Here is a 57,671-nt window from a genome sequence, read left to right on the forward strand (position 1 = left end):
CCACCCGAGTACATCCAGTACGCGGGTGATGCTCCGCCTTGCGAGGCACCGCACCGGACGCCGCGAGCTTCCCGGCAAACCTTTCCGGTCGCAGCACTAGTCCGGCCTCGGGGCCTTGACCCCGTGCACGCGCGCGTACTCCGCCGCGAGCCAGGGCCCCAGGTCGTCGAGGTAGGACCGCAGGACCTCCGGGTCGCCGACGGGCTCGTAGCCGTGCTCCGCGGCCGTCCGCATCTGCCGGGCGCGCTCCGGGTAGTACGCGCCGAACACCTCGGCCATCTCCCGCAGATCGCTGGTCCAGCCCTGCCAGCGGGGCATCACCAGGGTGAACCCGGTGCGCACGAGATGGCGTGACATGAACCGCACGAGCGGCCGCCGGGCCTCTTCGCGGTCCTCGGCACCCGCGACGCGCTCCCGCCAGCGGGGCAGGAAGAGCGCGAGGTCGCCGTTGGTCTCGCGGGCCAGGAGCGAGTCGGGCCGGTAGCGGGGCAGGAACGCGGCGAGGTCCTCCCCGAGCAGCGGGGTGCACAGGCAGGCGACGAACCACCCCATGTCGTACCTCTCCAAGTCGCTGAGCAGCCGCTCCCGGCCGAACAGCAGCGTCCCGACCCCGTCGATCTGCGGGAACTCCGCGTCCAGGCCCTCACCGAGGACCCGGGCCGCCTCCCGGTCAGCGTCCGCCGGCTCCTCCCGCAGGGCGACCAGCAGATCGAGATCGCTGCGCCCCACGCGCGCGGTGCCGCGCGGGATCGACCCGAAGAGGTACGCGCTGTGCATACGGTCCCCGAAGGCGTCCGCGAGACGGCCGCGGGCGGCGGTGACGACGGGGCGGAAGGCGTGCGGGATCCGTGTGAGAGAGCCCTCGCGTTCGAGGTGGCCCCGGGCGTCGATGCCCTTCGGGGGAAACGGTTCGGCCATGTGATCACTGTGCCGCGGCGGGGGCCCGGGGGCAGGTGATTTACGGCCGGCCCCTACGGCTGGATCTTCACCGCCCGCCCGGCCTGATCCTCACCGCCAGCGGAACACCCGCAAGCGGCGCGTCCCACTCCGGGAACGGCAGGCCACGGCGATGACGTCGCCGTGCGCGGCCACGAGCGGGTCGAAGGCGTAGCCGCGCGCCCTGCGCCGGGCCACGACCCGCCCGTCCGACGGGTCGAGAACACTCAGCCGGTTGCCGTACCCGTGCAGGGCCAGCAGCCAGCCGCGGTGGGCGAGCGGGACGACCGTGGAGGCATCGGACCTTGTCCGCCACTCCCACAGCGGCTCGCCGGAGGCGACCGAGTAGGCGCCGAGCCGTACGTAGTGCTCTTCCTCCACCCCGTCCACGGGCACCACCTGCACGGCGAGGACATCGCCCGTCACGGCCACCTGCTCGCCGAACTTCGCACAGTCGGGAGGCAGGCGCAGGGGAACGCCGCCGACGGACAGTCGTGGCCGGCCGCGGCTGCCGCGTGCCTCCAGCCGGGCGACGAAGGGCGCGGCGCGGAGCACCGCCTCGGGCTCGGAACGCCCGTCGGTCAGCCTGTGCGACCACCGGGTACGGCCCGTGCGCACGTCGTCCACCCGCAGCTTCGGTGCGCCGCCCCACTTGTCGACGACCGTCGCGAGCCGGCCCGCGCCCAGGGCCACCTCGCAGTGGTACTCGCCGAGGTGCCCCAACCGCTCCGCCTTCTCCCTGCGGGTCCAGGCGACCGTCCCGGAGGCCGTGTCCAGGGCGGTCAGGTCGACGTGTCGCACGTCGCGTGCGCCGTCGTCGTAGTGCAGCACCACGCCCACGCCGTCCTCGAGGTCCGGCGACACCACCCGGACGACGTCCTCACCCGGCGGCCGCCAGGTCCACAGGAGCGCCCCCGTGGTCATGCTGTAGGCGTCCAGCCGGTCGAACCGGGCGAGGACGACACAGGCATCCGTCACCCACAGCCCCACGGGCCTGTCCAGCTCGCCCTTCTCGTACGGCGTCCTCCACAGCCGCCGCGCCGAACGCCACAAGTCGGACCGCGTCCAGACCGACTCCGGCACCTTGTCCTCGACCATCCCCACCCCCGCGAGTCCGTCGCAGGGTACGCGAAAGGCCCCGCCTCACGGCAGGGCCTCACGCGCGTGTGCCGTCGGTCAGCGCGAGCGCTTCGCCAGGCGCTCCACGTCCAGCAGGATCACCGCGCGTGCCTCCAGGCGCAGCCAACCGCGCTGGGCGAAGTCGGCCAGCGCCTTGTTCACGGTCTCCCGGGAGGCGCCGACCAGCTGGGCCAGTTCCTCCTGTGTGAGGTCGTGGACGACGTGGATGCCCTCCTCCGACTGGACGCCGAAGCGGCGCGAGAGGTCCAGCAGGGCGCGGGCGACGCGTCCGGGGACATCGGAGAAGACCAGGTCGGACATGGCGTCGTTGGTCTTGCGCAGGCGGCGGGCGACGGCGCGCAGCAGGGCGCCGGCCACCTCGGGACGCACGTTCAGCCAGGGCTGGAGGTCACCGTGGCCGAGACCGAGCAGCTTGACCTCGGTCAGTGCGGTCGCGGTCGCCGTGCGCGGGCCCGGGTCGAACAGCGACAGCTCGCCGATGAGCTCACCGGGACCCACGACGGCCAGCATGTTCTCGCGGCCGTCGGGGGAGGTGCGGTGGAGTTTGACCTTGCCCTCGGTGACGACGTACAGCCTGTCTCCGGGGTCGCCTTCGTGGAACAGTGAGTCACCGCGCGCGAGGGTCACCTCACTCATGGAGGCGCGGAGCTCCGCGGCCTGCTCGTCGTCGAGCGCCGCGAAGAGCGGGTTGCGCCGCAGAACGTCGTCCACGAGTTCTCTCCCTTGTCGACCTGCTCAGGGGATCTTGCTCCCCCGTGTGCCAGGGGACCGTGTTCCCCATTTTGCCGGACGATCCAAACAGTGTGATCTGTCACAAGGATGCCGCACAGATGTCCCGGGGTAAGCGGCAGGGGTCCAATCGGGGACTGATCTTCCGGGTCCGGCGCGGATGTCGGTGCCGGGCTTTAGGCTGGCCGGGTGTCCAAATCGCCGGTGAGAGCACAGGCCAAGGGGGCTGCGCGGGTGGTTGTACGTCGGGATTCCGCTGTGGGCGAACAGGACCCCAGCGACAAAAGGAAAACGGTCAAAGCGGCCAAAAAGGTCCCGGTGGACGAGTCGCGCACCGCTCTGGTCCGCCGGGCCCGGCGCCTCAACCGCGAACTCGCCGAGGTCTACCCGTACGCGCATCCGGAACTGGACTTCGAGAACCCCTTCCAGCTGCTGGTCGCCACGGTCCTGTCCGCCCAGACCACGGACCTGCGGGTCAACCAGACCACGCCCGCGCTCTTCGCCAAGTACCCCACCCCCGAGGACCTGGCGGCCGCGAACCCTGAGGAGGTCGAGGAGATCCTCCGCCCCTGCGGGTTCTTCCGCGCCAAGACCAAGTCCGTCATAGGGCTCTCCAAGGCCCTGACCGAGCAGTTCGGCGGCGAGGTCCCCGGCAGGCTCGAGGACCTCGTCAAGCTGCCCGGCGTCGGCCGCAAGACCGCCTTCGTCGTCCTCGGCAACGCCTTCGGACGGCCCGGCATCACCGTGGACACCCACTTCCAGCGGCTGGTGCGGCGCTGGAAGTGGACCGCGGCGACGGAACCGGACAAGATCGAAGCCGAGGTCGGCGCGCTGTTCCCGAAGAGCGAGTGGACGATGCTCTCGCACCACGTGATCTTCCACGGCCGCCGCATCTGCCACGCCCGCAAGCCCGCCTGCGGCGCCTGCCCCGTCGCCGCGCTCTGCCCGGCGTACGGCGAGGGCGAGACGGACCCCGAGAAGGCCGAGAAACTCCTGAAGTACGAGAAGGGCGGCTTCCCCGGCCAGCGTCTGAAGCCCCCGCAGGCCTACCTCGACGCGGGCGGCAGGCCCGCGCCGCCGCTGGGGGCCGCATGACGGAGCGATCCAGGGCTCCCCTGGCGTTGGACACGGCAGAACGGGGGTGGGTATGAAGCACGCCGGCGACACCCGGAGCGGCGCGGTGACGCTCAGCAGGCAGGGCCTGCCGGACTGGCTCGACCCGGTGGCGCGGGCCGCGGAGACGGTTGAGCCGCTGCAGCTCAGCCGCTTCCTGCCGCCCGAGGACGGCGGGGGCCGCCAGTCCGCCGTGCTGGTCCTGTTCGGCGAGGGCGCCCGCGGTCCGGAGCTGCTGCTGATGGAGCGGGCGGGCTCGTTGCGCTCCCACGCCGGGCAGCCCTCGTTCCCCGGCGGCGCCCTGGACCCCGAGGACGGCGACCCGGCAGGCGACGGGCCGCTGCGGGCCGCTCTGCGCGAGGCCGAGGAGGAGACCGGACTCGACCCGTCGGGCGTCCAGCTCTTCGGCGTGCTGCCCAGGCTCTACATCCCGGTCAGCGGCTTCGTCGTCACCCCGGTGCTCGGCTGGTGGCGCGAGCCCAGCCCGGTGGGCGTCGTCGACCCGAACGAGACCGCCCGCGTCTTCACCGTGCCCGTGGCGGATCTCACGGACCCCGCCAACCGCGCCACCGCCGTGCACCCCAGCGGCCACCGAGGTCCGGCATTCCTGGTCGAATCGGCCCTCGTGTGGGGCTTCACCGCCGGGATCATCGACCGCCTGCTGCACTACGCGGGCTGGGAGCGGGACTGGGACCGGGAGAAGCAGGTCCCGCTCGACTGGCGGTCATGACAGGGTGAACCCGTGCTGTGTCTACCCGGGGGGCGACCCCCGGACCCCCGGCCGTGCTCGTGGGGCCGGAGTTCGAAGAGTCGAGGCCTGAAACGGTGAACGTGCTGGACATCCTGTTGCTGGTCGCGGCCGTGTGGTTCGCGATCGTCGGCTACCGCCAGGGCTTCGTGGTCGGCATCCTGTCGGTCACCGGCTTCCTCGGCGGCGGGCTCGTCGCCGTCTACGCACTGCCCGTCATCTGGGACGCCCTGACCGACAACGCGGAGGTCAGCACCACCGCCGCCGTCGTCGCCGTGGTGGTCGTCATCGTCTGCGCGTCCGTCGGGCAGGCCCTGACCACCCACCTCGGAAACAAACTGCGCCGTTACATCACCTGGTCCCCGGCCCGCGCCCTGGACGCCACCGGCGGAGCGCTGGTCAACGTGGTCGCGATGCTCCTCGTGGCATGGCTGATCGGCTCGGCCCTCGCGGGCACCACCCTGCCGACACTCGGCAAGGAGGTCCGGGGCTCCAAGGTCCTCCTCGGCGTCTCCCAGGCGCTCCCCGCCCAGGCCAACACCTGGTTCGCGGACTTCTCCTCGGTCCTCGCGCAGAACGGCTTCCCGCAGGTCTTCAGCCCCTTCGCCAACGAGCCGATCACCGACGTACGGCCCCCCGACCCGGCCCTGGCCGGAAGCGCGGTCGCCACACACGCCAAGCAGTCCGTCGTCAAGGTCGTGGGCACCGCCCAGAGCTGCGGCAAGGTCCTGGAGGGCACCGGCTTCGTCTTCGCCGACCGCCGCGTGATGACCAACGCGCACGTCGTCGGAGGCGTGGACGAGCCGACCGTGCAGATAGGGGGTGAGGGCCGCAAGTACGACGCGAAGGTCGTCCTCTACGACTGGCACCGCGACATCGCGGTACTCGACGTGCCGGACCTCAGGGCGCACGCCCTGCAGTTCTCCGCGAAGGACGCGACGAGCGACGACGGCGCGATCGTCGCGGGTTTCCCGCAGAACGGCTCGTACGACGTCCGCGCCGCGCGTGTGCGCGGGCGCATCACGGCCAACGGCCCGGACATCTACCACCGTGGCACCGTCCGCCGTGACGTCTACTCGCTCTACGCCACCGTCCGCCAGGGCAACTCCGGCGGCCCGCTGCTCACGCCCGAGGGCAAGGTGTACGGCGTGGTCTTCGCGAAGTCCCTCGACGACGCCGACACCGGTTACGCGCTCACCGCGGACGAGATCCGGCAGGACATCGACCAGGGGCGTACCGCGAACCAGCAGGTGGGCACCGACAGCTGCGCCCTCTAGCGGCGGTTCAGCCGCGGGGATGACGCAGACGTACCGAGACCCAGCGGGCCCGGCGGCGCAGGATGCGTGGAATTCCGACCCGGAGATCCGTGCTCTGCATCTGCGGAGCGCCATTCCCGTGCGAGCTCAGGCCTGCGGCCGAGCGGCGGTTCCGGGGTGCGTCACTGTAGTCGTGCGTCCAGCCCATACCCCGACGTGTGCCCGGGCCCCAAGGTCGATAACCGCTTCGGAGGCCCTCAATTGGCCTATGCGCTGGGCATGTGGCCGTTCGTGGAACAGGTGTTCAGGCTCCGGATACCGGGCGCATTGGCGCGGTCACCGATCCGGCTCGAGCCGTTCCGGCCACCCGGCCCCGGACCGTCGCACGCGCGTGCGGCAGCCGGACACGGCGCGCGCGTGCCAGCGGGCAGCCGAGGTCGGCGCACGCGTGTCAGCGGTCGGGTTCCGGGTCCTTGAGCCAGTTGATGAGTTCGGCGGAGAACGCCACCGGGTCCTCCTCGTGCGGGAAGTGCCCGAGCCCGTCGAACAGCCGCCAGCGGTACGGTGCTTCGACGTACTCACCCGAACCCGCGGCGCTCCGTGTGCGCATGACGGGATCGAGGGAGCCGTGCAGATGCAGCGTGGGCACGCGCACCGGCCGCTTCATCCGGCGGTTGAACTGGATGCCGTCCGGACGCGCCAGTGACCGCACCATCCAGCGGTACGGCTCGATCGAGCAGTGCGCGGTCGACGGGATGCACATGGCACGGCGGTACGTCTCCACCACGTCGTCGTCCGGCAGCCGGGGCCCGGACCAGTCCCGGATCAACTCGCCCACCAGCGCCCCGTCGTCGGCGGTCAGCTGCCGCTCCGGGATCCACGGCCGCTGGAACCCCCAGATGTAGGAGCCGGCCACCGTCTGCCGGGCGTCCCGCAGCATCGCCGCGCGCCAGCGCCGCGGATGCGGCATCGACACCACCGCGAGCCGCCGCACCAGCTTGGGCCGCATCGCGGCCGCCGTCCAGGCCAGATAACCGCCCAGGTCGTGGCCGACCAGCGCGGCGTCCGGCTCGCCGAGGGAGCGCACCACACCGGTGATGTCGAGGGCGAGGTTGGCCGGGTCGTACCCGCGCGGCGTGCGGTCACTGCCGCCCACGCCCCGCAGGTCCATCGCCACCGCCCGGAACCCGGCGTCGGCGAGCGCGCCGAGCTGGTGCCGCCACGCCCACCAGAACTGCGGGAAGCCGTGCAACAGCAGCACCAGCGGTCCGTCGCCGACCTCGGCGATGTGGAAACGGGCGCCGTTGGCGGCGACGTCCCGGTGCGTCACCTCGCGGCCACCGGGTACGTCCAGCCGTGCGACCGAGAAGGGGTGCGCCGAAGCGGCGGGGTCCGTCATGACGACGAGCGTGCCACAGCCTCGATGGCTGCGGGGGACCGGTCCTCCAGGGCCGGCTCCTGACGGGGGTGCGGCTTGGCCTTCTGCAGGACGCCCGCCGTCTCCTTCACGGAAGCGGCGACCTTCTGCCGGCCCTTGCTCTTCTGCGCCTTCTTCGCGAACACGACCCCGATCAGCGCGAGACCACCGGCGACGAGGACGTTGGCGGCGAAGGACAGCAGGAAGCAGACCGCCAGATTCCAGCCGCTCCACGTCCGGATGCCGTACGCGAGGGCGAAGTTGAGCATCGGCAGGGAGAACAGCAGCACCGCGCCGGCCACCGTGAAGGCGCCGCCGCTGGTCGCGCCGCGCTTGACGTCCTGCTTCAGCTGGGCCTTGGCCAGCGCGATCTCGTCATGCACCAGCGCCGACAATTCGGTCGTCGCCGAGGCGAACAGCTGGCCGATGCTGCGTTCGGCGCCGACCGGGCTGCCGTCGGGTGCGCTCATCGCGGTCTCCCTCTTCGTCTTTTCTGCCGTCTCGTTTTGTACCGTCTCGTCAGATCATGCCGGACGGTCGCCTTCCTCGCCTGCCCTGCCCGGCACTTCGGCACGCTCGTGGCGCCCCGGGACCGTGCCCGCGAGGTCCGCGGCGAGCCGTCGGTGCTCGGCCGCCTTGTGCTCGAGGAGCTCGGCCATACGCAGGTGGTAGGCCGGGTCGTCCTGTTCGTAGACGTCCGGGACGCCGTCGAGGTCCTCGTCCCGTTCCTCCTCCTCGCACAGCCGGCGGTACTTTGCGTTGCGGATCTTCAGCAGGACCGTCGCGCCCATTGCCGCGATCAGCGACCCGGTCAGCACGGCGGCCTTGACCTCGTCGGTCAGGGTCGCCTCGCCCGCGAAGGCGAGCTCGCCGATGAGCAGGGAGACGGTGAACCCGATGCCGGCGAGGGTCGCCACGGCGAAGACGTCCGCCCACTCGAGGTCGTCGCTGAGCGAGGCCCGGGTGAAGCGGGCGGTCAGCCAGGTGCCGCCGAAGATGCCGAGCGTCTTGCCGACGACCAGGCCCAGCACCACACCCAGTGTCTGCGGCTTGGTGAACACGTCCGCGAGCGCCCCGCCGGATATCGACACACCCGCACTGAACAGCGCGAACAACGGCACGGCGAGTCCCGCCGACAGGGGGCGCACGAGATGCTCGATGCGTTCGGCGGGCGAGTGCTCCTCACCCTCGCGGGTGGTGCAGCGCAGCATCAGGCCCATGGCGACGCCCGCGATGGTGGCGTGGACACCGCTGTTGTACATCAGGGCCCAGACGACCAGCGCGAGCGGCACGTACACGTACCAGCCGCGTACGCCCGCACGCAGCAGCAGCCAGAAGACGACGAGCCCGGCGACCGCGCCGCCGAGTGCGGCGAGGTGGATGCGCTCGGTGAAGAAGACCGCGATGATCAGGATCGCGAACAGGTCGTCGACGACGGCGAGCGTGAGCAGGAAGGCGCGCAGCGCACTCGGCAGCGCGGTGCCGATGACCGCGAGCACGGCGAGCGCGAAGGCGATGTCGGTCGCGGTGGGCACCGCCCAGCCGGCGAGCGAGCCGCCACCGGCGGCGTTGGTGAGGGTGTAGACGAGCGCCGGTACGGCCATGCCGCACAGCGCGGCGAGCACGGGCAGTGCGGCGGCCTTCGGGTCCCTGAGGTCACCGGCGACGAGCTCGCGCTTGAGCTCGATTCCGGCGACGAAGAAGAAGACCGCGAGCAGTCCGTCGGCGGCCCAGTGCGTGACGGAGAGGTTCAGGCCGAGGACGCCGGGGCCCAGGTGGTACTGGCTGACGGTCTCGTAGCTGTGGCGCAGCGCGGGGATGTTCGCCCAGACCAGGGCCGCGACGGCGGCGGCCAGCAGCAGCACGCCGCCGACCGTCTCGGCGCGCAGGGCGTCCGCGACGTAGGTCCGCTCGGGCAGCGACAGCCGCGCGAAGACCTTGCGGGTGGTGGTGCGGGGCGCGGGCACGGGGAGACCTCCGGTCGGTGGGCAGGACGGAGCACATGCCGACCAGACTTCCCGGCGCACCTGATGTTGACGTTGTCGTTGCTTTGCTTAGTTTACCTAACGTGCGTACCGGGTGCGCCGTGGATGGATCCAGCGATCCCCACGGTAGGTGCGAAAAGGGCACCCGGCGCGCTGGTCGCCGGGTGCCCCCGCAAGCCGTGCCCAGTCGTGCCGGGCTCGGTCCGCGCCGCTCAGTCCTCGCTGGGCGCCGCGGGCAGCTTCGCCTGGATGAGGTTCATGACCGTGGCGTCGGTCAGCGTGGTGACGTCACCGAGCTGGCGGTTCTCCGCGACGTCCCGCAGCAGGCGTCGCATGATCTTGCCGGAGCGGGTCTTGGGGAGTTCCGCCACCGGCAGGATCCGCTTGGGCTTGGCGATCGGGCCGAGCGTGGCGCCGACGTGGTCGCGCAGCGCGCCGATGAGTTCGTCGTCCTCGGACGCCGTACCCCGGAGGATCACGAAGGCGACGATCGCCTGCCCGGTCGTCTCGTCCGCCGCGCCGACCACGGCCGCCTCGGCCACGGACGGGTGCGAGACCAGCGCGGACTCCACCTCGGTGGTGGAGATGTTGTGCCCGGACACCAGCATCACGTCGTCGACGCGGCCGAGGAGCCAGATGTCCCCGTCGTCGTCCTTCTTCGCCCCGTCACCGGCGAAGTACCTGCCCTCGAAACGGGACCAGTAGGTGTCGATGAACCGCTGGTCGTCGCCCCAGATGGTGCGCAGCATCGACGGCCACGGCTCGGTCAGCACCAGGTAGCCACCGCCGCCGTCCGGCACCTCGTTCGCCTCGTCGTCGACGACGGTCGCGGAGATGCCGGGCAGCGGGGTCTGGGCGGAGCCGGGCTTGGCGGCGGTGACGCCCGGCAGCGGGGAGATCATCATCGCGCCGGTCTCGGTCTGCCACCAGGTGTCGACGACCGGCGTCCGGTCCCCGCCGATGTTCTTGCGGTACCAGATCCACGCCTCCGGGTTGATCGGCTCGCCGACGGAGCCGAGGACGCGGAGGGAGGAGAGGTCGAACTTGGCGGGGATGTCGTCTCCCCACTTCATGAACGTACGGATCGCGGTCGGCGCCGTGTACAGGATCGTCACGCCGTACTTCTGCACGATCTCCCAGAACCGGCCCTGGTGCGGGGTGTCCGGCGTGCCTTCGTACATCACCTGCGTCGCGCCGTTGGCCAGCGGTCCGTAGACGATGTACGAGTGCCCGGTGACCCAGCCGACGTCGGCCGTGCACCAGTAGACGTCGGTCTCCGGCTTCAGGTCGAACACCGCCCAGTGCGTGTACGCCGTCTGCGTCAGATAACCGCCGGAGGTGTGCAGGATGCCCTTCGGCTTGCCCGTCGTGCCGGAGGTGTAGAGGATGAACAGCGGGTGCTCCGCCTCGAACGCCTCCGGTGCGTGTTCGGCGGACTGCCGCTCGACCAGGTCGTGCCACCACACGTCCCGCTCGTCGTTCCAGGCGACCTCCTGGCCGGTGCGGCGTACGACGAGCACGTGGTCCACGTTGTCGACCTTGGCGACCGCCTCGTCGACGGCCGGCTTGAGCGCGGAGGGCTTGCCGCGCCGCCACCCGCCGTCGGAGGTGATGACGACACGGGCGTCGGCGTCCTGGATGCGGGTCGCGAGCGCGTCGGCCGAGAAACCGCCGAAGACGACCGAGTGCGCGGCGCCGATACGGGCCGAGGCCAGCATCGCGATCGCGGTCTCCGGGATCATCGGCATGTAGATGGCGACCCGGTCGCCCTTGCGGACCCCCAGCTCCAGCAGGGCGTTCGCCGCCTTGGACACCTCGTCCTTCAGTTCGGCGTAGGTGAGGGCACGGCTGTCGCCGGGCTCGCCCTCGAAGTGGATGGCGACCCGGTCGCCGTGCCCCGCCTCGACGTGCCGGTCCACGCAGTTGTAGGCGACGTTGAGCCTGCCGTCCTGGAACCACTTGGCGAACGGCGGGTTCGACCAGTCCAGCGTCTCGGTGGGCTCGGTGGCCCACGTCAGCCGGCGTGCCTGCTCGGCCCAGAAGCCGAGCCTGTCAGCCTTGGCCTGTTCATACGCCTCCGCCGTGACGTTGGCGTTCTCGGCCAGCTCGGCGGGCGGCACGAACCTGCGCTCTTCCCTGAGCAGGTTGGCCAGGCTCTCGTTGCTCACGACATCTCCCTCTCGCAGGGTGTCCGTTGTGTCCCAGGCCACAGCTCATCAGACCCGGGGGTCCGGTGACAAGGGGCGACGTACAATTGGTTTAGACCTGTGTGTTCATCTGGTCTTCTACGGTCCCTTGCGGCGCTTGAGGGAAACCCGGCGGAAGGGATTCGGGGCGGGCCGCCTGCGGCGGCTCGCGCCCCTGGGCTCTTCGCGGAGTTCGACCGGCGCCATGGGGATACGGTGACGTCTTTCACACTTCGACGCGGAGGGCACTGGGCGTCGCGCCCCGACCGCGCCGAGCGGACCCCGGAGGGAGCGGACCCCGGAGGGGAGCGGGTCGTCATGGACGTGATCGCGGTGGATCAGCTCACGGTCACCGGGGCGGCGGCCGCGTTCGGCATCCGCCAGCTCACCGCACGCGTACATGTCCACCGGGCCCGCAAGTCCCTGCGACCGGAGGCGGATCCGCCCGCCCCGGCCCGCTGGGCGCCGAGCGCGCGCAGCGGGAGCCGCATCACGCCGACAGGTCTTGCGCCGGCGCCCGGTCGAACAGTTCGTCTCCTCTCTTTGCGTCGAGCAGGTACGTCTGGTCCTCGCCCACATGGACATACATGCCGTGCAGCTCCAGCGTTCCTCCCTTCAGGGCGCGCGCGACCGACTCGTGGGCGCGCAGATGGTCCAGCTGCTGGATCACGTTGGTCAGACAGAGCTGCTCCAGCGCATCCACGGCGGACCGGCCGGCCAGCCGTGCCCCGGGGCCGGCGCCGTCGGCCATCCGCTCCAGGCTCGGCAGCCCGTGCCCGAGCCACCGTTTCAACGGTGTCCGCGCACCCGTCTGCTCCAGGTCGAGCAAGGTCTGCATGGCCCCGCACCCGGAGTGGCCGCAGACCGTGATGGACCGCACTTTCAGCACGTCGACCGCGTACTCGACAGCAGCCGCCACCGAGTCGTCGCCGCTCTCCTCACCCGGCAGCGGGACCAGGTTGCCGACGTTGCGCACGACGAGGAGGTCGCCCGGGCCACTGGAGGTGATCGTCGAGGTGACGAGCCGCGAGTCGGCGCAGGTGAGGAAGAGCCGGGACGGGCGCTGCCCCTCCCGCGCCAACTCGCCCCGTACCAGGAGCGGGGGCGCGGTGTCGCGCCGGAGGGCGCTGATGCCGCGTGCCAGGTCGCGGCCGCCGTCTGGTCCGGTGTCGGGTCTGCCGTCGGGGCTGCCGTCGGGTCTGGATCCGCGCCGGCCGGATGTGGTGGTCGGGGTACCGCCCCCGCGGCCGGTGAGTTCGGCGGATCCGCCCAGCGCGGTGTGCGCCAGCTGCCAGTCCCGCAGCGACTCGTACGCCGCGTGGTCCATGAACGAGCCGTGCAACTCCACGACGGCGTGGGCGCCTTGCGGCACGAGGTGCAGGACGCGGCTGAGCCGTGGCACCGCGAGGAACGTCAACTCGCCTCTCACCCGGACGTAGTGGACTCCTCCCGTCTCTTCGTGCGTGACACGGGTGCGGGCGAGCCGGTTCAGCGCGACGGCGACGGCCACGGCGACGCCGGACAGCACGCCCTCGAGCACGCCGAGGAACACCACGCCGAGAGTGGTGGCGGCGTACACCAGCGCCTCGCGGTGGCGGGTCACCGTGCGGATGTGGTGCAGGGACACCATCTGGATGCCGACGGCCATCACCAGGGCGGCGAGCGATGCGAGCGGGATGAGCTCCAGGACCGGAACCATCAGCAGCGCGGCGACCATGACGAGAACGCCGTGCAGCATGGTGGAGTTCCGGCTCACGGCGCCGCCCCGTACATTCGCCGAACTCCGCACGGCCACCCCCGCGACGGGCAGTCCGCCCAGCGCACCGGAGACGATGTTGGCGGCGCCCTGGCCGAGCAGCTCCCGGTCCAGGTCCGAGCGGCCGACGCGGTTCTGCGGAGCGGGGCGCCCGGCGACCAGCTTGTCCACGGCGACCGCTCCGAGCAGCGACTGCACGCTGCACACCAGCGTGGTGGTCAGCACTGCGGTGACGAGGCCGGGCACGGGCCCTTCGGGCAGTCCGGCCAGGGCATGGCTGTGCCAGGACGGCAGGTCGACCCTGGGCAGCGACAGCCCGGTGAGCCAGGCGGTCGCGGTGGCCCCGGCGACCGCGACGAGCGCGGCCGGGATCCTGCGCAGCAGCCGGCCGGGGCGGCCGGGCAGTCGTGGCCAGGCCAGCAGCAGGGTCAGCGTCAGCGCGCTCGTCGTCACGGCCGCGGGATGCAGATGGGCCAACTGGTACGGCAGGCCCAGGAGGTTGTCGAGGACGGAGCTGTGCGGGCTGCCGCCCAGCACGATGTGCAGCTGGGCGACGGCGATGGTCACACCGATGCCGGCGAGCATGCCGTGCACCACGGCCGGGCTCACGGCGAGCGCGGAGCGTGCCACGCGCAGACAGCCCAGACCGAGTTGGGCCAGGCCCGCCAGGACGGTGATGGCGCAGGTCGTCCGCCATCCGTAGCGGTCGATCAAGCCGGCGGTGACGACGGTGAGTCCGGCTGCCGGGCCGCTGACCTGGAGGGGGCAACCGCCCAGCCGCCCTGCCACGATCCCGCCGACCGCAGCGGCGACCAGCCCGGCCTGGAGCGGGGCGCCCGTGGCGAGAGCGATGCCGAGGGACAGGGGTAGAGCGATCAGGAAGACGGCGACCGACGCGGACAGATCGGCGCCGGCGACACGGAAGCGGCGGGGCGGACTGTGTGGTTGGTGGGGGCGCTCGGTCGGTGCCGGGGGCTGGGGCTGGGTGGGGGCGCAGGCTGACATGTTCCCGTCTCCTCCGGGGTGGCGCGGTCGGGTAACCGGTCGCGGCCGCGGGTCGCGGCGTGCGGTGCGGGATGGATCAACGCAACGATCAACGCGTAGTAAACGAATCGTAATGCAGAGTAAAAGTCGGGCATGGATTTTTGCCGCAAAAGGTGCATTAGTTCACCCGCTGGAGTGATGCGAGCTGTTTATCGGCTTGTCGTATTAATTCCTTCTCGGCCCTCGTGCGACCTTGGCGGCGCTGCCGACGAAACCGGCAGTCCACCACAAAACGCCCTCGTCAGCGTTTGTCTGAGAGAAGGAAGAAGGTGGGCGGAACATGGCCGCCACCCAGAGGATCGCCGCGGGAGCCATGGTCGCCGCGGCCTGTGCCGCGTCGCTGGCCGGTTGCGCCGGCGGCTCCAGCGGCTCCAAGGAAGGAGCCCCCGGCCCGCAGAAGGGAGCGCCGCCGCCCGGCAGCGTGCTCCGGCTGATCGGCGACGGCTCCACCGCGTACACCGGCTCGCAGCCGCATCTGCCCAGACCCGAGCGGCTCGAACCCGGTCAGAAGCCTCCCCAGTTCGTGGTCTTCTCCTGGGACGGGGCGGGCGAGGACAGCCAGAAGCTGTTCTCCCACTTCCGCAAGGTCGCCAAGGCCAACAACGCGACCATGACCTACTTCCTCAGCGGCGTGTACCTGCTGCCCAAGGAGAAGCGCGACCTCTACAAGCCGCCGCAGCACGCGCCGGGCAGCTCCGAGATCGGCTTCAACGACGAGCAGGGCATCACTGACACCGTCAGGCAACTGCGCCTCGCCTGGCTGGAGGGCAACGAGATCGGCACCCACTTCAACGGCCACTTCTGCGGCAACGACGGCGGGGTGGGCACTTGGTCGGTGGAGGAGTGGAAGAGCGAGATCGCCCAGGCCAAGGAGTTCGTGAAGACCTGGAAGACCAACACGGGCATGAAGGACGCGCCTCCGCTGCCCTTCGACTACGACAAGGAGCTCGTCGGCGCCCGCACCCCCTGCCTGGAAGGCCAGAAGAACTTCATGCGGGCGGCCCGCGACCTGGGCTTCCGCTATGACACCAGCGGGGTCGACGACCAGGTCTGGCCGAAGAGGAAGAACGGCCTGTGGGACCTGTCGATGCAGCTCGTGCCCTTCCCGGGGCACTCCTACGAGCAGTTGACCATGGACTACAACTTCATGGTCAACCAGTCGGGCACCTCGACCCAGGGGGATCCCGATAAGTACGACTACTGGGGTGACCAGATGCGGGACGGCCTGCTGAAGGGCTTCTACCGCGCCTACGACGGCAACCGTGCGCCCCTGATCATCGGCAACCACTTCGAGTCCTGGAACGGCGGCACCTACATGCGCGCCCTCGACGAGGTCGTCGAGCAGGTGTGCAACAAGCCGGAGGTGCGCTGCGTCTCCTTCCGGCAGCTCGCCGACTGGCTGGACGCCCAGGACCCGCAGGTGCTGGCCAGGCTGCGCACGCTGAACGTGGGCGAGGCCCCCCGGCAGGGCTGGGCGTCCTTCCTGTCGGGCCGCACCGCCCCGGCTCCGAAGGGGGTGCCGGGGGCGCCCGCGGTCCGGCAGTAGACGCGGAGGCGGTGGCCGTCAGGCGGGGGCGGCGACCGCCTCGCTGAGCACGAAGGCGGGGTCGACCTGCGCCGCCAGGTCGGCCCCGGTGCGCTCGTTGCCCCACGACTGTGCGTTCCTCAGGTGGAAGTGCACCATCTGGCGGGTGTAGCGCTCCCAGTCCCGCAGTTCGTACGTCGCGTCGGCGGCGGCCCGAAGTGCGCGCAGGGCGTGGCCGTTGGTGTCCTCCAGGAGGTCGAACCGGGGCGGCCTGCCCTTCTCCATCGCGCGTACCCACTCCGAGTGCCCGACGGTCACCAGCAGGTCGTCCCCGGCCTCCGCACGCAGGAAGTCGACGTCGTCCTGGCTCTGCACCTTGTTGCCGACGACCTTCAGGTTGACGCCGAAGTCGCGGGCGTACTCCTTGTACTGGCGGTAGACGGAGACCCCCTTCCGGGTCGGCTCGGCGACGAGGAACGTGATGTCGAAGCGGGTGAACATTCCGGAGGCGAAGGAGTCCGAGCCCGCCGTCATGTCGACCACGACGTACTCGTCCCGGCCGTCGACCAGGTGGTTCAGGAACAGCTCCACCGCTCCCGTCTTGGAGTGGTAGCAGGAGACCCCCAGGTCGGCGTCCGTGAAGGAGCCCGTGACCATCAGACGGGCGGCACCGCCGTCGAGTTCCACCGGCCGTGCGCAGGCGTCGTACACCGGGTTGGGCTCCCGGACCCGCAGCAGCCGCGAGCCCTCGCCGGGCGGGGTCGTCTTGATCATCGTGGCGGCCGAGGCGATGCGCGGGTTGCTGCCGCGCAGATACTCCTTGATCAGTGACAGCCGCTCGCCCATCGCGGGCAGGGCTCCCGTCTCCCTGTCGTCGAGGCCGAGCGCGGCGCCGAGGTGCTGGTTGATGTCGGCGTCGATGGCGACCACCGGCGCTCCGGCCGCCACCAGGTGGCGGATGAAGAGGGAGGACAGCGTGGTCTTGCCGCTGCCGCCCTTCCCGACGAAAGCAATTTTCATGTTCACCAAGAGTAGTCAGTCGATGACTTGAAGTGTCGGCTGGAGTGAAGAAGACCACTCCTTCGTGGGGCGGAGCGCCGGGGTGCGTAGGGTCGTACTCATGAGTACGACAGGCGCGTCCGCCGATCCGCTCGCGACCCTGGGCTCACTGCCCGGTGTGGCCGAGTCCGTGGAGTCCGTGCGCAAGGCCGTGGACCGGGTCTACGGGCATCGCATCATGCGGCGCCGCAGCAATGCGGTCACCTCGGAAGCGGCGCTGCGCGGCGCCCGGGGCTCCGCGGCGCTGTCCGGCGCCGACTGGGCCCTGGAGGAGGTGCGCCGGCGCACCGACTTCAGCGGCGACGACGAGGCGCGCGTGGTGGGCGCGGCCCTGCGGCTGACCGCGGAGGCCGGTCAGATGCTGTCCATCTGGCGGCAGTCCCCCCTGCGGGTGCTCGCCCGGCTGCACCTGGTCGCCGCGGCGGGCAGGGGTGACGACGTCGGGCGGCCGCGCCGGGCCGGGGAGCCGGCCGACGAGCCGCTGATCGAGCTGGCGCTGCCGGACGCCGCCGAGGTGTCCGGTCGGCTGGAGGGTCTCGCGCAGCTGATCATCTCGGGCAGCTCGGCGCCCGCCCTGGTGACGGCCGCGGTGGTGCATGGCGAGTTGCTCGCGCTGCGCCCCTTCGTGTCCCACAACGGGCTGGTCGCGCGCGCGGCCGAGCGGATCGTCCTGATCGGCAGCGGCCTGGACCCGAAGGCGGTCTGTCCGGCCGAGGTGGGCCACGCGGAGCTCGGCCGTGCCGCGTACGTGGCGGCCCTGGACGGCTATGTCTCGGGAACGCCGGAGGGCATGGCGGCCTGGATCGCCCACTGCGGCAGGGCGGTCGAGCTGGGCGTGCGCGAGTCGACGGCGGTTTGCGAGGCGCTGCAGCGCGGGGCCGCCTGACGGAAGAAGGCCCCTGGAGTCCCCTACGACGGGCCAGTCCCCTACGACGGGCCAGTCCCCTACGACGGGCCAGTCCCCTACGACGGGCCAGTCCCGTACGACGGGCCTGAACAGGGTTGCGGCGGTACGAGAGTTCGTACCGCCGCTGGCATGATCACCGAGTTACCAAGCGTCCTCGATATGTCGCCCATCAGGTCGGGATCTTTGCCCGTCACCTGGTGCGGCTGGCCCGTAATCGACGGGTCGACGTCGCGTGGGTGCCCGGTTCTCATGCTCGGTCCGTGGGGCCAAATGCGTTTTAAAGGTGATCCTCGCGGATGTCCTTCGGTCTCGCGGGCCGTTAAGTCCTTTGTACTGCAGGTCCGGAGCAACCGGAACCCCTGTCCGCAGTTCTTTACCTCCAGCACCAAAACGGTCACAAACGGTTCATGTCACTGAGCTGCGCCGTCGGCTGGCGTACCAGACGAGTCCCGCGGTGGCCGCCGCCGCTCCTATCGCCGCCGCCGCGATCAGGGTCGGCCGGGGCGGTACCGAGAGAGTGGGCAACCGCTTCTTGAGGCGCACCGGACGGTGGAAGTCCAGGATCGGCCAGCCGCGGGCGAGCGCCTCGCGGCGCAGGGACCGGTCCGGGTTCACGGCGTGCGGATGTCCGACCGCCTGCAGCATCGGCAGGTCGGTCGCCGAGTCGCTGTAGGCGTAGCAGCGGTCGAGGTCGTACCCCTCGGACTCGGCCAGCTCCCGGATCGCCTCCGCCTTCGTGGGGCCGTAGGCGTAGTACTCCACCTCGCCGGTGAAACAGCCGTCGTCGCCCACGACCATGCGGGTGGCCACCACCCGGTCCGCCCCGAGGAGCTCACCGATCGGCTCGACCACCTCGGCGCCCGACGTGGAAACGATCACCACGTCGCGGCCGGCCGTGTGGTGCTGCTCGATGAGGGAGGCGGCCTCGTCATAGATGATCGGGTCGATCAGGTCGTGCAGGGTCTCGGCGACGATCTCCTTCACCTGCTGCACGTTCCATCCGCGGCACAGCGCCGACAGGTACGCGCGCATGCGCTCCATCTGATCGTGGTCGAGACCCCCGACCAGGAAGACGAACTGGGCATATGCGGTACGCAAGGCGGCCCTGCGGTTGATCAGTCCGCCTTGGTAGAACGACTTGCTGAAGGTGAGTGTGCTCGACTTCGCAATGACCGTCTTGTCCAGGTCAAAGAAGGCTGCTGTGCGGGGCAAGGAGTGGTTTTCCACGCCCCTGAGCATAGGCGCCCACCATTCGGCGTAAGGTGGGGCGCGTGGGTTTGCCTGAGAGGGCTCTCGGGTACACCATGGAAGTCACGGATCGTTCGCGACCGTGCTAACCCGGTCCGACTCCTCCCCCCCCGAGTCGGCCGTGGGGACGACCCCCGCTCTCCCCCCCGGCGGGGGTCGTCGCATGTCCGGGTGGGTTTTTCCCTTCCTTCAGGCGGTTGCCGGGCCCTTGGCGGGCGGCGGTGACCGCCGTCTCGGCATGCCCATGATCCGTCACTGACGGTAGTCGGTGTGCCGCGCTCCGGAAGCTGAACGGGGAGCGGCGCAGGGGTCACCGGTATGGGTGATGGCGATATTCACAACCACTGAGTTGTCCACAGTTTTCCACCAAGATCCACACGATTTCCGGGATCGCTGCACCGTGATTCCAGCGCGCTCCCGCCGGGCGAGTTCATGGCCGGTTCTGTTTGCAGGAGCGTCAATGGCCGGTTCGTATCGGCCGCTCATATGGAGGCCGCTTGCCGGTTCTTCACACGTTCGGGAATCGCGTGGCCGCAGGGGACTGCGCGCACCACGCGGCGAAGGGGGAACACGAGATGGCCAAAACCGTCACCCACGATCCACCGCCCGCGACCGCGGGGCGGCCGCTGATCGTCACGGAGGACGCCCAGCTCCTCGACGACCTGCTGCGCCTGTGCGCGGCGGCGGGCGCCACACCAGAGGTGCACCCCCGCGTACCGGAACGCGGCGGTGGCTGGGAGGCGGCCCCGCTCGTCCTGGTCGGGGACGATGCGGCGCGCCGGGTCCGCGGTGCCACGCGCAGACAGGGAGTGGTGCTCGTCGGGCGTGACCAGGACGACGCCGGCGTCTGGAAACGGGCCGTCCAGATCGGCGCCGACAACGTCCTGATCCTCCCCGAGGGTGAGCAGTGGCTGGTCGACCGCATCGCCGACGTCGCCGAGGGCGTCGGCCGTCCGGCGCTCACCGTCGGTGTCATCGGTGGCCGAGGCGGGGCCGGCGCGTCCACGCTGGCCTGCGCGCTGGCCGTCACATCCGCGCGGGAGGGACTGCGCACCCTGCTCGTCGACGCCGATCCGCTCGGTGGCGGACTCGACGTACTCCTCGGCGGCGAGAGCGCCGACGGGCTGCGCTGGCCCGCCTTCGCCGCCTCACGCGGCCGGGTCGGCGGTGGCGCCCTGGAGGAGTCGCTGCCCCAGCTGCACTCCCTGCGCGTGCTCAGCTGGGACCGCGGCGACTGCGTCGCCGTGCCGCCCCAGGCCGTACGGGCGGTGCTCGCCGCCGCCCGGCGCCGCGGGGGCACCGTCGTGGTCGACCTGCCGCGCCGCATCGACGACGGGGTGGCCGAGACCCTCGCCCAGCTCGACCTCGCGCTCCTCGTCGTCCCCGCCGAGCTGCGCGCCGTCGCGGCGGCCGGCCGGGTGGCCGCCGCCGTCGGCATGGTCCTGCGCGACCTCAGAGTGGCGGTGCGCGGGCCCTACGCACCCGGTCTGGACGACCGCGAGGTGGCCCGGCTGCTCGGCCTGCCCCTGGCCGGTGAGGTGCCCGTCGAACCGGGACTGCTGCGCCCCCACGGCGGCGGCAGACCACCCGGCGCGGCCGGCCGTGGTCCGCTGGCGCGCTTCTGCACCCGGTTCTGGGAGCGGGCCCTGGTGGAGGCGGGTGGCGTATGAGCGCGTTTCCCCGACTCCAGCGCGCGGACTCCCCGGCGCTCCTCGACGGCGTACGGCGATGGCTGGCCGAGAGCGGAGCCGAACCGACACCCGCGCACGTGGCGCAGGCGCTGCGGGAACAGGGGCGGGTGCTCGGCGACGCCGAAGTCCTCGGAGCCGCCGAGCGGCTGCGGTCCGAGCTGGTGGGCAGCGGCCCGCTGGAGCCGCTCCTCGCCGACCCGCAGGTCACCGACGTCCTGGTGTCGGCCCCGGACCGGGTGTGGGTGGACCGGGGTGGCGGCCTGGAGCTGACCACGGTGGCCTTCCCCGACGCGGTTGCCGTACGGCGACTCGCGCAGCGGCTGGCCGCGGTGGCCGGGCGGCGCCTGGACGACGCCCGGCCATGGGCCGACGCCCGGCTGCCCGACGGCACCCGCCTGCACGCGGTGCTGCCCCCGGTGGCCGTCGGCTGCACCTGCCTGTCCCTGCGGGTGGTACGGCCCCGGGCCTTCACGCTCGACGAGCTGGTCGCCGCGGGCACGGTACCGCCGGGCGGTGACCGGATCCTGCGGGCGCTGATGCGGGCAAGGCTGTCCTTCCTCGTCAGCGGCGGCACGGGCAGCGGCAAGACGACGCTGCTGAGCGCGCTGCTCGGACTGGTCGGACCGGACGAGCGGATCGTGCTCGCGGAGGACTCCGCGGAACTGCGCCCCGACCACCCGCACGTCGTACGGCTGGAGACCAGACCCGCCAACCAGGAGGGCGCGGGCCTGGTCACCCTCGAGGACCTGGTGCGGCAGGCGCTGCGGATGCGTCCCGACCGCCTGGTCGTCGGCGAGGTGCGCGGTCCCGAAGTGGTGCATCTGCTGGCCGCGCTCAACACGGGCCACGAAGGCGGCTCCGGCACGGTGCACGCCAACGCCGCGGCGGACGTGCCGGCCCGCCTGGAGGCGCTCGGCACGGCCGCCGGGCTCGACCGGGCAGCGCTGCACAGCCAGTTGGCGGCCGCGCTGTCGGTGGTGCTGCATCTGGTGCGCGACCGGGCGGGGCGGCGCCGCATCTCCGAGGTGCATGTGCTGGAGCGGGACCCCTCGGGGCTGGTTCGGACGGTACCGGCGCTGCGTTGGGGGCCGGGGGCCTTCGCGAGGGATCGCGGGTGGGAACGGCTGCGCGGGCTGTTGCGCGACGAGTTCGACGGCGGACCGGCCGGCAACGGAGGCGAGTGCGATGGGTGAGATCTCGACGGGCGCGCCGACCATGGGCGCCGCCCTGGCCTGTGCCGCCGCGGCGGCCTGGCTGACCGGCGGGCCGCACCGCGGGGCCCGGCGGGCGCGGCTGCTGCTGGCGGGCGGCGGGACGGTGGGGACCGGGCCGCCCACGGGGCGCCGGCCGATCGTCGGTGAACTGCGGCGACTGGGCGGTCGGTTACGGGGCGAGTGGTGGTCGTTGGCCGCCGGACTGGTGTTGGCGCTGCTGGGCGCCTCGGTCGTTCCGGTGGTCGCGGGGGCGGCCGGGGTGCCGGTGCTGCGGCGGGTGCGGCTGGCGCGGGAGGCGCGGCGGGCACGGGAACGGCGCGGGGACGAGGTGATCGCCCTGTGCGGGGCGCTCGCGGGGGAGGTGCGCACCGGACGGCAGCCCGGTGAGGCGCTGTTGTGCGCCGCGCGGGACTCCGGCGGGCTCGACGAGGCGCACGCGGCCGTGCTCGCCGCGGCCAGGTTCGGCGGAGACGTGCCGGGCGCTCTCGCGGGGGCGGCCCGGCAGCCGGGCGCCGAGGGGCTGCTGGGGCTCGCGGCCTGCTGGCGGGTGGCCGTGGACCAGGGCGCCGGGCTGGCAGCGGGCCTCGACCGGCTGGGCGCTGCCCTGCGGGCAGAACGGGATCAGCACGCGGACCTGCGTGCCCAGTTGGCAGGCGCACGGGCCACGGCGGTGATGCTTGCCGCCCTGCCCGCCCTGGGGCTCCTGCTGGGCACGGCCATGGGCGCCGACCCGTTGCACGTGCTGCTGCACCGCGGGGCTGGGCTCGGCTGTCTGCTCGTCGGCGGACTGCTGGAGGCCGCCGGGCTGTGGTGGTCGGCGCGGATCGTGCGCGCGGCGGAGGAGGCATGAGCGCCGCGTTCGTCCACAGACTGGGGACAGCCGTCGCGTTGGCCCTGGTCGTCGGATGGCTTGTACGGCGGATCGGCCTGGCCCGCCGCAGGCGCTGGGCGCGGCGCCGGCTGGCCGGACTGCTGCCCTCCGGCGCCACGGCCCCAGGGCCGTCCGCCGAGGTGCTGGGTGTGGTGCGGCGGTGCTTGCCGGCCGTCGCGGTGGTGGCCGCGGGGTGCGGCCTGGTCGGCGGTGCCGCCGGTGCGGTGGTGGGCCTGGGGCTCGCCGTGGCCCTGTGGCGGTGGCGGCGCCGGCAGGGGGACGGCGCGGGTCGGGCGGCGGATTCCGCTGCCGCGGTGGCCGCCCGTCAACTCCCGCTGGCCGCCGAACTGCTGGCCGCCTGCATCGCGGCCGGTGCGGACCCGGTGACAGCCGCCCGGGCCGTCGGCGAGGCCCTCGGGGGGCCTGTCGGGGAGGCACTGGCGCAGGGCGCCGCCGAGGTACGGCTGGGCGGTGAACCGGCGGACGGCTGGCGCCGGTTGGCGGCGATGCCGGGCGCCGGCGCCCTGGCCCGGCTGCTGGCGCGTGCGGGCGAGTCGGGGCTCCCGGCGGCCACGCCGGTCGCGCGGCTCGCGGCGGACGCGCGAGCGGACCGGGGCCGGGCCGCGACGGCACGGGCCAGGAGGGCGGCCGTTCTGGTCAGCGCACCGGTGGGGCTGTGCTTCCTGCCCGCCTTCATCGCGATCGGCGTGCTGCCCGTGGTCATCGGGCTGGCGGGCGCGGTGGTGCGAGGAGGTGGTGGGTGACGGAGACCGATAAGCGGATGGAAAAGATGAAGCACTCGGAAAAGGGGTCATAAGTGATCGAGGTAAGGAACCTTACGGGGGTCGGGATGAGCAGGAGGACGAAGGGCGCGGGGCGACGGCTGCGGGCGAGGTGGCGGCGGGACGCGGGCATGGTCACCTCGGAGTACGCCATGGGCATCGTCGCGGCCGTGGGATTCGCCCTGCTGCTCTACGAGGTCGTGACGAGCGGACAGGTCCGGGCGGAACTGCAGGCCATCGTGAAACGAGCCCTCAGTGCGCGGATGTGAGCGCCGATACGGCCGCGGCGGCGAACGCGCACGGAGACGGCCGGCGGACCGGGGGTTCGTGACCGCGGAGGCGGCCGTGGTGCTGCCGGTGCTGGTGGCGTTCACCATGGCTCTGGTCTGGGGCCTGTTCATGGCCGTCGTGCAGTTGCAGTGCGTGGACGCCGCGCGTACCGGCGCCCGGGCGGCGGCCCGTCAGGACGCCCCCGACGCGGTGAGGGCGGTGACCCGTGAGGCGGCGCCGCACGGCGCGAAGGTGACCGTCGCCCGCGAGGGGGACCAGGTGCGAGTGACGGTCGTGGCGAAACCGCCGGTGCTGACCGGCCTGCCCTTCGAGGTGCGGGAGGAGGCCGTGGCCGCGACGGAGGAGACGGTCGGTGCCGGGGCGACGGCTCCCCCCGTGGTGACGGGGGCACGGCCATGAGAAGCCGTTTCTCATGGCCGTGCCCCGACCGCCTCTCGGACCGTTGCCCCGACCGCGGGTCCGCCACCGTCTGGGGCGTCGTCGCCGTCGCCGTGCTGTGCGCGGTCTTCGGTACCGCCCTCGCTCTCGGGCAGGCCGTCGTCGCCCGGCACCGCGCGGCCGGCGGTGCCGACCTGGCGGCGCTCGCGGCGGCGGACCGCTGGGCCGACGGCACGGCGACGGCGTGCGCCCGGGCCGACCGGGTGGCGCGGGCGCAGGGGGCCCGGCTGGTCCGGTGCGCGATCGTGGGCGAAACCTCGGACGTGACGGCGGCGTCCGGGCGGGGGCCGTTCGCGGCGCGGGTCAGATCACGGGCGGGCCCTGCGGGGCCGACCGTTCCCCGGCGTGCTCCGTCACCGGTTTCTCCTCCGGCGCCCCCCGCAGCAGCACCGTGAGCAGCCGGACCGCGCCCCTCTTGTGCAGCGGATCGTTGCCGTTGCCGCACTTGGGGGACTGGATGCAGGACGGGCAGCCGGCGTCGCACTCGCAGGAGGCGATGGCCTGGCGGGTGGCGGTCAGCCACTCGCGGGCGGTGTGGAAGGCGCGCTCGGCGAAGCCCGCGCCGCCGGGGTGACCGTCGTACACGAAGACCGTGGGCAGGAGCGTGTCGGGGTGCAGCGGGATCGACACGCCGCCGATGTCCCAGCGGTCGCAGGTCGCGAACAGCGGCAGCATGCCGATCGAGGCGTGCTCGGCGGCGTGCAGGGCGCCGCCGAGGATCTCCGGGTTGATCCGGGCCTCGTCCAGCTGGTCCTCGGTGACCGTCCACCACACCGCGCGGGTGCGCAGCGTACGAGGAGGGAGGTCGAGCTTCGTCTCACCCAGCACCTCACCGGTGATGACACGCCGGCGCAGATAGGAGACCACCTGGTTGGTGACCTCCACCGAGCCGTAGCACAGCCGCCCCGCGCCCCAGGGGACCTCGATGTCCGTCTCCAGGACGGAGATCGACGTCGTGTCGCGGGCGACCGTCGAGTACGGCGGGTCCGCCTGTTCGACCAGGGCCACCGAGTCCTCCAGGTCGAGCGAGCGCACGAGATACGTACGGCCCTGGTGCAGATGGACCGCGCCCTCGTGCACCGTCGAGTGCGCGGCCGAGGCGTCCACCGTGCCGAGGAGGCGTCCGGTGGCCTCCTCCACGACCTGTACCGGCCGGCCGGACTCGCCGCGGATGTCGGTCAGGTCGGCGGCCCGCTCCCGGCGGGTCCAGTGCCAGGCCGTCGTACGGCGGCGCAGCAGCTTCGCGGCCTCCAGCTGCGGCAGCAGCTCCGCCGAGGCGGGCCCGAAGAGCTCCAGGTCCTCCTCGGTCAACGGGATCTCCGCGGCGGCCGCACACAGGTGCGGGGCGAGGACGTAGGGGTTGTCGGGGTCGAGGACGGTGGATTCCACCGGCTGGTCGAACAGGGCCTCGGGATGGTGAACCAGGAAGGTGTCCAGCGGGTCGTCCCGGGCGACCAGCACCGCCAGCGCACCCTGGCCGGAGCGGCCCGCCCGGCCCGCCTGCTGCCACAGGGAGGCGCGCGTGCCCGGATACCCGGCGATCACCACGGCGTCCAGGCCGGAGACGTCCACGCCCAGTTCCAGGGCCGTGGTGGCGGCCAGGCCCAGGAGCTCACCGGAGTGCAGGGCGCGCTCGAGGGCGCGGCGTTCCTCCGGGAGGTAGCCGCCCCGGTAGGCGGCGACACGCCGGGCGAGCGAGCGGTCGACCTCGGCCAGGCGTTCCTGCGCGATCACCGAGATCAGCTCGGCGCCGCGCCGGGAGCGTACGAAGGCGACCGAGCGGACGCCCTGCACGGTGAGGTCGGTCAGCAGGTCGGCGGTCTCCGCGGTGGCGGTACGGCGGACGGGGGCGCCCTTCTCGCCGTGCAGCTCGGTCAGCGGCGGCTCCCAGAGGGCGAAGACGAGCTCCCCGCGCGGGGAGGCGTCGTCGGCGACCTCGACCACCGGCAGGCCGGTGAGCCGGCCGGCGGCCACGGCGGGCTCGGCGGCGGTCGCGGAGGCCAGCAGGAACACCGGCGAGGAGCCGTAGCGCGCGCACAGCCGGCGCAGCCGGCGCAGGACCTGGGCGACGTGGGAGCCGAAGACGCCCCGGTAGGTGTGGCACTCGTCGATGACCACGTATCTGAGCGCCTTCAGGAAGGACGCCCAGCGGGGGTGGGAGGGCAGGATGCCGCGGTGCAGCATGTCCGGGTTGGTCAGGACGTAGTTGGCGTACTGGCGGATCCACTCGCGTTCCTCGAACGGCGTGTCGCCGTCGTACACGGCTGGTCGAACTGCTGTTCCCAATGGCTGTGCGAGTTCCTTCACCGCACGGCACTGGTCGGCCGCGAGGGCCTTGGTGGGGGCCAGGTACAGGGCGGTGGCGCCGCGGCCGTTGGCCGCCCGGGATCCCTCCAGCAGCGTGGACAGGACCGGGACGAGGTACGCCAGGGACTTGCCGGACGCCGTGCCCGTGGCGACGACCACCGAATCGCCGTCCAGGACGTGCTCGGCGGCGAGTGCCTGGTGGGCCCAGGGGTGCTCGATGCCACACGCCTGGACGGCGGCGATCACTTCCGGGCGAATTCGATCAGGCCAAACGGCATGGCGACCCGCACGCGGGGGCAAGTGCTCCGTATGAGTGATGCGCGAGGCCCGGCTCGGCCCCGAGGCGAGCCGGTCCAGGACCGTGCCCGGGGAGAACCGGGGTGCGGGCTCCGTCGGAGGTCGATCGGTTCGGTGATTCTTGGCCATCGGCACCGAGTGTGTCACCGGCGTGACGGACAATGGAGCCAAGGCGTCGTGCACGCCTGCCGGTAAGTGATTGAATGCCATCGCGGCTGGCGATACGTCCCGGGGGCCGCAAGCCGAAGGTGTCCCGAGGGACGAACGCTCGATAGCAAGGTGCTGGAGGATCCGTGGACCTGTCCCTGTCGACCCGTACCGTCGGCGATCGTACGGTCGTCGAGGTCGGTGGCGAAATCGACGTATATACCGCGCCCAAGCTGCGCGAGCAGCTGGTCGAGCTGGTGAACGACGGGAATTTCCACCTCGTCGTCGACATGGAGGGCGTGGACTTCCTCGACTCCACCGGTCTCGGCGTGCTGGTCGGCGGCCTGAAGCGGGTGCGTGCCCATGAGGGCTCGCTGCGCCTGGTCTGCAACCAGGAGCGCATTCTGAAGATCTTCCGCATCACCGGTCTCACCAAGGTGTTCCCGATTCACACCTCGGTCGACGAAGCGGTGGCGGCCACCGACTGACTCGGGGCGCCCGACCGACTCCGGTCGCCGGTCGGCCCCGGGCCGTCGACGCACTGCGGACCCGCTGAGGCGGTCCGGAGGACGGACGAAGGCGGCCTCGGCCGGTCCGGGGGCGTCCAGGCGCCCAGGCCGTCGGCCGGCGATCCGGTCGTCCGGTCGGCCCGTCTCCCGGGCGGAAACGCCCGGGCGGAAGAAGTTCATCAGGGGGCCAGGGCTCTCGGCGGCCCGGCCCCCGACCGCAGCCCGTAGTTCCGAGGGGGATGCATGGCCACCGTTGAACTCCGCTTCAGCGCGCTGCCCGAGCACGTCAGAACCGCCCGACTGGTGGCGGCAGCGGTGGCGCGCAGGGCCGGAGTGGACGAGGCCGTACTCGACGAGGTCCGGCTCGCCGTCGGCGAGGCCTGCTCCCGCGCCGTCGGACTGCACCAGAGCGTCGGCATCACGGCGCCGGTGAAGGTGGCGCTGATCGAAGACGAGAAGCAGTTCTCCATCGAGGTCGGTGACGAGGTCCCGCACGCGCACGCGGACGGTCCGGCCGACGGCGCCGCCCCGGACGCGGACGTGGAGGCCGAGGAGGACGAGATGGGCCTCGCTGTCATCAGCGGCCTCGTCGACGACGTGGAGGTCACCACAGGCGAACACGGCGGACTGATCCGTATGACCTGGCCGACCACGCCGCCGGCCGCCGCGATCGCCTGAACCACCCGCTTCACCCCGACGCTTCACCCGAAGGGCCCCACTCGGTGGGGCCCTTCGGCATGTCGGTAGGCCGGTGACCGGGCATACACTGGTTTTCGTGAATTCATTCACGATCAATTGCGTGATAATGGATCAAGCGTCAATGCGTTCAGGGCGTTACCACTTTCGGGTTCAGTGTCTGCCCGGCGATCATTTGCTGTAGAGCGCAGGTGGGCCAATTCCGTTTACCGCGCTCTGTTTAGATCAGGTTCCGGTACCTAGAATCCGTCCACATCTTGAGCTCAGCCCAAGCGTCAAGGAGGACGAATGGCGGGGCTTTCTACCCCTCATCAGCTGGACCACCCCACAACCCTCGCAGCCGCGGTCCTGACAGACGACAACCGGATCATCGTGGCGGTCATCGCGGCCGTGGCGGTGGCCGCGCTCGTGGTCGCAGGCGTCCTGGTACGCCAGGTTCTGGCGGCGGGCGAGGGCACCGACAGCATGAAGCGGATCGCGGAGGCGGTCCAGGAAGGCGCCAAGGCCTATCTCGGCCGGCAGCTGCGCACGCTCGGCGTATTCGCCGTCCTCGTGTTCTTCCTTCTCATGCTGCTGCCCGCGGACGACTGGAATCAGCGTGCCGGACGGTCGGTGTTCTTCCTGATCGGTGCCGCGTTCTCGGCGGCCACCGGCTATATCGGCATGTGGCTCGCCGTGCGCAGCAATGTCCGCGTGGCCGCGGCGGCCCGGGAAGCCACACCGGCGGAGGGTGAACCCGAAAAGGATCTCACCACCGTCTCGCACAAAGCCATGAAGATCGCTTTTCGCACGGGCGGCGTCGTCGGCATGTTCACGGTGGGGCTCGGCCTGCTGGGCGCCTCCTGCGTGGTGCTGGTGTACGCGGCCGACGCGCCGAAGGTGCTCGAGGGCTTCGGCCTCGGGGCCGCCCTCATCGCCATGTTCATGCGTGTCGGCGGCGGCATCTTCACCAAGGCCGCCGACGTCGGCGCCGACCTGGTCGGCAAGGTCGAACAGGGCATTCCGGAGGACGATCCGCGCAATGCCGCGACCATCGCCGACAACGTGGGCGACAACGTCGGCGACTGCGCGGGCATGGCGGCCGACCTCTTCGAGTCGTACGCCGTGACCCTGGTCGCCGCGCTGATCCTCGGCAAGGCGGCCTTCGGCGACTCGGGACTCGCCTTCCCGCTGCTGGTGCCCGCGATCGGCGTGATCACCGCGATGATCGGCATCTTCGCGGTCGCCCCGCGCCGCGCCGACCGCAGCGGTATGTCCGCGATCAACCGCGGCTTCTTCATCTCCGCGGTGATCTCCCTCGCCCTGGTGGCGGCGGCGGTCTTCGTCTACCTGCCCGCGAAGTACGCGGACCTCGACGGTGTCACCGACGCCGCGATCAGGGGCAAGGCCGGCGACCCGCGCATCCTCGCCCTCGTGGCGGTGGCCATCGGCATCCTGCTCGCCGCCGTGATCCAGCAGCTCACCGGCTACTTCACCGAGACCAACCGCCGTCCGGTGCGGGACATCGGCAAGACCTCCCTCACGGGCCCGGCCACCGTCGTCCTCTCCGGTATCTCGGTCGGCCTCGAATCGGCCGTCTACACCGGCCTGCTGATCGGGCTCGGCGTGTACGGGGCGTTCCTGCTCGGCGGTACGTCGATCATGCTGGCGCTGTTCGCGGTGGCCCTGGCCGGCACCGGACTGCTCACCACCGTCGGTGTGATCGTCGCCATGGACACCTTCGGGCCGGTCTCCGACAACGCGCAGGGCATCGCCGAGATGTCCGGCGACGTCGAGGGCGCCGGTGCGCAGGTGCTCACCAACCTGGACGCGGTGGGCAACACCACCAAGGCCATCACCAAGGGCATCGCCATCGCCACCGCGGTCCTGGCCGCGTCGGCGCTGTTCGGGTCGTACCGCGACGCCATCACCACCGGCGCGCGTGACGTCGGCGAGAAACTGTCCGGACCGGGCGCACCGATGAGCCTGATCATGGACATCTCGCAGCCCAACAACCTCGTCGGTCTGATCGCCGGCGCGGCGGTCGTCTTCCTCTTCTCGGGGCTGGCGATCAACGCCGTGTCGCGGTCGGCGGGTTCGGTGGTCTTCGAGGTGCGGCGGCAGTTCCGCGAGCACCCCGGGATCATGGACTACAGCGAGAAGCCGGAGTACGGCAAGGTCGTCGACATCTGCACCAAGGATGCCCTGCGCGAGCTCGCCACGCCCGGTCTGCTCGCGGTCATGGCGCCGATCTTCATCGGGTTCACGCTCGGCGTCGGGGCGCTCGGCTCGTACCTGGCGGGCGCGATCGGCGCGGGCACGCTGATGGCGGTGTTCCTCGCCAACTCCGGCGGTGCCTGGGACAACGCCAAGAAGCTCGTGGAGGACGGCCACCACGGCGGCAAGGGCAGCGAGGCCCACGCGGCCACGGTGATCGGTGACACGGTCGGCGACCCCTTCAAGGACACCGCCGGTCCGGCGATCAACCCCCTGCTGAAGGTCATGAACCTGGTGTCGCTGCTCATCGCGCCCGCGGTCATCCGGTTCTCCTACGGCGACGACAAGAACATCGCGGTACGGATCGTGGTCGCGGTCCTCTCCCTCGCCGTGATCGTCGGCGCGGTGTACGTCTCCAAGCGGCGCGGCATCGCCGTGGGGGACGAGGAGCAGGAGGCGGACCGGGTGTCCAAGCCGGCCGATCCCGCGGTGGTTTCGTAGACCGCATTGACGAAGCCCTGCTCAAGGGGCGGGCGGGTGGCACGCGTCGGCGTGCCACCCGCCCGCTTCCGTAGAGTGCGCCACCTCACCGTGACCCTTCTCTCGCATGGTGCAAACAGTGTGAATACGGTCTTAGCGGATGTTATGTCTGGGGCATCCGCCGTCCGGCGTGTAAATTCCGGGGGCCGAGAGCCATGGAAGGGACCAAACCGGTGAACAAGAAGCTCGCGGCCGCGCTGTCCGGCGGTGCGGTACTGGCAGTGGCGCTGACCGGCTGCAGCAGCGGCGACAAGGGCAACCCCAAACTGGATGCCTGGGCCAAGCAGGTCTGCGACGCGGTGCCGGCGCAGGACGCCAAGATCAAGTCCGCCAACGCCGCCATCACGAAGACGGCCTCGGACACCTCCAACCCGCCGGCGACCATCCAGAAGACCGACTCCCAGGCCTTCCAGGACATGTCCGACGGCTACAAGTCGCTCGCCGCGGCCATCAACAACGCCGGGGCGCCCCCCGGGGTCGACGGCGGCGCCAAGCGGCAGCAGGACGCCGTCAAGAACCTCAACGACCTCTCCGCGGCGTACGCCGGCCTGAAGAAGAAGGTCGACGCGCTCGACACCAAGAACCAGTCGAAGTTCGCCACCGGACTGCACGACATCGCCACCCAGATGACGGACCTGCAGAAGCAGAGCCAGAGCGGCACCACCGCCCTGAAGAACCTGGAGCAGGGCGACGTCAAGGACGCCATCGCCAAGCAGGCGAGCTGCAAGAAGGTGTCCGCCTCGACGTCGTCGTCGACCACCGCCGGCTGATCCCGGCCCGCGGGTCACAATGGGGGGCGTGAGTAACGCCACCCCGCCCTCCCTGCCGTCCGCCGACCGCCCCGACGTCGCCGCCCGGCTGCGCGACGCCCTGCTCGGCGCCTCCTTCACCGCCGACGGGCTGCTCGAACTGCTCGGCGCGCCCGCCTACGCGGCGCTGGCCCGCAGCGAGACCGTGCCCGCGCTCCGCGCGACCCGTGGTGACACGGCGCTGGAGGCGCTCGTACGGCTGTTCCTGCTCCAGCAGCCCGTGCCGCACGCCCGCGTGGCGGACGTCCTGCCCGTCGAGGAGTGCCTGGCGAGCGGCTGGCTGGTGCGCCCGGGCGGCGCCGCCGGAAGCGACGTCGCCGCGACCGTGGACGTACGGCCCTACGGCGGGCCCGGCGGCGAGGACTGGTTCATCGTCTCCGACCTCGGGTGCGCGGTCGGCGGCGCGGGCGGCATCGGCAACCGGGGCCGTCAGGCAGACACGGAGGTCGTCCTGGGCGTGGGCGGCGCGTCCATGACCCTCGCGGGCATCACCGTGCGCACCCCCGTCGCCGCCGCGCTCGACCTCGGCACCGGCTCCGGGATCCAGGCGCTGCACGCCACCCGGCACGCCACGCGCGTCACGGCGACCGACCTCAACCCGCGCGCCCTGCACTTCACGGCGCTGACCCTCGCCCTGTCCGGCGTCCCTGCCGCCGATCTGCGCCAGGGCTCGCTGTTCGAGCCCGTCAAGGAGGGGGAGGGGTACGACCTGATCGTCTCCAACCCGCCCTTCGTGATCTCGCCGGGTGCCCGACTGACGTACCGGGACGGCGGGATGGGCGGGGACGATCTGTGCCGCTCGCTCGTTCAGGGAGCGGGGGAACGTCTCAGTGAGGGAGGGTTCGCGCAGTTCCTCGCCAACTGGCAGCACGTGGAGGGGGAGGACTGGCAGGACAGGCTCAGGTCGTGGGTGCCGCGCGGGTGCGACGCCTGGATCGTGCAGCGTGAGGTGCAGGACGTCACGCAGTACGCCGAACTGTGGCTCAGGGACGCCGGTGACCACCGGGCCGGCCAGGCCGACTACCAGGCACGGTACGACGCCTGGCTGGAGGAGTTCGAGGCGCGCAAGGTCAAGGGGGTCGGCTTCGGCTGGATCACGCTGCGCAGGACCGGGGCCGCCGCGCCCTCGGTCACCGTGGAGGAGTGGCCGCACTCGGTCGAACAGCCGCTCGGCGACACGATCCGCGCCCATTTCGAACGCCTGGACTACCTGCGGGAGCACGACGACGCGGCACTGCTCGCCGGGCACTTCAAGCTCGCCGCGGAAGTGGTCCAGGAGCAGGTCGGGCTGCCCGGCGCCGAGGACCCGGAGCACGTGGTGCTGCGCCAGCACCGGGGGATGCGCCGGGCCACCAAGGTGGACACGGTCGGCGCCGGCTTCGCGGGTGTCTGCGACGGCACCCTCAGCGCGGGCCGCATCCTCGACGCCATCGCCCAGCTGATGGGCGAGGACCCGGTGGTCCTGCGCGACCGCACACCGGCGCAGATCCGGCTGCTGGTGGAACAGGGGTTCCTGGAGCCGGCGGGCTGAGGACCCGGGGCGCGGACCGGGACCGAGACCGGAGCGGCCCCCCGCCGACCGGACGCCCCGCCGACCGGACGCCCCCGCCGACCGGACGCCCCGCCGACCGGACGTCACCGCCGACCGGACGCCCCGCCGACCGGACGTCACCGGTTGCGCCCCCGGGCAGCCGGTCGCGCGGGCCGGCTGCCCGGGCGGAGACCGCCCCCGCCGCCCGCCCGTCCCGGCACCGCGGGCAACCGAAACCGGCCAAGAAGCGCGCGGACCCGGTCCGGGCGCCCCCGCGGCGCGGCCGCGACAGGAAAAAGACCGGAAAAATACGGACCGCCCATCGATCACCCCGAGGCGCTCGAAGAAGCGGGCGGGGGACGGTCGGCCCGGTGTTCACCCAGGGTTCGCCCGTCCGACGCACCGACCTGTCACTCTCCCCGCGCTGGGCACTCGCCGACAGCGGAAAAGGGGCGCAGGGGTTCATGGAGAGCGGGCCGGCGATCTTCGCGGGAGCGGTGTTCGCCCTGTTCGGAGCCGCACTGCTGGTGTGGACCGTCACCCGGATCCGGCGCGGAGAGCCGGTCGCCCTCGGTGTGAGCCGGGTCGCATCGGCGACCCTCGCGGGACTCGCCTCGGTGATCGCGTCGGCCCTCGCCGCGTACTGCCTGACCCGCCTCTGAAGGCGGCGCGCACCATACCGTCCGAGTGAGGGGAGCGTCACGCTCCGGACAGGAGTGGGCCGACGACTGGCGACTCCGGGCGGCAGGAAGGGCGGTAGTCGGGTTACCGTTCGAGTGGCCGTTGTGGGCTTTTCCCGTTTGACACGGGGGCGGGATGTACCGTCACACTCCGCAGCGTCACCACCAGCGAGCCACACAGCACGTGCCCCGGGACCAACGGCCTGGGGAGGCCCCAGCGTCGACCGGAGAGAAGAGCGAAGTTGTCCCCGACCAGCGAGACCGCACAGGGCGGCCGCCGACTCGTCATCGTCGAGTCGCCTGCCAAGGCGAAGACGATCAAGGGCTACCTGGGCCCCGGCTACGTAGTCGAAGCGAGCGTCGGGCACATCCGCGACCTCCCCAACGGCGCCGCGGAGGTGCCGGAGAAGTACACCGGCGAGGTCCGTCGCCTCGGCGTGGACGTCGACCACGATTTCGAGCCGATCTATGTCGTCAACGCCGACAAGAAGGCCCAGGTCAAGAAGCTCAAGGACCTGCTGAAGGACTCCGACGAGCTCTTCCTCGCCACCGATGAGGACCGCGAGGGCGAGGCCATCGCGTGGCATCTCCTGGAGGTGCTGAAGCCCAAGGTCCCGGTCAAGCGGATGGTCTTCCACGAGATCACCAAGGACGCGATCCGCCAGGCCGTCGCCAACCCGCGCGACCTCAACCAGCGCATGGTCGACGCCCAGGAGACCCGCCGCATCCTCGACCGCCTCTACGGCTACGAGGTCTCGCCGGTGCTGTGGAAGAAGGTCATGCCGCGTCTGTCGGCGGGCCGTGTCCAGTCGGTCGCCACGCGGCTGGTCGTGGAGCGGGAACGTGAGCGCATCGCGTTCCGGTCGGCCGAGTACTGGGACCTGACGGGCACCTTCGCGACCGGCCGCGCGGGAGATCCGTCGGACCCGTCGACGCTGGTCGCCCGTCTGCAGACCGTCGACGGCAGGCGGATCGCCCAGGGCCGCGACTTCGACTCCCTGGGGCAGCTCAAGAGCGCGAACATCCTCCACCTGGATGAGGCGAACGCCCGCGCCCTGGTCGCCGCACTGGAGAACACCCGCTTCTCCGTGCGGTCCGTCGAGTCCAAGCCGTACCGCCGCTCGCCGTACGCACCGTTCCGTACGACGACGCTGCAGCAGGAGGCCAGCCGCAAGCTCGGCTTCGGCGCGAAGGCGACCATGCAGGTCGCCCAGAAGCTGTACGAGAACGGCTACATCACGTACATGCGTACGGACTCCACGACCCTGAGCGACACGGCGGTCACCGCCGCCCGTGCTCAGGTCACGCAGCTGTACGGGGCCGAGTACCTGCCGAGCACGCCCCGCACGTACGCCGGCAAGGTCAAGAACGCGCAGGAGGCGCACGAGGCGATCCGGCCCTCGGGTGATCGTTTCCGCACCCCGGCCGAGACGGGACTGACCGGCGACCAGTTCAAGCTCTACGAACTGATCTGGAAGCGGACCGTCGCCTCCCAGATGAAGGACGCGACCGGGAACAGCGTGACCGTGAAGATCGGTGGCGCCGCCGCCGACGGCCGGGACGTCGAGTTCAGCGCGTCCGGCAAGACGATCACCTTCCACGGCTTCCTGAAGGCCTACGTCGAGGGCGCCGACGACCCGAACGCCGAGCTCGACGACCGCGAGCGCCGGCTGCCGCAGGTCGCCGAGGGCGACGCACTGAGCGCCGAGGAGATCACGGCCGACGGGCACGCCACCAAGCCCCCGGCCCGCTACACCGAGGCTTCCCTGGTCAAGGAGCTGGAAGAGCGCGAGATCGGCCGCCCGTCGACGTACGCGTCGATCATCGGCACGATCCTCGACCGCGGCTACGTGTTCAAGAAGGGCACGGCCCTGGTGCCGTCCTTCCTGTCCTTCGCCGTCGTCAACCTCCTGGAGAAGCACTTCGGGCGGCTCGTCGACTACGACTTCACCGCCAAGATGGAGGACGACCTCGACCGCATCGCGCGCGGCGAGGCGCAGGCCGTGCCGTGGCTGAAGCGGTTCTACTTCGGTGAAGCAGTTCCCGACAGCGGCTTCGCCGCGGGCGTCACGGGCGCCGCGGCCGACGCCGGCAACGGCGACGGCGACCACCTCGGCGGCCTCAAGGAGCTGGTGACGGACCTGGGCGCCATCGACGCGCGCGAGGTGTCGTCGTTCCCGGTGGGCAACGACATCGTGCTGCGGGTCGGCCGGTACGGCCCGTACATCGAGCGGGGCGAGAAGGACGCCGAGAACCACCAGCGCGCGGACATCCCGGAGGACCTCGCCCCGGACGAGCTGTCCGTCGAACTGGCGGAGGAGCTGCTGGCCAAGCCGAGCGGCGACTTCGAGCTGGGCGCCGACCCGGAGACCGGCCACCAGATCATCGCCAAGGACGGCCGCTACGGCCCGTACGTCACCGAGGTGCTCCCCGAGGGCACCCCGAAGACCGGCAAGAACGCGGTCAAGCCGCGTACGGCCTCCCTGTTCAAGTCGATGTCCCTGGACACGGTCACGCTCGCGGACGCGCTCCGGCTGATGTCGCTGCCGCGCGTCGTCGGCACCGACGCGGACGGCGTGGAGATCACCGCGCAGAACGGCCGCTACGGCCCGTACCTGAAGAAGGGCACGGACTCGCGCTCCCTGCAGGCCGAGGACCAGATCTTCACGATCACGCTCGAGGAGGCGCAGGCGATCTACGCCCAGCCGAAGCAGCGCGGTCGGGCCGCCGCCAAGCCGCCGCTGAAGGAGCTGGGCGAGGACCCGGTGAGCGGCAAGCCGGTCGTGGTGAAGGACGGCCGGTTCGGGCCGTACGTCACCGACGGGGAGACCAACGCGACCCTGCGCTCCGGCGACAGCGTCGAGACGATCACCCCCGAGCGCGGCTTCGAGCTGCTCGCCGAGAAGCGGGCCAAGGGACCCGCCAAGAAGACGGCGAAGAAGGCGACCGCGACCGCGAAGAAGGCCGCCCCGGCGAAGAAGACCGCGGCCAAGAAGACGGCCGCGAAGAAGACCACCGCCAAGAAGACCACCGCCAAGACCGCCGCCAAGAAGGCGACGGCCTCCAGGACCACGGAGGACTGAGGGTCCGGCACCCCGTCGGCCTTCACACACCTTCACGGCGACTTCGCGAAACGAACGCCCCGGCATCACTTTGGTGTCGGGGTGTGCGTACGTTCGGACGGTCGCGGTGTGCTGTCAGCCGCTCCGGATAGGCTGAACGCATGACGCGAGCCGAGCAGCCCACGGCCCACAACCCGGCCCCCGACGACGACCTGGTGGCGGACTCCCGTGAGCGCGCCGTCCGCGCGCTGTTGCGCCGGCCGCAGCTGAAGCAGCTGTGGAGCGCGCAACTGGTGAGCGGTGTCGGTGACACCCTGGCGCTCCTCGTACTCGTCCTCCTCGCCCTCCAGACGGCGATCGCCGAAGGATCGTTCGGCGGTGGGTACCGGGGCGTGGCGTTCGCAGTGGCGACCGTCTTCGCGGTGCGCATCCTGGCGACCCTGCTCTTCGGCGCCGTCCTGCTCGGACCGATCACCGCGCTCACCACCCAGGAGGGGCCGCTCGACCGCCGCTGGACCATGGTCGGCGCCGACGGGCTGCGTGCCGCGCTGCTGATCGTCGCCCCGCTGTGGATCGACTGGACCCCGGACAACGCGCTGGCCGTCCTGCTGGTCACCACCTTCGTCACCGGGGTCGCCGAGCGGCTCTGGACGGTGTGCCGGGAGAGCGCGGCCCCCGCGCTGCTGCCCGCCCCGCCCCCCGAGGGCGCGACGGTACGGCCGCTGCCCGACCACATGGACGCCCTGCGCCGGCTGTCGCTGCGCACCACCTTCCTCGCGATTCCGCTCGCGGCCGCCGCCCTCGTCGTCGCGGCGCTGCTCAACAACGTCCTGGGCACCGCGATCGCCTGGTTCGACCAGCACCAGGCGGCCCTCGGGGCGTACGTGGCGGCCGGGATGTTCGCCGGTTCCCTGTCCCTGCTGACCGCCCTGGAACTGCCTGCCTCGCGCACTCCCCGCGCGCGGTCCCCGCTCGAAGGGCTGCGGCGCCCCAAGACCGCGAGCGGCGTCGACAAGGGCCGCACGGGCGCGTTGCCGCTGCTCGTCCTGGCCTGTGCCGCCGTCGCCGCGGCGGTCGCGGCCGCCGTGGCCGTGGCCGTGCTGCACGCCAAGGACCTGGGCGGCGGCCCGGTGCTGTACGGGCTGCTGGTGCTCGCGCTGACCGGCGGGGTCGTCGTCGGCATCCGTACGACGCCGTCCGTCCTGCCCTCGCTCTCCCGCCGCCGGCTGCTGGCGCTGGCGATCGCCTTCACCGGCATCGCGCTGCTCGCCGCCGGTCTCGTCCCGGACGTCACCAGCGTGCTGCTGATCTCCGGGCTGGCCGGCGTCAGCGCGGGCGTCGCCGCCAACACCGGGCACACGCTCCTCGACCAGGAGGCCGAGGAGTCCCGCCGGCCGCGCACGACCGAGCACCTGCACGCGGTCGTACGGGTGTTCGTGGCGCTCGCCGTGCTGATCGCCCCCGTGGTGGCGGCGCTCATCGGCCCGCACCGCCTGGAGAACGGCAGGTTCGTGTTCGCGCACGGCGGTGCCGCCTTCACGCTGATGCTGGTCGGCGCGCTGCTGCTGCCGGTGGCCGCACTGGTCCTGGCCAAGGCCGACGACCGCTCCGGGGTGCCGCTGCGGCACGACCTGAGGGACGCGCTGCTCGGCGGGGACGACCCGGCGACGGCCCCCGCGGAGAACGGATTCTTCATCGCCCTGGAGGGCGGCGACGGGGCCGGCAAGTCCACCCAGGCCGAGGCGCTCGCCGAGTGGATCCGGGCCAAGGGCCACGAGGTCGTGCTCACCCACGAGCCCGGGGCGACGCCGGTGGGCAAGCGGCTGCGCTCCATCCTGCTGGACGTGTCGTCGGCGGGCCTGTCGCACCGCGCCGAGGCACTGCTGTACGCCGCGGACCGGGCGGAGCACGTCGACACCGTCGTACGGCCCGCCCTGGAGCGCGGAGCCGTCGTCATCTCCGACCGGTACATCGACTCGTCGGTCGCCTACCAGGGGGCGGGCCGTGACCTGTCCCCGACCGAGATCGCCCGGATCAACCGCTGGGCGACCAACGGCCTGGTCCCGCACCTGACCGTGCTGCTGGACGTCTCACCGGAGACCGCGCGCGAGCGGTTCACGGAGGCACCGGACCGGCTGGAGTCGGAGCCCGCCGAGTTCCACGCGCGCGTGCGGGCCGGCTTCCTCACCCTCGCCGCCTCCGACCCCGGCCGCTACCTGGTCGTGGACGCCGGACAGGAACCCGAGGCCGTCACCACCGTGATCCGCCACCGGCTCGACACCGTGCTGCCGCTGTCCGAGGCGGAGATCAAGGCCCGGGAGGAAGCCCGGAAGAAGGCCGAGGAGGAGGCCCGCCGCAAGGCCGAGGAAGAGGCGGCCCGCAAGGCCGAGGAGGAGCGGCTGGAGCGTGAGCGCCAGGAACAGCTCGCCCGGCTGCGTGCCGAGGAGGAGGAACGCAAGCGCCGCGAGCTGGAGGAGGCGCAGCGGCGGGAGGCCGAGCGGCAGGCGGAGGAGGCCCGGCAGCGGGCCGAGGAGGCACGCAGGCGTGCCGAGGAGGAACGGGCCCGGCTGCTCGCCGAGGAGAAGGCCCGCGCCGAGGCGGAGGCCCGCCGCAAGGCCGAGGAGGAACGGCGGCGCAAGCAGGCCGAGGAGGAGGCCCGGCTGCGCGCCGAGGCCGAGGCCCAGCGGATGGAGAAGCAGCGGAAGGCCGAGCAGGCGCTGCTGCGGGCCGAGGAGGCGCGCAGGGCGGCCGAGCGGGCCGCCGCCGAGGCGCAGGCCGGTCCGCGTCCGGTGGTGCCCGACGTCGACGACGTCCCGCCGGAGGCGGTGACCGTGCCCACGCCCGTGGTGACGCCGAAGGACGCGTCCGGCGGCCCGGCGGAGGAGACCGCCGTTTTGCGGCGGGTCCGGGACCGGGACGCCGACTCCGAGGTGACGACGGAACTGCCGCAGCCGCCGGCGCCCTCCGGGGCGGCGGACGAGACCGCGGTGCTGCCGCCCGTGGCGCCGGGCGCGGCCGACGACACCGCCGTACTGCCGCCGGTGGCGCCGGGGCCGGAGGACGGGACGGCCGTGCTGCCGCCGGTGCGGGGCGGCGATCCCGCGGACCGGGTGCCGTCGGGATACTTCCGCGACGAGCGGGCGGCGGGCCCCGACGGTTCCGACGACCGTACGCGCGAGCTGCCGCAGGTCGGCGAGGACGGCTCGCCGCGGCGGCGGGAGCGGCCCGACTGGGCCGAGGAGACGCCGCTGGACGACCTGCCGAGCCTCGCGGACGAACTGCTCGGACCGCACGGGGACGACGAGGAGCCCGGCGGGGGGCGCGGGCGCCGGCGGGGCCGGGGGCGCTGAGCGCCCGCACCCGGCCGGCCGGGCCGTTGTCGGTGCCGCCCCGCACAATGGACTGCGCAAGACGAACGTGACGGAAGGGCGGCGTGACCCATGACCGTGTGGGACGACCTCGTCGGTCAGGAGAAGGTGAGCGCGGTGCTCGAGGCCGCCGCTCGGGACGCCGACGCCCTCGTCACCGCGGCCGCCGCCGGCGCGGCCCCGCCGGAGGCGTCGAGGATGACGCACGCCTGGCTGTTCACGGGACCGCCGGGCGCGGGCCGCAACCAGGCGGCGCGGGCCTTCGCCGCCGCGCTGCAGTGCGTCAGCCCCGACCGTGCTCTCGGCGGAGCCCCCGGCTGCGGCTTCTGCGACGGCTGCCACACGGCACTGGTCGGCACCCACGCCGACGTCAGCACGGTCGCCGCGGTCGGCGCCGAGATCCTGGTGAAGGACATGCGGGACACGGTCCGCAAGTCGTTCACCGCACCGGCGAACGGCCGCTGGCAGATCATCCTGGTCGAGGACGCCGAGCGGCTGAACGAGAAGTCGGCCAACGCCGTCCTCAAGGCCGTGGAGGAGCCTGCCCCCCGCACGGTGTGGCTGCTGTGCTCGCCCTCGATCGAGGACGTCCTGCCCACGATCCGCTCCCGCTGCCGCCACCTCACGCTGCGCACCCCCTCGGTCGCCGCCGTCGCCGACATGCTCGTACGACGCGAGGGCGTCGAGCCGGACGTGGCCGCCGCGGCGGCCCGCGCCACACAGGGGCATGTCGACCGGGCGCGCCGTCTGGCCACCGACCCGGCCGCCCGCGAGCGCCGCGCCGCCGTGCTGAAGCTGCCGCTGCGCCTCGACGAGGTCGGCGCCTGCCTCAAGGCTGCCCAGGAGCTGGTCGACGCGGCGGCGGAGGACGCCAAACAGCTCGCCGAGGAGATGGACGGCAAGGAGACCGAGGAGCTGAAGGCGGCCCTCGGCGCCGCCCAGGGCGGCCGGCTGCCGCGCGGTACGGCGGGCGTGATGAAGGACCTGGAGGACATGCAGAAGCGGCGCAGGACCCGCACCCAGCGCGACAGCCTGGACGTCGCGCTGGGTGACCTCACCGCGTTCTACCGTGACGTCCTCGCCCTCCAGCTCGGCTCCCGCGTGGCGATCGCCAACACGGACGCCGAGGACGCCCTGGAGCGGCTCGCCCGGGGCAGCACCCCGGAAGCCACGCTCCGCCGCATCGAGGCGATCGCCGGCTGCCGTGAGGCCCTCGACCGCAACGTGGCGCCGCTGCTGGCGGTGGAGGCGATGACGATGGCCCTGAGAGCGGGGTGACCGGCACGCGCAGGTTGACGGCATCACCCGTAAGAGGCACGGCGCACACGTAGGGCATCCGAACCATGGCACAGCGTTACGCTCGCCTGATGCACCTCAGGCGAATCCTCCGCCCGACAGCCCGGACCTTCCGTTTGACCAGGCCCCCGAGAACCCCGGCGGCATCCCTCCTGGTGGCCGCCGCGCTGCTCGTCTCCGCCTGCAGCTCCGGCACGGCGACGAGCGCGACGAGCGCCGCCCCGGCCGAAGCCGCGCTGGCCGCGCTGCCCCGCGCCACCCCGGCCGCCCTCACCCCGTACTACACGCAGAAGCTGACCTGGCGCAGCTGCGGTGCCCCCGGCTTCCAGTGCGCCACCATGAAGGCCCCGCTGGACTACGCCGACCCCGGCGCGGGCGACATCCGGCTCGCCGTCGCCCGCAAGAAGGCCACCGGCAACGGAAAGCCCCTGGGCTCGCTGATGGTCAACCCCGGCGGGCCGGGCGGCTCGGCGGTCGCCTATCTGCAGCAGTACGCCGGCGTCGGCTACCCGGCCCAGGTCCGCTCCCGCTACGACATGGTCGCGATGGACCCGCGCGGCGTCGCCCGCAGCGAGCCCGTCGAATGCCTCAGCTCGCGGCAGATGGACGCGTACACCCAGACGGACGTCACACCCGACGACCAGAAGGAGACGAACGCGCTGGTCAAGGCGTACAGGAAGTTCGCCGAGGGCTGCGGCGCGCACGAGGCCCGGCTGCTCCACCACGTCTCCACGGTGGAGGCGGCCCGTGACATGGACATCCTGCGGGCCGTGCTGGGCGACCGGAAGCTGAACTACGTCGGGGCGTCCTACGGCACCTTCCTCGGGGCGACGTACGCAGGCCTGTTCCCGAAACGCGTCGGCCGGCTGGTTCTGGACGGCGCGATGGACCCCTCCCTCTCCGCTCGCCGGCTGAACCTGGACCAGACCGCGGGCTTCGAGACGGCGTTCCAGGCCTTCGCCAAGGACTGCGTACGGCACAGCGACTGCTCGCTCGGCCGCAAGGGCACGACGTCCGCCCAGGTGGGCGACCATCTCAAGGCCTTCTTCCGCAAGCTCGACGCCCACCCCGTCCCCACCGGCGACCCGGGCGGGCGCAAGCTCGGCGAGGCCCTCGCCACGACCGGGGTGATCGCCGCGATGTACGACCAGGAGGCCTGGCCACAACTGCGGGCGGCGCTGACCTCGGCGATGCGGAAGAACGACGGCGCCGGTCTGCTGGCCCTCTCCGACAGCTACTACGAGCGGGACCCCGACGGCCACTACACCAACCTGATGTACGCCAACGCCGCCGTGAACTGCCTGGACCTGCCGTCCGCGTTCGCCGGCCCCGGCCAGGTCGAGCAGGCCCTGCCCGCCTTCGAGAAGGCGTCCCCCGTCTTCGGCGAAGGCCTCGCCTGGTCCTCCCTGAACTGCGCGTACTGGCCGGTGCGGCCCACCGGCGAACCCCACCGCATCACGGCCGAGGGCGCCGCCCCGATCGTCGTGGTCGGCACCACCCGCGACCCGGCCACTCCCTACCCCTGGGCCCGGTCCCTCGCCCACCAGCTCTCCTCCGGCCGGCTCCTCACCTACGTCGGCGACGGTCACACCGCCTACGGCCGGGGCAGCGCCTGCATCGACTCCGCGATCAACACCTACCTCCTCCACGGCACCCCGCCCGCCCAGGGCAAGCGCTGCACATAGCCCTGCCCCGCCCCCGCCACCCGCCCCGGAGCCCCCACTCCGGGGCGTGTGCAAAGCACCCCCGGAAACTGTGTAGACTTACCGACGTTGCTGATCGCACCATGGTGCGGCTGGCGCGCCGCCTTAGCTCAGATGGCCAGAGCAACGCACTCGTAATGCGTAGGTCTCGGGTTCGAATCCCGAAGGCGGCTCCGTAGTGAACCCCAGGTCAAACCCTTGGCCTGGGGTTTCTTGTTGCGGGTGACCTTGGAGTCAGGGCTGAATCGGGCACGTCGGCGGCGGCGCCGTCGGTCTTCCGGTGAGCGCGGGCGAGTGCCGTGAGGGTGCGGGCCTCGTCAGGGCGGCCGGTCTTGCGGTGCACGTCCGGGGGCCTCCTCGCCGCACCCGAGGGCTGCGGTGTGTGCTTACGCGGACCCCGCTGTTTCGGACAGCGCTGTGAGGGCTTGGCCCTTGTCCGCCTCGGCACGTTCGAGTGGCTGCAACCGCCGAGCGCACCGTCACTCACGGCCGGCACCGGAACACCACCATCAAGCTGCGCGATTCCTGCCACGGAGAGTCGCCGGCGGGAGATGGGCCACCTCGGTGAAAACTGTCGAACCACCACGGAAGTTGCCTTGGATCCCTAGGATTGGGAGCCACCCCGACTCCTGGAGGCCCAGCATGGTGGCAGGCAGCGCGGCTCCCGGACCGCTCACCTGATGCCGGAGCCGGAGGCGAGGGGGGCGCTCGGCACAGTGGCTGAGGTTGTCGATGTTCTGCTTGACCTGCCCGAATTCCGTGATCCCCCCACGCGTTCGGTGATCGTCGGCGAACTGGATCCGCGGATTTCGGCACAGATCCCGCGTCACGTCTCCATACGGCTGGACGTGATCGCGATCGTGCGGACGTGTCTGTACACGCCCGGCGGACTCGCGGCGCTCGTCGACGTGCTCACGTTGTTCTGCGGCGATACGCACACGCTGGCGCGGCTGCGAGAGCTGGTCGAGGATCTCTCCCTGCCTCAAGAACTACAGGAGTACGAACGAAACAGCCTGGTGGCCATCCTGAATTCGGTGCCGGGCAGACCTTGGCTCTCGGCTTACCTGGGGGCGGCGAGCCCTGTCGTCCAACGCCTGCCGGACAACCCGGGCGAGGCTCTGGCCGTATTGGAGGATCTGCGGGCACCACGGGGCGGCGAGCCTCGTGTGCTGCGATTCACCAGGGCTCTGGTGGAGAGCCGCCATGTGCCGGAGCATCTGCGCGATGAAGTGCGCGGCTGGAGTGCCCGGCTCGCACACCGCCTCGGGCTGCCCCTGCCGGACTATGGCCCCGTCAGACCCGCTGACGAAGACGCCCTTCTCGTGTTGAGTCTTCAGCCCTATCTGCCTCGCGGCGAATCCTGTCTGGTGTCGGCCTGGCTGGGGTACGGGAGAGACGGATGGCTGCCGCTGGTCCAGGAGGACGAGCCGCGGCCGCTGTCCCAAGTACCGCCCCTGATGGACGGGTTCATGGCGGTCGTCCGGGACTATACGGGGGGCCGGCCGCCCAAGCGTGTCGAGTTTCTGCTGCCGCGATCCCTGCTCGGCCTGCCCGTGGACCAGTGGGTGACAGGTGGACGCTCCTCTGAAGCCGGCCCTCCGGGACTGGCTCTAGGCGTGAACTGCTCCGTCGTCGTCCGCGATCTCGAACGTGCCACTGACCCTTCCTCCCGCAGCGAATGGTCACGGCGCTGGAGTGCGTACAACGCCAACGGCGCACTGCCGGAGAACGAGGTGTTGTGGCTGGCGCCCGATCGCCGACCCGTCCCATACGGTCCTCCTGCCGTCCCCTCTTCCGTCTGCGCGATGGTCCTCGAGCATTCGTCCGACACTGTCACGGCGGACGCGCTTGCCACGGCGCTCGACGCGGGTGTGCCGGTGGTGCTCTGGGACCGCCGGACAGGACCGGCCGACCACCCGCTGCCGCGCGGCAGGTACCACTGGACCATGCACGAACTGATGCACGGGGGCAGATCCGAGCATCTGCCGGAACGGGTGCGGTCATTGAGAGTTGAAGCGCTACGGTCGGCGGAGATGCACTGGGGGCGCCACATTGCGCTCCTTTGGGATGATCCGACCCGCATCATCGGAGGGGGAGGCACACTGCGATGGCCGTAGTACCCGAGGGCGACAGCGGGACGGGAGGGGCAGGACGACGTGCAGGAATGGCGCATCTACCAGGGCCACGGTGAGCCCCACGACGGGATCAGCCGACTCCCCGCGCCGCCACCGTGGCGCGACATGACCCACAGGCAGGAGGACGGCCCTGTGAGTGGCCGTTCACTCTCGCGGGCCGGCGTGTATCAGACCGACTCGCCCACGGTCGAAGCGGTCAACGCGGCGTTGTTGCTGCGCCGACCGCTGCTGGTCACCGGCCGACCGGGAGCGGGCAAGTCCACCCTTGCCCATCACGTGGCCCGTGAACTCGGTCTGGGCCGGGTGCTGGTCTGGCCGGTCACCAGCCGAACGACACTCAAAGACGGTTTGTACACCTACGACGCGATCGGGCGTCTGCGGGAGGCCGGCCGGCGAGCAGCTGCGCATTCACAGCCGCAGGACGGGCTGGTGCAGGCCGAGGAAACCTCCGATATCGGGTCCTATCTTCGGCTGGGGCCGCTCGGCACGGCGTTGCTGCCCTCGCACCGGCCGCGGGTGCTCCTCGTCGATGAACTGGACAAGAGTGACATCGATCTGCCGAACGACCTGCTGCACGTCTTCGAGGAAGGGGAGTTCGAGCTCCCCGAACTGGTGCGTCTGACCAGGGAGCCCACTGTAGAGGTCATGACCCATGATCCCGGTGTCTTCGCGCCCATCGACCGCGGGCTGGTGCGGTGCACCGAGTTTCCGCTGGTGGTGATCACAAGCAACGGCGAGCGTGCCTTCCCCCCGGCCTTCCTGCGTCGCTGCGTGCAGTTGGATCTGCCCGAACCGGACATGGAGAAGCTCACTCGTATCGTCGAGGCGCACCTCGGCCGGCACGCCACCGTCCGCGCCCAGGATCTCATCGAGACGTTCCTCCGTAACCGTGCCGAAGGACTGCTCTCCACCGACCAGCTCCTCAACGCCATCTTTCTCTCCATCGGAGACGGAGTCCCCGAAAGACGCGAGGAGCTGGTGCGGTTGCTGCTCAGACCCCTCGGTCCTGGCACGTGATCAGGGAACTGGCCGAACTGTTGCGGCTTGCGGGGGAGGCACCCGAGGCCGAGCAGTTGGCAGATGCCCTATGGCTGGCGGAACGCCTCGGCCCCCCGGCCTCCTCGGCAGGACCTGCCGGCCGCCCTGTCGGCACGGCCAGGTCGGACGGCGCACCGGGGCCGGTGGAACAACCACCGCCGGGAGTCCCGCCATCGGCCGCCCCGGTCCCGGCGCTGGAACAGAGGGTGACGGGTGCGGGGACGGACGGGCGGAAGGCGTTGTACCTGCCCGAGGCGCGGTCCGCCCTGGCAGGCACCGGAGCCGCACCGATACGCGTGCCGGCCCCGGCCGCCGTGCCGCAGCGTCTGGCCATCGCCCGATCGCTGCGCCCGCTGACCCGCAAGGTCCCCTCGTGGGACGTGACCGTGCTGGACGAGGAGGCCACGGTGGACGGCATCGTCGACACCGCCCAGTGGTCGCCCGTGCTGCTCCCGGCACCCAGCCGCTGGCTGGACCTTGTAGTGGTCGTGGACGATTCGGTATCCATGGCGGTCTGGGGCGACACCGTCGAGGAGTTCCTGTCCATCCTGGGCAGCGTCGGAGCGTTTCGGTCCGTGCAGCAGTGGCTTCTGCCCACCGAGGAGATCCCGACGCACGGCATCGTGCTGCGCCCGCCCACCGCAGGGCGTGGCGAGCGTCTCCTGGACCGGAACCCTCTGGAGATCGTGGACCCCACCGGCAGGCGCATCGTGCTGGTGGCTTCCGACTACGTCAGCCCGTCATGGGCGGACGGCACGCTGGAGCGCCTCCTGCACACCTGGGGTCAGTACGGCCCGGTCGCGCTGGTACAACTCCTGCCGCGTCGTATGTGGCAACGCAGCGCACTGAACGTCCATGAAGTAAAGCTGCGGGCTGGGATGCCCGGTGCCCCCAACGCCCGCTTGGGCGTCACCCCTCTGGGTGGCACCCCGTCGGCCAGACACTCGTTCGCGGCGAGCAGCATGGCCGTCCCCGTGCTGGAACTCGACCCGCGCTGGCTGGGACCCTGGGCAGCCCTGGTCAGTGGGGAGACCTCTGCCTGGGACACCCTGGCCATGCTGGTCCCGGCGTCCCCGGCGTCCCCGGCGTCCCCGGCCGCCACGGCGCCGGACCGCCCGTCCCCCACTGACCGCCCGACGCCGTCCCCCGAGGACCTGGTCCGGGACTTCACCCAGCACGCCAGCCCAACGGCTATCCGGCTCGCATCGCATCTGGCAGCCGTTCCCCTGAGCCTGCCGGTGATGCGGCTCGTGCAGCAGGCGGTGTGTGGAAACAGCCGACCGTCGGTGCTCACCGAGATCCTTTTCACCGGCCTGGTCACCCGCGCCGGCCAGGACCACGCAGACAGCCCCGCCGACGAAACGCTGTCCGTCGCGTTCGACTTCCGCCCCGGTGTTCGCCAGGTTCTGCTGGACGGAGCGCGGCAGTCCCAGATCCTGTACACACTGTCGTGTGTCACGGAATGGCTGTTCGGCCGCCTGCAGCGTTCCGGCACCCCGACCACCGACTTCACGGCCCTCCTGGACGGCGACGCGGTCGCCGTCGATGCCGCCCGCTCGGTACGCCCCTTCGCCATCGTCACCGCACAGGCTCTGCGCCACTTGAGTCCACGCTACGAGGGCCTGGCCCGGCAGTTGGAGGAGTCGGCCCCGCCCGGGGCGAACAGGCCCGATGCCGCCGGCACGACGGCGGTGCCGGGAGAGCGGGCCCTCCGCGTCAACGGCACCGTGCCCCCGGTAGGCGTGTTGCTCGACCGGGACGACCTGTTGGCTGAGATACACGCCAGCGCGTTCGGCGGGCGTGGGGCGGGCACGGTGCTGACGGCCCGTGAGGGCGGTGGCACCACCTCGACGGCAGCCCGGTACGTCGCGATGTACGGCCACGCCTACGATCATGTGACTTGGGTGACGGCCGGACGCCCCTCCACCGGACGTGAACTGCCCGAACTGCTTCGGGCCACCGCCGGGCAGACCGCCGCAACCTGGCTGCTGGTAGTGGACGACGCCCGGCCCGATGATCTTCCCGCATCGCTGCCCGACGGGCCCGGCACCGTACTGGTCACGTCGGCAGACGGCGGCTGGCCGGAGGGGTTCGTGTCCCACTCCGTCCCGCCGTTCAAGCGGGCCACCAGCATCCGCTTCCTGCTCGACCGGGTGTGCGGGCTGACTGCTCCGGTCGCACTGCGCATCGCGGCCAGGCTCGACGACGTCCCTCTCGCGCTGGCGATCTCGGCAGGTCTGCTGCTCCGGTCGACGCCCGATGCCCTGCTCACCGCGCTCGGTGCGGACCCCGACCCCGACGCACAGCCCGCCGCCCCACTCGATGACCCGGTCGCCACGGTGTGCGCGCTCGCTCAGACCCACGCAGTGCGAGAGTGCCCGGCAGCCGCGCCTCTGCTGGACCTGTGCGCGGTACTCGCCGCAGGCCCCGTACCGACCAGATTCCTCACCCAGGCCCTACCGCGGACGTACGACGCGGCGGTGACCGCTCTCGCAGACGCCGCGCTGGTCACCATCACCGATGACGGGTCGCACGTGTTCGTCCCGGCCGTGGTCCGGCGAGTGCGACGGGAGCACATGCAGGCGGCGGAAGTCGTCGCCGCGCAGCGACTGGCACGGGCCACATTCGTCACCTGGCGCGCCACCGCCGCCCGGACCGCCGGGGACAACAGCGGCATCCTCAGTCTGACGCGGCACCTGGAGCCCATGGGCGCCCTCGGTGACGCTGATCCGGCCGTGCACGAAGCCGTGCGCGAGCAGGTGCGGCTCCTCGCCGAGTACGGCGACGCCGAAGGTGCTCTCGCTTGGGGCAGGCTGGCCCTGGAACGGCTCGCGGATCACGATGGCACAGCCGACACGGAGCTTTCCCAGCTCCTGTCGCAGATGACGTCGGACACCGCCCGGGACCAGAGACAGCAAGGCCCATGACCGCCGCCCCCGGAACCACCTCTTCTGACGGCCCCACCCCGCCCGAACCGCCGACCGACGGGCCAGTGCGCAGCGCGTTGAGCGTGGGGGTGACGTGGTTCGCGCCCGACGAGCAGTTCGGCCTTGACGGCGAGGGTCCCGATCCGCTGCTGTTCGCCGTGGAGCGGGTGAACGCGGTCGCCTCGGCTCTGCAGGCGCCCTGCTTCGGGTACCGGTGCGAGCAACTGGCCCCCGAGAACGGATCGGACGGCCCGACGGCCGAGGCTCTCGGCGACGCCGTGCACACACTGTTGTCCACGACCGGTCCCGACGACGTCCTCGTCATCCACGTCGTCAGTCATGGGGTGGTCAGACCCACCGGCCTGTACGTCCTGGGATGCGACAGCACCCACACCCCGGGCACGTCGGTGGGAGGCTGGCTCTCCGCGGTGGAGGACTTCCCCGGCCGCCCGCTTGTGCTGTTCCTGCTGGACCTCTGCCACTCCGGGGCCGCCACCCGTCTGGAGTGGCAGTTGCGCCGGATGCTGGACGGATCCAATCGCGCCTGGGTCATGGCGGCCGCGGCCGAGGCGGAGATGGCGGTTGACGGCCGCTTCAGCGAAGCCGTGGCGGAGGTCCTGACCGCACTGGCGGAGCGGAGACTGCAATTCGATCCAGGCAGCCGGCACATCGGCTTCCACTGGTTCGCCGACGAGGTACGCAAGCAGTTGGAGAGAGCCACCGAGGCGCGGGGCGGACTCGCCCAGCGCATCACCGTCAGTGCCCTCGACACGGTAGGACCGGACCTGCCGTTCCTGCCCAACCCCGTCTTCCACGAGGCGGTCGTACGGCAGACCTCGCTTTCCACCGCATCAGGGGCAGCCCTTTCACTCCTCGACGATGTCGCCGACCCCGACCACTTCCGCCGCCATGCACAGGGCGGCGCGGGTTTCCCGGCCGGAGCGGCCGACTGGCAGGGACTGTTCACCGGACGGGCGGCGGAGGTCGAACGGATTGCAGGCTGGCTCGAGGACGAAGCCGGTCCCGGCCGGCTGATGGTGGTCACCGGAAGTCCAGGATCAGGCAAGTCTGCACTCCTGGGCGTGTTGTTGTGCGCATCCCATCCTGAACTGCGCGAAAACACCCGGACGTTGTGGCAGCCCCTCGGCCGGGAGGTGACCGCATCCTCCGCCCCACTGCCCGTGCACGCCCGTCAGCGCACACTCGCCGAAGTGGTGCGGTCCCTGGTACACCGCACCGGAGCTCGCGACCCGGGATGGGCCGGCTCCTCGGCCGACGCCCCGGAGACGGACCCCCGCCGGCTGATCGAGGCGCTCAGCCGCCGCACCGACCCGCCACCCGTCATCGTGCTCGACGCGCTCGATGAGGCCCGCGACCCGGTGTCACTCGTCCGCGACCTGCTCCACCCCCTCACCACCCTGAACCGGCCCGACGGGCTGCCACTGTGCCGAGTCCTGCTGGCGGCACGGGAGGAGGATCCCTTCCTGCCGCTGATCTCCGACGCGCGCACCACTGGGGACCTGATCGACCTCGACTCCATCGGACACGACACACTGGAAGCGGACCTGCGGTCGTACATCGAACGACTCCTGGGCCCGGAACGGAACGAGCACGCAACGGAGTTCGCAGCCGCCACCGCACGCACCCTGGCCGATCCGCATCCCTCCCCCGTCACCGGACCCCACCTCATCACAGCGCTCTACACCTCCTACGTCCTCCAGGAGGACGTGGCACCCGCCCTGGACGACCCCGAAGCGGCACGCCGACTCGGCGAACGGGTTCCCCGAGACCTGCCTGGCCTGCTGGACCTCCAGTTCTCCGGTGACCACGCCCACCATCTGCTGCGCCCGGTCCTCACCGCCCTTGCCTTCGCCCAGGGCGACGGCCTGCCGGTGGCACTCGTGACCGCGATCGCCCACGCCTTCGACAACCCGGGTGACACGTCGAAGACTGCCGACGCCACCTCACCGGACCACAACGACACGCCTTGTCCGGTAGCGCAAGGCCCCCAGGACCACGCCGCGGAAGTCGTGCACCTCCTCGACGAACTGCGCGCCTTCCTCCGTACCGTGCCCGACGACCGCGGCACCGCCCTGTACCGGCTGCTGCACCAGAGCATCGCCGACGAGTTGCGCGACCAGGCCAGGTCCGGCCCCCGCCCAGCACCCGGTGCGACCGCCGAACAGACGGTGTACGAAGCCCTGCTCGGCACCTTGAGCGCATCGGGTACCGCGGAGAGCCTGCGCTGGGCCGGACTCGACGACTATCTACGCCGTCACCTTGCCCAGCACGCCATCGACGCGGGCTGCTTCGACGCCCTCTGCGCCGACCCCGGCTTCCTGGTCCATGCCGACCCCGACCGGCTCGATCCCGAACTCGGCCATGCCGTGTCCGAGTCGGCTCGCAGCGCCGCCACCGTCTACCGCACCAGCGCACACGTCCACCGCAGAACCTCTGACGAAGGCCGCCGGCACATCCTGGCCATCGACGCCGTACGGCAGGGCGCCCGCACCCTCGCCGACCGGCTGGCCCGGCCGGGCCCGGGGCAGGGCAGCCCGATGCCGTGGCCACCACAGTGGGCCACCGCCAGCAGGATCAGCGCAGCCCATGCCTTCACCCTGCCCCTGCCCGACGACCGGGTGACGGCACTCGCGGCCCCGTCATCGGGGTCGCCCGACGTGGTCACCGGCACCCGGAGCGGGCGTCTGCGGGTGTGGGAAGCCCGGCACGGCCGAGTACGCGGATCCGTCGATCCCGGCCGAGGCGAAATACGTTCACTGGCCTGCACGGAACGCGGCGGGCAACCTGTGGTCCTGGTCGTGGCAGCGGACGGAGTCCCGGAGGTGCGCGCCCTGCCCGCGCTGGAGCCGTTGCGCACGACAACCCCGCTGTTTCCCGGCGCGCGCGGCGTACGCACCCTCGCCTGCGTCGACGTGGTGGGGCGAACCATGGCCGCGACGGCTGACGAGAACGGGCACTTGCTGCTGTGGGATCTCATGGGCGAACTGTCCGTCGAGAAGCTGCGCACCGATCTGGGCCGAACCACCGCTCTTGTTTGTTTGTCCGGCGACGACGGACCGCTCGTGGTCGTGGCCGACGACGAAGGGACGGTCCGCTTCTGCGCACCGCTCGGCGAAACAGCCATTCCGGATCTGCGCCACCCGTGCAGCGTGACCGCCCTCGCCCTCGCCGTCGTAGGGGACCGCCTGTGCGTGGTGACCGGCGGCAAGGACGGCCGCGTGCGCCTCTGGGACGCCACCTCGCACGCGCTGCGCATGACTTCGGCCAGTGCGCACGACGGTCCCGTCTACGCACTTTCCTACGAGGACGGCTCTCAGGACGGACTGCGGATGCCAGACGGTGAGGAGGCTTCCGGGCCCCGCCTGCTGAGCGGCAGCAGTGACGGCACCATCCGCATCTGGGATCCTACGCACGGCACGGAACAGGGCCGGTTCATCGGTCACATGGGCGCGGTGACCGCTCTCGCCCGCCCACCTGCGACGCCGCCCGTCCTGGTGTCGGCGGGCTTGGACCCGGCACTGCGTGTGTGGCATCTACCGCCCGGACGGACTCGTGCCGCCCCCGAGCCCGGACACACCTCCTGGGTCACCGCCATCGCCCATGCCGAACTCGACGAGCGCACCGTGCTCGTCTCGGCCGGTGCCGACGGGACGCTGCACCGCTGGGATCTGGCGGAGGGAACGCCGTACGGCCCGTCGGTCCAGACCGGACACGCCGGGGCGACGGCCGGACGACCGGTCTCCGTGCATGACTTGGTGGTCATCGACGGGCTCAAGCGCCCCCTGATCGTCACGGCTGGGGCCGATGGTCTGTCCCGGGTCTGGGACCTCCGCGAAGGCATCCCCTGCGGGCCGGAATTCCGTCCCGCCACTGCGCCGGTCCAGGCGCTGGCGGCTTCGTCTCTCGAAGGGCGGCCGGTGCTGGTGTCCGCGGACACCGACGGCAGGCTGCACCTGTGGGACGTGGAAAGCCGCTCCCGCAGGGGCCTGCCGCTCGCCGGACACACCGGCGGGGTCAACGCACTGGTCTGCATCCAACTGGATGCCCGGCCAACCGTGCTGTCCTGCGGCGACGACGGGACTCTGCGCCTGTGGGACCTGGCCACGGGACTGCCGCTGGTTCCGCATGTACAGGCTCATCAGGGCTGGGCCACCGCGTTGGCCTGGATGACGACGGACGACGGCGTTCCGCTCGCCGTCACCGGGGGCCAGGACGGCACCCTTCGGCTATGGGACCTCTCGGACCCTCTGCACATGCGGCCATACGGGGAAGCCCTGCCCATCGCCGGTGGGGTGAACGCGATCGCATGCGGCTCGGGGCCCGAGGGGCCCATGGTGGTCTGCGCGGACGACGCCGCCGTCCACGTCTGGAACCCGTTCTCGGACAGTTCGGTCGCCACACTGGGCGTGCCCGGTGCAGTGCAGTCGCTCCTGGTGCGCGACGACCAGATCGTCCTGGGATGCGAATGGGAGATCTTCGTCCTGCGCCGCGCCGACGGACCCTGAAGGCAGATCAGTCCAGGCGCGACAACTCGGCAGCCACCTCGGGCACGGACAGGTAGCTCGTCGCCTTGTGGGAGGCGACCAGGCCGAGGCTCACCTCATGGTGGACGTCGATACCGGGAAAAGAGGCAGGCAGATCACGAGGGATGGCCACCACATCGCCGATGTCCGCGACGTTCACCCACCGATGCACGCCCGGCGGTCGTTGCCCGACCCGATCCTCGTTGCCCGGCCCCAGAGACAACCGGTCACGGATCGCCCCGGGCAACCCCAGAGGGGAGCCCAGCGTGATGAGCAGGTCCAGGTCCACAGGCCGGTGCCACAAGGCCTCGTAGGCGATCACGCTGCCCAACGAATGCGCGAGCAGCACCCGCGGGCGTCGGCGCTCCACCACCCGGTGCAGCTCCTCCCGTACATCTGTACGCCGCCGCGAAGCAGGGTCGGCGAGATAGGTGTCGGCCTCCCGACAGAACAACACCACCACCCGCCTGGCCAGATCACCGTGCCGACGGGCGATCCACTCGGCGATCTGACGCACCGGCAGCCCGGCCCGGCCCATGAGAACCTCGTCGGGAGCGCCGAGCGCCGCCGCCCAGTCAGCGATCATCTGCTGTCCTGTCGCCCCGAGAAGTTCCGCGTCCTCAGCAGTACCCTGGGGCGTCCCCAGATGCAGCAGATGCGCGTAATAGGCCGCGTCGAGGCCCCCCTCCTCGTAGGTGACGCCGTCGTAGCGAGCGCCCAACGCCGCACCCCATTCGGCTGCCAACGCCCGCGCGGCTCCCTCCGTGCTGCCGGCCTGTGCCAGGTAGCGGTAGCAACGGATCCCGTGAATACCTACCAGCATCGAATCCCCCGTGATGGTCGAGCATCCTCGTGGACCTCAGCGTAGGGCAGCAGCAATCCAGTTACTGCGGGATCGCCTGCGCGTCGGTGCTGCCGGGGTCAGGTGCCGGGTGCCTCGAAGGTCTCGATCGTGCAGCGTTGCCGGCGCCGTTTGAAGCGCTCGCCGTTGGTACGTGGCAGGCGATGCGGGGTGGTGGTCATCCGGCGGCTACGATCCGCCACTGCTGGTTCGTGCTGTTGCTGTCACTCCACTGGCCCAGATCAGATCCATCGCCGGTGCGGCCCATGCCGTCGATGTACTTGCCGGTGGTGCGGTTCTTGATGCGCACGTTGTCGGCATCGGTCAGCACCGACCACTGCTGGCTCGTGCTGTTGCTGTCACCGTACTGGGTGACCGCGGATCCGTCCGGAGTTTGGCCTGCCCCGTCCAGGTACAGGCCGGTTGCCCGGTTCTTGATGCGTACGTATTGCCCATCGTTCTCGACGGTCCACTGCTGCTCGTACCGGTTGCTGCTGCCGCTGGCTTCGCCGACGGTGGCCCCACTGGTCGTGCGGCCCTCTCCGTCGATGTACAGGCCGGTGGCGGCGTTGGTGATCCGCACATATGTGCCGCCGCCGTTGCCGATCCCCCAGGCGTACTGCAGGCGGGTCAGTCCCGAGGCGTTCACCAGAGACAGCTTGATGCCCGAGCCGGTGCCGCTCTTGCTGGTCATGCTGTACCAGTCGCCGTCGCGCAGACCCGGCCAGTAGACGCTCCCCATGCCGAGGGTGCGCAGTTCGCTGCTGACGCCCCGGACGTAGTCGGCGAAGAACGAGCCACTGGGAATGCTGTAGTCGATGGTGTTGTAGTGGACGCCGTTCTTGCTGCCCGGGCCCATCGGGCCGCCCCACTCGGTGGCGATCGTGCGGGCGGCGTATCCGCCGATGTATCCGGCGAGGTGGTTCGCCCACTCGGTCTCGTCCTCGTATCCCGCGAAGAACGAGTAGTCGTGCACCGCCAGGAAAGTGCCGTCCAGGCGACTGTCGCGACCGACTGCCGCGACGTTCTGGGCCAGCCCGGCGCCGTCGAGGATCACCCTGGAGCGCGGCACGGAGGGGTACCTGGCCAACCATCCGCTGTACATGTCGTCCAGGCTGGTCGTGCTGTAACCGTACGGCTCGTTGATGACCTCGAAGTAGGCGTTGGGATTGGAGCCGTACTTCTGTACGACCTTGTCCCACATCTGGTTGAACCCGGCAGTGCTCGCCGGCTTGCCGCCGGTGTACGCCCAGTAGGCGAGGATCACGTTTCCCTTGGTGAGGGCCGTGTCGATCGCCCCGGTGTAGGTGTTCCAGTAGCCGGCGACAGTGGGCTCGTTGATAGGCATGCGCACTGTGTTGGCGCCCGTCGTCGCGTACATCTGGCCAACGATCTGGTCCGCCGCGGCGGAAGCCGATGAGTAGGTGTCCGACGCACCGAGACCGGACGGGTACAGTACGCCGTTGACGAAGTTGTCTCTCTGGTCGGCCCAGTTCACTCCTCTGAACTGCGATGTGGAAGCATGTGCCGGGTTCGGGCCGGCCGCCAGGATTCCTGCGGCGAGTGCGAACACCGCCAGCAGTCTGGTCATCGTGGCTGGCGTTCCACGTGTGTTGGCGATCGGGTTTCCCACCGGGTCGTCCCTTCCGTGCCTACAGTCTCTTCGGAGGCTCGCCGTCGGCTCACGGGGCGGACTCGTGTCTCCTGCGGTCCGCCGGGACGTCACTCAGGCGAAGTACGGTCGCGGGTCCCTGCCGGTCGTCGGTCGTGACGCCTTCAGGGAACTTGCCCTGGCCATGCGGTTGCCTGGGTGGAGCGGCGCCGCTTATCGGGCTATCCGAGTGTCCAGTGCTGGTTGGTTCCGCCGTTGCAGGTCCACAGTTCGACCAGGGCGCCGTCCGCGGTGGACCCGCCGGTCACGTCCAGGCACAGCCCGGACTGTGCCCCGGTGATCGTGCCGTTCGCGTTCACGTTCCACTGCTGGTTCGACCTGCCGGTGCACGGCCAGATCTGCACCTTTGTACCCGGACTGGTGCCCTGCGCGGCGGCGTCCAGGCACATGGCCGAGCTGCCGCTGTACACCGTCAGCTGACCGGAGGACGTACGCGTCCACGCCTGGTTGGCCCCGCCGCTGCAGGTGTGGATGTCCGTCTGCGTGCCCGCTGTCGTGCTGAGGTTCGGTACGTCCAGGCACTTGCCCGCACCCACCGCGTGGACGGGCCCGCCGCCGGCAGGCGGCGGCGTCGGGCCGTTCGGGGGCACGTAGGGGCACTTCGGCTGGTAGGCCGAGATGGTGGAGGGATCCGGCAGGGCCGGGCAGAGGAACTGCGTGTAGCGGGTGTCGTCGTCCACGAACACCTTGAGCCACGGGATCAGCAGCTTCATCTCCACGTTGTTCGGACGGGTGTAGTACACGTGGTCCGCTCCGGCGATCTGGGCGAAAGCGCTCTGCGTGGTGCTCGGCAGTGTGGCGTACAGACTGCTGAGGTACGACGGGGTGACGACCGTGTCTTTCTGACCGCCGATGACCAGAGTCGGCACCGTGTCGGTGGCCATGCTCAGGCCGTTGCCGGGGAATCCCGGCGCGAGGCCGATCATCGCCTTCAGCGACGGCTGGCGTTCCGCCGCGATGATCGCTCCTGCTCCGCCCGCGGAGTGCCCGAGTACGGACAGCCGGTTCGGGTCGACCTCCGCCTTGACCGGGCTCTG

41 protein-coding genes and 1 tRNA gene (1 of these 42 running past the window's edge) are annotated in these 57,671 nt (G+C 71.4%); 27 read left to right on the forward strand and 15 right to left on the reverse strand.

The genetic code is table 11. The features are described from left to right. Nucleotides 1-96: 96 nt before the first annotated feature. From ACWC21_RS33245 to ACWC21_RS33255, 3 genes are all read right to left on the reverse strand, one after another. Nucleotides 97-918 carry a nucleotidyltransferase domain-containing protein gene (locus ACWC21_RS33245; RefSeq protein WP_450887299.1) on the reverse strand — a complete coding sequence of 274 codons (822 nt, stop codon included), beginning with the start codon at nucleotides 916-918 and terminating at the stop codon, nucleotides 97-99. Nucleotides 919-1,008: 90 nt separating this feature from the next. Then, the gene (locus ACWC21_RS33250; RefSeq protein WP_450887301.1) at nucleotides 1,009-2,034 is read right to left on the reverse strand and encodes an outer membrane protein assembly factor BamB family protein; all 1,026 of its coding nucleotides are present in this window, start codon (nucleotides 2,032-2,034) and stop codon (nucleotides 1,009-1,011) included. Nucleotides 2,035-2,112: 78 nt separating this feature from the next. Next, the gene (locus tag ACWC21_RS33255) at nucleotides 2,113-2,787 is read right to left on the reverse strand and encodes a Crp/Fnr family transcriptional regulator (RefSeq protein ID WP_030734182.1); all 675 of its coding nucleotides are present in this window, start codon (nucleotides 2,785-2,787) and stop codon (nucleotides 2,113-2,115) included. A gap of 276 nt (nucleotides 2,788-3,063) precedes the next feature. Here ACWC21_RS33255 and nth point away from each other — a divergent pair, with 276 nt between their 5' ends. From nth to ACWC21_RS33270, 3 genes are all read left to right on the forward strand, one after another. Then, a complete protein-coding gene (gene nth / locus ACWC21_RS33260; protein WP_450887303.1) occupies nucleotides 3,064-3,900 on the forward strand; it encodes an endonuclease III in 837 nt (278 codons plus the stop codon). 52 nt (nucleotides 3,901-3,952) lie between these two features. Beyond that, nucleotides 3,953-4,648, forward strand: a complete 696-nt coding sequence (locus tag ACWC21_RS33265) for an NUDIX hydrolase (protein ID WP_450887305.1) — start codon at nucleotides 3,953-3,955, stop codon at nucleotides 4,646-4,648. Between the two features lie 95 nt (nucleotides 4,649-4,743). Then, nucleotides 4,744-5,943 carry a MarP family serine protease gene (locus tag ACWC21_RS33270; RefSeq protein ID WP_450887307.1) on the forward strand — a complete coding sequence of 400 codons (1,200 nt, stop codon included), beginning with the start codon at nucleotides 4,744-4,746 and terminating at the stop codon, nucleotides 5,941-5,943. Nucleotides 5,944-5,950: 7 nt separating this feature from the next. On the opposite strand, the gene ACWC21_RS33275 is transcribed toward ACWC21_RS33270, so the two are convergent. The 6 genes from ACWC21_RS33275 to ACWC21_RS33300 all read right to left on the reverse strand — a co-directional run bounded on the left by ACWC21_RS33275 (nucleotide 5,951) and on the right by ACWC21_RS33300 (nucleotide 14,271). Then, on the reverse strand, nucleotides 5,951-6,130 hold the full coding sequence (locus ACWC21_RS33275) for a hypothetical protein (RefSeq protein WP_450887309.1): 180 nt from the start codon (nucleotides 6,128-6,130) through the stop codon (nucleotides 5,951-5,953). A 243-nt stretch (nucleotides 6,131-6,373) separates the two neighbouring features. Then, the gene (locus tag ACWC21_RS33280) at nucleotides 6,374-7,321 is read right to left on the reverse strand and encodes an alpha/beta fold hydrolase (protein ID WP_450887311.1); all 948 of its coding nucleotides are present in this window, start codon (nucleotides 7,319-7,321) and stop codon (nucleotides 6,374-6,376) included. After that, nucleotides 7,318-7,809: a phage holin family protein gene (locus tag ACWC21_RS33285; RefSeq protein ID WP_450887313.1), complete on the reverse strand. Its 492-nt coding sequence runs from the start codon at nucleotides 7,807-7,809 to the stop codon at nucleotides 7,318-7,320. The genes ACWC21_RS33280 and ACWC21_RS33285 overlap by 4 nt, the downstream gene beginning before the upstream one ends. A 54-nt stretch (nucleotides 7,810-7,863) precedes the next feature. After that, on the reverse strand, nucleotides 7,864-9,306 hold the full coding sequence (gene nhaA, locus ACWC21_RS33290) for a Na+/H+ antiporter NhaA (RefSeq protein ID WP_450887315.1): 1,443 nt from the start codon (nucleotides 9,304-9,306) through the stop codon (nucleotides 7,864-7,866). A gap of 230 nt (nucleotides 9,307-9,536) precedes the next feature. Further along, nucleotides 9,537-11,492 carry an acetate--CoA ligase gene (acs, locus tag ACWC21_RS33295; protein ID WP_450887317.1) on the reverse strand — a complete coding sequence of 652 codons (1,956 nt, stop codon included), beginning with the start codon at nucleotides 11,490-11,492 and terminating at the stop codon, nucleotides 9,537-9,539. A 508-nt stretch (nucleotides 11,493-12,000) separates the two neighbouring features. Continuing rightward, nucleotides 12,001-14,271, reverse strand: coding sequence for a bifunctional SulP family inorganic anion transporter/carbonic anhydrase (locus ACWC21_RS33300; protein WP_450887319.1), 2,271 nt, complete (start codon nucleotides 14,269-14,271; stop codon nucleotides 12,001-12,003). Between the two features lie 319 nt (nucleotides 14,272-14,590). Between ACWC21_RS33300 and ACWC21_RS33305 the strand changes: the two genes are divergently transcribed. Next, on the forward strand, nucleotides 14,591-15,856 hold the full coding sequence (locus ACWC21_RS33305) for a hypothetical protein (protein WP_450887321.1): 1,266 nt from the start codon (nucleotides 14,591-14,593) through the stop codon (nucleotides 15,854-15,856). Between the two features lie 18 nt (nucleotides 15,857-15,874). Here the strand turns inward: ACWC21_RS33305 and ACWC21_RS33310 are convergent, their stop codons facing one another. Next, on the reverse strand, nucleotides 15,875-16,855 hold the full coding sequence (locus ACWC21_RS33310; RefSeq protein ID WP_450887322.1) for an ATP-binding protein: 981 nt from the start codon (nucleotides 16,853-16,855) through the stop codon (nucleotides 15,875-15,877). Nucleotides 16,856-16,955: 100 nt separating this feature from the next. Between ACWC21_RS33310 and ACWC21_RS33315 the strand changes: the two genes are divergently transcribed. Next, nucleotides 16,956-17,780 (forward strand): oxidoreductase, encoded by an 825-nt coding sequence (locus ACWC21_RS33315; protein ID WP_450887324.1) that lies wholly within the window; start codon nucleotides 16,956-16,958, stop codon nucleotides 17,778-17,780. Between the two features lie 426 nt (nucleotides 17,781-18,206). Here the strand turns inward: ACWC21_RS33315 and ACWC21_RS33320 are convergent, their stop codons facing one another. Then, the gene (locus tag ACWC21_RS33320) at nucleotides 18,207-19,040 is read right to left on the reverse strand and encodes an HAD family hydrolase (RefSeq protein ID WP_450887326.1); all 834 of its coding nucleotides are present in this window, start codon (nucleotides 19,038-19,040) and stop codon (nucleotides 18,207-18,209) included. A 584-nt stretch (nucleotides 19,041-19,624) separates the two neighbouring features. Here ACWC21_RS33320 and ssd point away from each other — a divergent pair. From ssd to ACWC21_RS33355, 7 genes are all read left to right on the forward strand, one after another. Beyond that, complete coding sequence (gene ssd / locus ACWC21_RS33325; protein ID WP_450887328.1) at nucleotides 19,625-20,719, forward strand: septum site-determining protein Ssd; 1,095 nt, start codon at nucleotides 19,625-19,627, stop codon at nucleotides 20,717-20,719. Beyond that, the gene (locus ACWC21_RS33330; protein ID WP_450887330.1) at nucleotides 20,716-21,933 is read left to right on the forward strand and encodes a TadA family conjugal transfer-associated ATPase; all 1,218 of its coding nucleotides are present in this window, start codon (nucleotides 20,716-20,718) and stop codon (nucleotides 21,931-21,933) included. Before ssd ends, ACWC21_RS33330 begins: the two co-directional genes overlap by 4 nt. Then, nucleotides 21,926-22,804, forward strand: a complete 879-nt coding sequence (locus ACWC21_RS33335; protein WP_450887332.1) for a type II secretion system F family protein — start codon at nucleotides 21,926-21,928, stop codon at nucleotides 22,802-22,804. Before ACWC21_RS33330 ends, ACWC21_RS33335 begins: the two co-directional genes overlap by 8 nt. Then, entirely contained in the window at nucleotides 22,801-23,589 is a 789-nt protein-coding gene (locus tag ACWC21_RS33340) for a type II secretion system F family protein (protein ID WP_450887334.1), read from the forward strand. Before ACWC21_RS33335 ends, ACWC21_RS33340 begins: the two co-directional genes overlap by 4 nt. Before the next feature lie 86 nt (nucleotides 23,590-23,675). Further along, entirely contained in the window at nucleotides 23,676-23,876 is a 201-nt protein-coding gene (locus ACWC21_RS33345; RefSeq protein ID WP_450887335.1) for a DUF4244 domain-containing protein, read from the forward strand. 58 nt (nucleotides 23,877-23,934) lie between these two features. Continuing rightward, on the forward strand, nucleotides 23,935-24,297 hold the full coding sequence (locus ACWC21_RS33350) for a TadE family type IV pilus minor pilin (RefSeq protein ID WP_450887337.1): 363 nt from the start codon (nucleotides 23,935-23,937) through the stop codon (nucleotides 24,295-24,297). After that, nucleotides 24,294-24,731 (forward strand): Rv3654c family TadE-like protein, encoded by a 438-nt coding sequence (locus tag ACWC21_RS33355; protein ID WP_450887339.1) that lies wholly within the window; start codon nucleotides 24,294-24,296, stop codon nucleotides 24,729-24,731. The genes ACWC21_RS33350 and ACWC21_RS33355 overlap by 4 nt, the downstream gene beginning before the upstream one ends. Here ACWC21_RS33355 and ACWC21_RS33360 read toward each other — a convergent pair. Next, a complete protein-coding gene (locus ACWC21_RS33360) occupies nucleotides 24,640-27,150 on the reverse strand; it encodes a DEAD/DEAH box helicase (RefSeq protein ID WP_450887341.1) in 2,511 nt (836 codons plus the stop codon). The genes ACWC21_RS33355 and ACWC21_RS33360 overlap by 92 nt on opposite strands. Nucleotides 27,151-27,233: 83 nt before the next feature. On the opposite strand from ACWC21_RS33360, the gene bldG reads away from it, so the two are divergent. The 15 genes from bldG (at nucleotide 27,234) to ACWC21_RS33435 (ending at nucleotide 54,103) form a co-directional block, all read left to right on the forward strand. Next, nucleotides 27,234-27,575 (forward strand): anti-sigma factor antagonist BldG, encoded by a 342-nt coding sequence (gene bldG, locus ACWC21_RS33365; protein WP_009189842.1) that lies wholly within the window; start codon nucleotides 27,234-27,236, stop codon nucleotides 27,573-27,575. Nucleotides 27,576-27,839: 264 nt separating this feature from the next. Beyond that, on the forward strand, nucleotides 27,840-28,274 hold the full coding sequence (locus tag ACWC21_RS33370; RefSeq protein ID WP_450887343.1) for an ATP-binding protein: 435 nt from the start codon (nucleotides 27,840-27,842) through the stop codon (nucleotides 28,272-28,274). Between the two features lie 306 nt (nucleotides 28,275-28,580). After that, complete coding sequence (locus tag ACWC21_RS33375) at nucleotides 28,581-30,989, forward strand: sodium-translocating pyrophosphatase (protein ID WP_450887345.1); 2,409 nt, start codon at nucleotides 28,581-28,583, stop codon at nucleotides 30,987-30,989. 194 nt (nucleotides 30,990-31,183) lie between these two features. Beyond that, nucleotides 31,184-31,798, forward strand: a complete 615-nt coding sequence (locus tag ACWC21_RS33380; RefSeq protein WP_450887347.1) for a small secreted protein — start codon at nucleotides 31,184-31,186, stop codon at nucleotides 31,796-31,798. 19 nt (nucleotides 31,799-31,817) lie between these two features. Further along, nucleotides 31,818-33,368 carry a DUF7059 domain-containing protein gene (locus tag ACWC21_RS33385; protein WP_450887349.1) on the forward strand — a complete coding sequence of 517 codons (1,551 nt, stop codon included), beginning with the start codon at nucleotides 31,818-31,820 and terminating at the stop codon, nucleotides 33,366-33,368. 464 nt (nucleotides 33,369-33,832) lie between these two features. Next, on the forward strand, nucleotides 33,833-34,030 hold the full coding sequence (locus ACWC21_RS33390; RefSeq protein ID WP_450887405.1) for a hypothetical protein: 198 nt from the start codon (nucleotides 33,833-33,835) through the stop codon (nucleotides 34,028-34,030). A gap of 260 nt (nucleotides 34,031-34,290) precedes the next feature. Next, nucleotides 34,291-37,131 carry a type I DNA topoisomerase gene (gene topA, locus ACWC21_RS33395; protein ID WP_450887351.1) on the forward strand — a complete coding sequence of 947 codons (2,841 nt, stop codon included), beginning with the start codon at nucleotides 34,291-34,293 and terminating at the stop codon, nucleotides 37,129-37,131. A 140-nt stretch (nucleotides 37,132-37,271) separates the two neighbouring features. After that, nucleotides 37,272-40,460 (forward strand): dTMP kinase, encoded by a 3,189-nt coding sequence (gene tmk / locus ACWC21_RS33400; RefSeq protein WP_450887353.1) that lies wholly within the window; start codon nucleotides 37,272-37,274, stop codon nucleotides 40,458-40,460. A 90-nt stretch (nucleotides 40,461-40,550) separates the two neighbouring features. Continuing rightward, a complete protein-coding gene (locus tag ACWC21_RS33405; RefSeq protein WP_450887355.1) occupies nucleotides 40,551-41,756 on the forward strand; it encodes a DNA polymerase III subunit delta' in 1,206 nt (401 codons plus the stop codon). 89 nt (nucleotides 41,757-41,845) lie between these two features. After that, nucleotides 41,846-43,459, forward strand: a complete 1,614-nt coding sequence (locus ACWC21_RS33410; RefSeq protein ID WP_450887357.1) for an alpha/beta hydrolase — start codon at nucleotides 41,846-41,848, stop codon at nucleotides 43,457-43,459. A 117-nt stretch (nucleotides 43,460-43,576) separates the two neighbouring features. Continuing rightward, nucleotides 43,577-43,650: transfer RNA gene (locus ACWC21_RS33415), tRNA-Thr, on the forward strand. A 507-nt stretch (nucleotides 43,651-44,157) separates the two neighbouring features. After that, the gene (locus tag ACWC21_RS33420) at nucleotides 44,158-45,594 is read left to right on the forward strand and encodes a VMAP-C domain-containing protein (RefSeq protein WP_450887359.1); all 1,437 of its coding nucleotides are present in this window, start codon (nucleotides 44,158-44,160) and stop codon (nucleotides 45,592-45,594) included. A gap of 39 nt (nucleotides 45,595-45,633) precedes the next feature. Continuing rightward, entirely contained in the window at nucleotides 45,634-46,629 is a 996-nt protein-coding gene (locus ACWC21_RS33425) for an AAA family ATPase (protein WP_450887361.1), read from the forward strand. Continuing rightward, nucleotides 46,626-49,577, forward strand: a complete 2,952-nt coding sequence (locus ACWC21_RS33430) for an SAV_2336 N-terminal domain-related protein (protein WP_450887363.1) — start codon at nucleotides 46,626-46,628, stop codon at nucleotides 49,575-49,577. The genes ACWC21_RS33425 and ACWC21_RS33430 overlap by 4 nt, the downstream gene beginning before the upstream one ends. Next, nucleotides 49,574-54,103 (forward strand): AAA family ATPase, encoded by a 4,530-nt coding sequence (locus ACWC21_RS33435; RefSeq protein WP_450887365.1) that lies wholly within the window; start codon nucleotides 49,574-49,576, stop codon nucleotides 54,101-54,103. Before ACWC21_RS33430 ends, ACWC21_RS33435 begins: the two co-directional genes overlap by 4 nt. Before the next feature lie 7 nt (nucleotides 54,104-54,110). Here the strand turns inward: ACWC21_RS33435 and ACWC21_RS33440 are convergent, their stop codons facing one another. The 3 genes from ACWC21_RS33440 to ACWC21_RS33450 form a co-directional block, all read right to left on the reverse strand. Beyond that, a complete protein-coding gene (locus ACWC21_RS33440) occupies nucleotides 54,111-54,944 on the reverse strand; it encodes a hypothetical protein (protein WP_450887367.1) in 834 nt (277 codons plus the stop codon). A gap of 196 nt (nucleotides 54,945-55,140) precedes the next feature. After that, nucleotides 55,141-56,553 carry an RICIN domain-containing protein gene (locus ACWC21_RS33445; protein WP_450887369.1) on the reverse strand — a complete coding sequence of 471 codons (1,413 nt, stop codon included), beginning with the start codon at nucleotides 56,551-56,553 and terminating at the stop codon, nucleotides 55,141-55,143. 242 nt (nucleotides 56,554-56,795) lie between these two features. Next, nucleotides 56,796-57,671, reverse strand: the 3' portion of a protein-coding gene (locus tag ACWC21_RS33450) for a poly(ethylene terephthalate) hydrolase family protein (protein ID WP_450887371.1). Its footprint extends 417 nt past the window's final position; only the last 876 of its 1,293 coding nucleotides appear in the window; its start codon lies off the right edge, out of view — the gene reads right to left on this strand; it ends in the stop codon at nucleotides 56,796-56,798.

Source organism: Streptomyces sp. NPDC001348, assembly GCF_053597535.1.

What these genes read in the sequence shown, in the direction of transcription:
- ACWC21_RS33445 (WP_450887369.1), bottom strand. Translation starts at nt 56,553, where the DNA reads ATGACCAGACTGCTGGCGGTGTTCGCACTCGCCGCAGGAATCCTGGCG.
- ACWC21_RS33330 (WP_450887330.1), top strand. Translation starts at nt 20,716, where the DNA reads ATGAGCGCGTTTCCCCGACTCCAGCGCGCGGACTCCCCGGCGCTCCTC.
- ACWC21_RS33420 (WP_450887359.1), top strand. Translation starts at nt 44,158, where the DNA reads ATGCCGGAGCCGGAGGCGAGGGGGGCGCTCGGCACAGTGGCTGAGGTT.
- ACWC21_RS33355 (WP_450887339.1), top strand. Translation starts at nt 24,294, where the DNA reads ATGAGAAGCCGTTTCTCATGGCCGTGCCCCGACCGCCTCTCGGACCGT.
- ACWC21_RS33245 (WP_450887299.1), bottom strand. Translation starts at nt 918, where the DNA reads ATGGCCGAACCGTTTCCCCCGAAGGGCATCGACGCCCGGGGCCACCTC.
- ACWC21_RS33385 (WP_450887349.1), top strand. Translation starts at nt 31,818, where the DNA reads ATGGGGGGCGTGAGTAACGCCACCCCGCCCTCCCTGCCGTCCGCCGAC.
- ACWC21_RS33310 (WP_450887322.1), bottom strand. Translation starts at nt 16,855, where the DNA reads ATGAAAATTGCTTTCGTCGGGAAGGGCGGCAGCGGCAAGACCACGCTG.
- ACWC21_RS33285 (WP_450887313.1), bottom strand. Translation starts at nt 7,809, where the DNA reads ATGAGCGCACCCGACGGCAGCCCGGTCGGCGCCGAACGCAGCATCGGC.
- ACWC21_RS33320 (WP_450887326.1), bottom strand. Translation starts at nt 19,040, where the DNA reads ATGCTCAGGGGCGTGGAAAACCACTCCTTGCCCCGCACAGCAGCCTTC.
- ACWC21_RS33300 (WP_450887319.1), bottom strand. Translation starts at nt 14,271, where the DNA reads ATGTCAGCCTGCGCCCCCACCCAGCCCCAGCCCCCGGCACCGACCGAG.
- ACWC21_RS33380 (WP_450887347.1), top strand. Translation starts at nt 31,184, where the DNA reads ATGGAAGGGACCAAACCGGTGAACAAGAAGCTCGCGGCCGCGCTGTCC.
- ACWC21_RS33375 (WP_450887345.1), top strand. Translation starts at nt 28,581, where the DNA reads ATGGCGGGGCTTTCTACCCCTCATCAGCTGGACCACCCCACAACCCTC.
- ACWC21_RS33370 (WP_450887343.1), top strand. Translation starts at nt 27,840, where the DNA reads ATGGCCACCGTTGAACTCCGCTTCAGCGCGCTGCCCGAGCACGTCAGA.
- ACWC21_RS33305 (WP_450887321.1), top strand. Translation starts at nt 14,591, where the DNA reads ATGGCCGCCACCCAGAGGATCGCCGCGGGAGCCATGGTCGCCGCGGCC.
- ACWC21_RS33250 (WP_450887301.1), bottom strand. Translation starts at nt 2,034, where the DNA reads ATGGTCGAGGACAAGGTGCCGGAGTCGGTCTGGACGCGGTCCGACTTG.
- ACWC21_RS33390 (WP_450887405.1), top strand. Translation starts at nt 33,833, where the DNA reads ATGGAGAGCGGGCCGGCGATCTTCGCGGGAGCGGTGTTCGCCCTGTTC.
- ACWC21_RS33345 (WP_450887335.1), top strand. Translation starts at nt 23,676, where the DNA reads ATGAGCAGGAGGACGAAGGGCGCGGGGCGACGGCTGCGGGCGAGGTGG.
- ACWC21_RS33315 (WP_450887324.1), top strand. Translation starts at nt 16,956, where the DNA reads ATGAGTACGACAGGCGCGTCCGCCGATCCGCTCGCGACCCTGGGCTCA.
- ACWC21_RS33405 (WP_450887355.1), top strand. Translation starts at nt 40,551, where the DNA reads ATGACCGTGTGGGACGACCTCGTCGGTCAGGAGAAGGTGAGCGCGGTG.
- ACWC21_RS33340 (WP_450887334.1), top strand. Translation starts at nt 22,801, where the DNA reads ATGAGCGCCGCGTTCGTCCACAGACTGGGGACAGCCGTCGCGTTGGCC.
- ssd (WP_450887328.1), top strand. Translation starts at nt 19,625, where the DNA reads ATGGCCAAAACCGTCACCCACGATCCACCGCCCGCGACCGCGGGGCGG.
- ACWC21_RS33335 (WP_450887332.1), top strand. Translation starts at nt 21,926, where the DNA reads ATGGGTGAGATCTCGACGGGCGCGCCGACCATGGGCGCCGCCCTGGCC.
- tmk (WP_450887353.1), top strand. Translation starts at nt 37,272, where the DNA reads ATGACGCGAGCCGAGCAGCCCACGGCCCACAACCCGGCCCCCGACGAC.
- ACWC21_RS33440 (WP_450887367.1), bottom strand. Translation starts at nt 54,944, where the DNA reads ATGCTGGTAGGTATTCACGGGATCCGTTGCTACCGCTACCTGGCACAG.
- ACWC21_RS33265 (WP_450887305.1), top strand. Translation starts at nt 3,953, where the DNA reads ATGAAGCACGCCGGCGACACCCGGAGCGGCGCGGTGACGCTCAGCAGG.
- ACWC21_RS33280 (WP_450887311.1), bottom strand. Translation starts at nt 7,321, where the DNA reads ATGACGGACCCCGCCGCTTCGGCGCACCCCTTCTCGGTCGCACGGCTG.
- ACWC21_RS33435 (WP_450887365.1), top strand. Translation starts at nt 49,574, where the DNA reads ATGACCGCCGCCCCCGGAACCACCTCTTCTGACGGCCCCACCCCGCCC.
- ACWC21_RS33275 (WP_450887309.1), bottom strand. Translation starts at nt 6,130, where the DNA reads ATGGGCTGGACGCACGACTACAGTGACGCACCCCGGAACCGCCGCTCG.
- ACWC21_RS33410 (WP_450887357.1), top strand. Translation starts at nt 41,846, where the DNA reads ATGCACCTCAGGCGAATCCTCCGCCCGACAGCCCGGACCTTCCGTTTG.
- ACWC21_RS33360 (WP_450887341.1), bottom strand. Translation starts at nt 27,150, where the DNA reads ATGGCATTCAATCACTTACCGGCAGGCGTGCACGACGCCTTGGCTCCA.